The organism is Rhizobium sp. AG207R (genome assembly GCF_027109195.1).
Classification (GTDB): Bacteria; Pseudomonadota; Alphaproteobacteria; order Rhizobiales; family Rhizobiaceae; genus Rhizobium; species Rhizobium dioscoreae.
Genome location: NZ_JAEPVT010000018.1, coordinates 56,110 through 110,155 on the forward strand (window position 1 = coordinate 56,110; position 54,046 = coordinate 110,155).

Genomic DNA, 54,046 nt, shown 5'->3' on the forward strand with positions numbered 1-54,046 from the left:
GCGTGGTGTTGGCATAGAGCCCCTTCAGCTCGTTCTTGTCGGAAAAGCCGATGGCGTGGACGATGAAATCCAGCTTGCCCCAGCGCTCCTTGATGGCGTCGAAGACGGCATCGACCGAAGCGAGATCCTCGACATCGCAAGGCAGTAGGAAATCCGAGCCGACTTCGGCTGCGAGCGGCTTGACGCGCTTGCCGAGCGCTTCGCCCTGAAAGGTGAAAGCCAGTTCAGCGCCTTCGGCGGCCAGTGCCTTTGAAATACCCCAGGCAATCGAATGGTTGTTTGCGACGCCCATGATGAGGCCGCGCTTACCCTGCATAATTCCCGTCATTGCCTTATCCGTTATAGCGCTGGAATACGAGCGTGGCGTTGGTGCCGCCGAAGCCGAAGGAGTTCGAAAGAGCGATATCGAACTTGGCATTATCGATACGCTTGCGCACGATCGGCACGCCTTCGAATTCCGGATCGAGTTCGGTGATATGGGCGCTTTCGCCGATGAAGCGCTCCTGCATCATCAGGATCGAGTAGATCGATTCCTGAACGCCCGCTGCGCCGAGCGAATGGCCCGTCAGCGACTTGGTCGACTGGATCGGCGGGATCTTGTCGCCGAAGACTTCGCGGATCGCGCCGATTTCCTTGCTGTCGCCCACCGGCGTCGATGTGCCGTGGGTGTTGATGTAATCGATATCGCCCTTCACGGTGGCGAGCGCCTGGCGCATGCAGCGCACGGCACCTTCGCCTGACGGCGCGACCATGTCGTAACCGTCCGAGGTAGCGCCATAGCCGATGATTTCGGCATAGATCTTGGCGCCGCGTGCCTTGGCATGCTCAAGCTCTTCCAGAACCAGCACGCCGGCGCCGCCGGCGATGACGAAGCCGTCACGCTTGGCGTCATAGGCGCGCGAGGCGGTTTCCGGATGGTTCTCATTGAAGTCCGACGACATGGCGCCCATGGCGTCGAAGAGGTTCGACATGGTCCAGTCGAGATCCTCGTGGCCGCCGGCGAACATGACGTCCTGCTTGCCCCACTGGATCATTTCGGCAGCATTGCCGATGCAGTGCGCCGAGGTCGAGCAGGCAGACGAGATGGAGTAATTGACGCCGTGGATCTTGAACCAAGTCGCAAGCGTGGCCGAGGCCGTCGACGACATCGACTTTGGCACGGCGAAGGGGCCGATGCGCTTCGGGCTGTTGTTCTTGCGGGTGATGTCGGCAGCCTCAATCAGCGTGCGGGTCGACGGGCCGCCGGAGCCCATGATGATGCCGGTGCGCTCGTTGGTGATATCGCTTTCCTCAAGGCCGCTATCGGCGATCGCCTGCTTCATGGCGACGTGGTTCCAGGCACCGCCCTGCGACAGGAAGCGCATGGCGCGGCGATCCACCAGGTCGGTCGTATCGATCTTAGGCGCGCCCCAGACCTGGCATTTGAAGCCATGCTCGGCGAAATCGGGGGAGAAGGAAATACCGGATTTGGCGTCGCGCAGCGAGGCGGTCACTTCTTGAGCATTGTTTCCAATCGAAGAGACAATACCCAGACCCGTAACAACTACCCGTCTCATGTCGATGACCTTTTCTAAAACATCTGTCTTTGTGGAGGCGGCGGTGCCGCAGTTCAGGCAACCTTGTCCTTGGACAGGCCCACGCGCAGGTCCGTCGCCTGATAAATGGTCTCGCCATCGGCCTTCAGCCAGCCGTCGGCGGTGCCGAGGACGAGGCGGCCGCGCATGACGCGCTTGAAGTCGATGCCGTATTCGAGAAGCTTCGTGTCCGGACGAACCATGCCCTTGAACTTCACTTCGCCAGTGGAAAGCGCCATGCCGCGGCCGGGCTCGCCGAGCCAGCCGAGGAAGAAGCCGGTCAGCTGCCACATGCCGTCGAGGCCGAGGCAGCCCGGCATGATGGGATTGCCGGCAAAATGGCAGGGGAAGTACCAATCATCGGGACGCACGTCGTATTCGGCGCGAATATAGCCTTTGTCGAAGGCTCCGCCCGTTTCGGAAATATCTGTAATGCGATGGACCATCAGCATCGGTGGCAGGGGAAGCTGTGCGTTGCCCGGGCCGAACAGTTCGCCGCGGCCACAGGACAGGATTTCCTCGTAATTGAAGCTGGATTGTCTCGTCGTCATAAAAATTCCGTTTCCCCCGCATGAATGCCGATGGATGTGAAGCTTTAGTGCAAGATCGACAGAAAATGAAGCGTAACCATCACACTCTCATTCAGCCGTTCGATCGAACACAGTAGCTCCTATGTGGTGGTCGCATACAGGAACGCCAGAGCTGCTACCAGTGCCAAATGCGGCAAAAGCCCGATTTTTCCGGCTTTTGAGCACCTTCCCACCCCATGGAAACTATTGAAAGCAATCAAGGCAAAAGTTATATGGCTTAGTAAAGAATTATAGAGATCAGGAATCCGGAGTCCCTGAATGGCGGAAGAAGCCGAAATCGCGATCGAAACCAGGCTGCGCAATGTCGGCCTGAGACCGACCCGACAGCGGATCGCACTGGGAGACCTCCTCTTCGCCAAGGGCGACCGGCATCTGACGGTGGAAGAACTGCACGAGGAAGCCGTTGCCGCCGGCGTTCCGGTTTCGCTCGCGACCGTCTACAACACGCTGCATCAATTTACCGAGGCGGGCCTGATCCGCGTGCTCGCCGTCGAAAGCACCAAGACTTACTTCGACACCAACGTCTCCGACCACCATCACTTTTTCGTGGAAGGCCACAACGAAGTGCTGGATATCCCGATCAGCAACCTGACGATCGACAATCTGCCCGAACCGCCGCAGGGCATGGAAATCGCCCATGTCGACGTGGTGATCCGCCTGCGCCGTAAGCAGAGGCAATAGGAAATAGAATTGTTTCATAGCGTCCCGCTATTGCCCACTGCCTAATTCCTGATGCCTCGCGTCTACATCACATCGTCCGGATGCCGGCCTGGCTTGTGGTGATAGGTCGGAAAGGTCCAGCCGAACCAGAGCGCGCCGCCGCGCACCGCGAAGGCCGCGATCACGCCCAATCCCGCAGAGACATAAAGCGGCAGCGTCGTCGCATTGGCGGCGGTGAAGACGCCGGCGCCGACGATTGAGGCCGTCACATAGATTTCCGGGCGCAGCAGGACCGAAGGTTCATTCGCAAGCAGATCGCGCAGGATGCCGCCGAAGGTTGCCGTCAGCGCGCCGGTGACGATCGCAACGGTGGGCGAGCCCGTGGCTGCCATACCCTTGGCCGCTCCCATCACGCAGTAGGCCGATAGCCCCACGGCATCGAGCCAGATGAGCAGCCGATAGCGCGATTCGAAGAGATGAGCGGTGAAGAAGACCAGAACGCCGACCATGGCGCAGATGATGATATAGGTCGGGTTCAGCACCCAGAAGACCGGCACCCGGCCCAGAACGATATCGCGCAACGTGCCGCCGCCGATACCGGTGACGGCCGCCAGGAACAGGAAGCCGATCAGATCGAGCTGCTTGCGCGAAGCCGCGAGCGCGCCGGTTGCGGCAAAAAGGGCGACGCCGGCATAATCAAGAAACGAGAGAAGCGACATCGAAAACTCCAACGGGAGGCCGGCAATTTTTCCGAAATGAATCACGACGGCAAGGGCCGCGCAAGCAGGCGCGTGCAAAGATGTCGCAGCGGCTGCGGCTACTATCGTGGCCGTAACGGCGCTTCGAAAAGGAATCCCCCGTGAAATCCCTGCTGATCGTAATCCTCAACCTCTTCGCTCTCGTGATCATGCCTGCCGTGGCCGAGGCGCAGCAATCGATCCTGCAGGACCCTGTGGCCTTCGAGAAGGATCACTTCACCAAAAGCTGCGACGGCCAGGTGAGCTTCGGCGATCATTTCGCTACCCAGCAGGACATCAACAACGACAAGCTGATGGATATCGTCATTAATGAGGGCGAGATCACCTGCAAGGGCGAAAAAGGCCCCTACTGCACGGACGAAGGCTGCCCCTACAATTTCTACGTCCAAGTGGCCGAGGGCGGCTATCTGCTCGTCGCCACGGCGAAGATCTACGGCTACGATTTCATCCAGCGTTTCGGCAACATGGTGCTGGTCATGAAAATGCATCCGCGCTTCTGCGACCGCAAGGATGGCGAAGCCGCTTGCGAAATCACCGTCAGGGTGCGCGGCGTCAAATTCGTCACCATATCTCAGAAATAGAATTTGCGGTGCGTGCACGTCATCCGGCCCGGACATGTGGCGACGGTCCGGCCACATAATATTATGGTCCGGGATAGAGTGCCGAGGTCCGGCCGACCGCGTAATAGCCGACCAGACCGACCCATTCGCGCAGGCCCGTCGCCAGCAGTTGGGCATTGCGTGATGGCTGGGTAAAATCGAGGCCGAGGCTTTCCTTGCCGGTGCTGCGATAATCGACCGGCCAAGGCACGACATCGATGCCCTGTTTGCGGAAGATGCCCATCGAGCGCGGCATATGGAAGCCCGAGGTGATGAGCAGGCAATTCGAAAGACCGTTCTGCGCCAGCAGCTCCTTCGTATTGACCGCATTCTCAAAGGTTGTGCGTGAAGTCTTGTCCTCGACCATGCGGCTTGTCGGAATGCCGAGTGCAGTGAAGAAGCGTTCGGAAATCACGGCATCGCCCTCATAGGTGCCGCCGATCGAGCCATCGCCGCCCGAGATCACGATGCGTGACTGCGGGTATTTCTGCGCGAGACGCAGCGCTTCTATCAGCCGATCGCCGGCCGAATCAAGCTCATAGCCGCCGCGCGCCGTCGTCACTTCGTTTTGCGTGGCGCCGCCGAGAACGATCATGCATTTGAGATCGGCGGGATCGGCTGCGGGGTGCGGAAAACGCTCTTCCAGCGTCTGAACAACATAAGCGCCGGCCGTCGTATACAGCGAGACGAACAGGATCAGCGCCGACAAGAGCGCCGAGGTGATGACGGTAGCGCGCCAGCGCAGCAGTGCGGCGATAAATGCCAGCAGGACAAACAGGAAGGCCAGCGACAGCGGCTGACCGAAAATCCAGACAAGTTTCGAAAAAACGAACACGGCACATCCTTACGCTTGTCGGCAAAACGATTCGTTTTCCTCCCTAGCAGATTTTGTGCGCTGCAATGCGGCTATTTCGCTCGCCGCGCCGTCGGGCGGTCACAGTCAACCGCTGGCTGAAGCGGCACTGCAGTGGGCGAGGGATAAACAGAGTGATGAGCGCGACTATTGAAACCAGCCAAAGCGCCCGGCGCCAAAGGTGAAGGCGAGGAAAGCTCCGATGACGGCGCATGATATCATGCCGCTCCAGGGCACGATCAGCACCCTCGCGGCAAGATTCCGGTCGCCCAGCAGAAAGCGGCCAAATCGCGAGAGCCCGCCGATCCGCCGCATGGCCGAAATCCTCTGCTTGTCTCTTAGAGCAACCTTTTCCTTGCAAATGCTCTGCCAGAATGAGTATTTGTCAGGAAAGGCAGAATACCAGAGGAGAAACCACGGCATGAACTTTGCGGTGTGGGTTGACTTACCAGCATTGTGGTCGGCGAGCCGCTGCTTAAGGTCCGAAGTCGATCCGGTATGTTGCTGGTCGGGAAAATCAGCGTTTTGAAGGATGTAAACGTACCACATCCGCCCCTCACTCAATTGGCGTCCGGTGTAACGACTCAGGCGCAGACCTATGTCTTGAGAGCCGTTCGTCATCTCGAATCCCACGCGAAAAGCTATGCCGCCAATTTCGGTGCGGTCGTTAACTGAGAAGATCTCAAAAACGCCCGCAAGGCCACCAAGAATGAGCCAGGGCAAGCTTGCCGATCGAGCGAGCGTCAGTTGGGATACGGTATGCTATTGGGAGCGCAAGGCCTGTGTATCCCTCAGAGAGTGGGGACCCAGACAGATCTTGGGCGTTCTTTGGCCTGACGGTCTTTTCGAAGACCGCGTCTCAATAGGCGACCACAACGCGCGCGCAGGGGGATGGGGTGATATCAACGGCGCTCGTGGCCAAGCAATCGACGATTATGTGGAACGAGTGCTTGCGGCTGATCGCTAGAGAGCCGCAGATCGCGGGAACGCTCGTCGAGCAAGATTACGAGTGATATGCGAAGCAAAAACCTGAAAGGGTTGCCCTTGTCGCAACAAGAGCGAACCCGGAAAGCTCAGGTGCAAATTCCATGGCGGCAAGAGCACCGGCGCTCGCACACCAGAAGGTATTACCCGCATTGTCGAAGCGCAGCAAAGGCGTTGGGCTCGATACCGCGCCGAAATGCCTCGTTTACAAAAGTAGTGAAGAGTAGCAAACGCTGGTTCGAAGCCTGGAGAGCGCCGTGCCCAAAACCAGACATAGACAGCCTTTTGGGGTGTTACGCTTTGATGGTTTTCCTGACGCCATAGCGACTTATGCCGGCACGTTCGATCGGCCAAGAGAACCTGACAAAACCTGACATCGCCAGCGCGATTTCTACAGCGCTTGTTGGTAAATGTTGGTGTCGCTGCCGTGATTTCCGCTTTTACGGGGTTAAAATTCAAATGAGCTGCTTTTTCAGCCAGTTGCAAGCATTTTAGCGGGTCTAAAATAGAAAGAAATAGATGAAGTTACCTCAAGCTCGCGCCAACTTGAAAAACCTAAGTCGCAATTTTGTCGGGCCGACATATAGGGCGATTTGCTATCGCGTCGAGGTATACCAGTCAGCTCGAAAAGTGCTTGAATTTCCTTGTAGTTATCGAGCCATTGCAATGGAGATGGGATACCGATCAATCGAATTTCGATGTGAATTGAATGAGGTGAGAACGAAACTAATTTTCGTCAAGAAGGCCGCTCAGAAGGTCCCATTCGGTTATTCTCCGTCGATTATCCAAATCTGCTAAGGTAACCTGGCCGTATTCAAAAACTTCAATGTCTATTGTTACGCCTGCGATACCATCAATATGGATTACCGGGTTGGGTAGTTCGAAAACCGCCTTAAACACCTCGATCGCAAAGTCTTGAGCATCAATGGAGCGAACGAGAATATCCAGCTGAAAATTATATGGACCGTCCTCGTCATCAGGGTCCCAATTTCCATAGATTATCTCGACTTGTTCGTGAAGTGGGCTGCCTTGAAAGTTGCTCATCAGTACATCGCCGACTTTTGCCTGAAAATCTCCTGCTTTCAGCCTGAGAACAAGTTCCGTCGGAAGCGCGCTTCGATTGTAAAACCGAGCCACCCAATTTGCGATGCGAACAGAATCCTCCCTTGAGCAGGAAGGGCCGTCTGGAGCAAATGTCAACAGTTTTTCCCGTGGAAACGTATATCGCTGATAGATGTCAAGCAAATACGGGATTGCTTTGCCGTTCTCCTGCAGTTCTACCAAGAACCTTCGCGCATTCGCCCCCTTTGCCTCAGGCGACCTGGGATTGAATTTAGCAGTATTCTTGGTTGCTACTATCAGCTCTACAGTGGGATCTCGGTGCAAAGGCGCGCTTACAACCGAGCATGATTGGGTTAACACGAGAAATATTGCACCCTCGGGAAGCCCAAGGGTGCTACCAATTTCGGCATTTGGATAAAAGCTAGCGCATTGCTGCCATCCAGCGTCTTGAAGCTGCTTTGCTTCTCCCTCAAACGACGACATGCGTAACTCGCCCCGATCCCATGCCCTTAAATGAGATCAGACGCGGTCGAAAGTCGCCTCGGGAGAATCATCCACGAAGCCATTTCTTGCGGCCGCTGTGTTGGCGCCTTGAGTTTTTCTGCGAACTTCAGCCGCTCGTAGATTTTCGATCGATGAATGCAAGAATCCAAGTTGCTTCTGTACGGCGTTGATGTCGATGGCAGCATGCGAGAAGATCGATTCCAGACTTTCGCCATCACGATTCTTCGAGCGCCAGACGCGATACATCAGATTAAAGTCAGCACTGAAACGCTTCTTTAGCAGCGGATATACCGCCGATACCCGCTCCTCGCGATCTATATGAGGCTTCGTGGCACCATCCAGCCATGAATACACGGTCTTACGCTCAACGCCTGCGAAATGGGCGATCGATGCCACCGGAAATCCATTGGCCTTCATCTCGACGACCATTTCCACTAAACCGATGTGGTGTTCAGCAACATCAGCTTCGGAAGAATTACGCCATGGCGTCGTGTTGCCGTGCTCAGGTGTCGCGACACGCTGACGCTCGACGTATGCCGCCGCCGGGGATGCGACACTGACGGCGACGAGAAGCCCGTAAACGACTGCGGGACCGCTCAGGATAATGACATTTGTATTGTTAATTATCTTTTTCATTGATCCAATCCCCAAACTTTCATCGCATGGTCAGTCGCGATTTTTTTGAAGATATCACTAATTGGTTTCCTCAGGCTGAATAGATTGTGCCGAATGTCAATCTTTTCAATCTCTGCTGGTGGCGAATAAATTGTGGCATGATCAATGTCAACGGTAACGAAATCGCCTTTCGGTAGCTCCCATGTCCAGCCGCTATCTGCAAACATTGGCGAAAGCAAATCCGTTGGAATCACCGTTTTCGGATTCAAGAAAACCTGCAGACGTAGATTACCGACATCACTCTTCATCCCAAGGATATTAACGCCTTCATTAACTGCCAAGCCATCAATTTCTAAGCCAACCGGTAATTTGGCTTTCATGTAATCCAGCAATGTTTCGTCGGCACCAGGAACAATCAGATCGACATACCGCAGTGCTACCGCCTCGACATATCGCAAATGGTTTCCCTCAACGCTACGCGCGGCATCTACGATATGCATGAGCTGGCCAAGAAAATTCTCATGGTTGTCGTATGCGGTCGTGTGAAGTCCCACTAGACCCTGATTCACAAGCAAACCGCTTTTTCGGTCTGCATCAAGGAACTGCCACAACGAAACCTCTTGAGGCTGAACATCTATCCCCTTTTCTCCGATCTGAATGCTAAGCTCGGTAACCCGAGAATTGCTTCCAAACGGATATTTTGGATCAAGAGCCGTTTTCAGAGCCCCGGCAAATTTATCAAGATCAGCTACGGGGGGAAAACGGACAACGCCTAGCACATATTGAACGGGAGCATTTTTCGCTGCTACCATCGGTGTCTTCCCTTTGATGTGTCACCCCAGTATACACAAAAGTAAACACATGCAAGGCTTTGACCAGGGGGCTTGCCCCGAGATTGTAAAATAAATCCGTCCGCGCTTCGCGTGTTCACTCGCGAAGCTGCTAAATAGCAACACCATTCCCCCCATTACTTCGTCTTTAAGAATTGAGAAAATCGATTTGGGAATCGGAACTATGGGGTTTTGAATCGACTTCGATCACGAAGGAATTTTCCACAGAATGCTCCATAGCCGGTCACGCCCCTGTGGATGTTAGACGACGCGCAACTGTGAAAACAGCGAACGTTCGCCAGGCCGCGCAAAGCTCGGTAGCCGTTGCTCCGTATCCAGAACCGAACCGGCGGAGCCCATGCCATGACGATACCTTTTGCCAACCATCAATTTTCGAATTCAACAGTGACAGACGACCGCGAGCAATTGGTCGCCAATGTAGCCAAAATGGTTGAGGCGCTTCAGCCGACGTATCGGCAGGACAAGGTCATTGAATTGGGGCAGCAACTTGCGGCCGCCAGACGGCGCCACAACGAGCTTGACGAAAAGTCCCTAGATCTGCCTGACAGCAACCGTTGGGCGTCCAGCATATTCGACGATGCTATGAACCACGAGTATGATCGAGAATGGACTCTCCGCCAATCGTTGTCATTTGAGAGAGCCGAGAGCTGTGCCGGCGCGGCAATTCAAGTGGCAGAATGCCTTATCGCCCTCGACTGTATTTGGGACCAGTTCCCCAGTGAAAGCGAGACATTCACTGTTAAACAGGACTATCGCAGGCTGAATCGCCTGCTCTTTTCCGTGCTTCGCTTCCTGAAGCAAGAAGCCGCCCCTGAACTTGTTGGCTGCATAGAAGATAGGTTCTGCGACCCTTGGCTTTCGGCAGAGGAAGCAGTCGCCCAGCGTGAGACTTGGCTGGAGAAGCATGAGGCAGAGCGTCAAGCGCGCATCGTTCAACGCAGCGCGGCGCGGTAACTCATGTTCGTCAAGACGCCCGGCTCAGCCTCCACTTCCGGGGGCGCCGTCGCCGTCTTTGAATTCCGGATATTGGATTGTCTCGGACTCGTTGGTGTCGACCGGCTGTCTTGTCGCAGTAATGAGGCGGACGCCGGGACGTCCATGGTTTAAGAATTCTACGCCCATACCTTCAAGGATGCGCTGCACGATCTGAACATTCGCGGCGCGTCCCGCTATCGGACCGCCGGCGGCGCTCTCCATATTGCGTATGGTGTTAACATTGAAGCCTGCTCTCTCGGCAAGTTCCTTTTGTTCAATTTCCGCTAATATTCGTGCGGCCTTGAGCTGATTTCCAGTCGTAAGCATTAGAAAATTACCTCTGAGGATTATAAAACTAGTTATATCACCTAATTATCATTTGACAAGTCTAGTTATCAGAACTAGGTTACTAGCCATAGTTAATACGTAACCGCAATTAACGGAGACTTAGCATATGCCGAGCGCCATCGTTCAGGCTGCCGCCGAAGGCATGCCAAAATTCAACCGTGCCGCCATCATGGCAGAAGCATGGGCGATTTACGGCCGCGAAACGCTGACCAGCCGCCCGACGTTCGCAAGGGATCGTCGCAAGCTCTTTGCGCATTGTCTCCGCACGGCGTGGGCATGGGCGAAGCGACGTGTTGCCGACAGCCTGAAGACCCTCCAGCAGCGCGCCGCCCAACGTGTGCAGGAACTCACGCTCGAACTCATGCGGATCGACGCCCGGCCCTGGAAAATGTCCACCCTGGCAGACCGCCGAACACTTCAAGCCGAAATCGATGTCCTCCAAGCGGGGGCGATCCAATGACTTTCACAAGGAGACCAACATGAACGCTACCACGACCGCAATTTCGCCAGACACATCTCCAGCCGCGCGCACATTGCGGCAGCTTGCAGCGCTTTTAAAGAGCGGTAACGTCCGCAGCGCGTTGGAGTTGACCGAGGATATGTTGCTTGAGGCCTACGGCCAACACGATTTGAGCGTCTCAGACGCGGAGGTAAATCCGAAGATGCCCCAGATGCCAGCCGACAACTTCCATGCCCTCATCATCGCACTTAACGAGGCCACCGCCGAGTTCAATGCAGGTGAAAACTCCTTCGAGGATCCCGCGCTCTTCTCGGCAATGGATCGTGCGCTGAAAGCGGTCGAGGCCACAAAACTGGCGGCAACTACCTACGAGAGCGCAATCTGCGCCCTTCGTTTAGCCGAAACCGAACTTGAGAACTTCGCCGATTCTGAACTTGTAAAGCCCTTGGTGAAGGGTGCACTCGCCTATTTCGACTCGGTCAACCGTGGGATCGATGTGGATGATGAGGCTATGGGCGAACCTCTTCGTGTAGCCGTACTCGGCCATCTCGAAGGGAATGGCGCCAGTGCTGATATCTCGGCAATGTTTGCTCGGTGGATTGAAGTTCGAAGATACAGTTGCGGAAATCACTCGGAAGATGAGCACGAGGAAAATTACAAGAACTATCGCGAGCTTCAAGTGCGCATTGTCGGCGCGCACCCCACCACTTCGGAGGATGTGGCAATGCAATTCGTTGTAGACACCGACGAAGGCGACAGCGATTCGAGCAAGATATTTCGCAAGAAAATGTTCGCGCTCGCCGGCGTTCTTTACCCGGATCGCCAGGACTGAACATGATCGCCTCCCCTTCGACTCTACAATTCCGCCGTGCTGTCGTGGAAACTTGGATCGAGCGGCTTATCGCGCTGCTCGACGAACTGGACGGCGACGAGAATATGGAACCCTATCTTGCAGGCACCTGGCCGGATTGCCCGATTTCGCAAATTGACCTTGAGGAGGATGACGAGCGTGAAACAGATCCCGCAGAATATGGGATTGCAGACGAAGGCGCCCTTGCGGAGCAAGCGCCTAAGTACGATCGAGACCTGAACTCGGCGCTATTCGCCGTCTGAACACGAAAATTCGAATTCATCGCTGCCAATGCGAAAGGAACGAGAACCCAAGCTTCTTTTGAATTAAATCAAAGGATATCAAAAAGCCGGAGGCGCAATTATTATTTTTTCCGCGCCGTTGGTTTCTTTGCTCTTGGAGAGCGCGGACGTTTCGGCTTTGGAATGGCATTGTAGTTTTCATTGATGCCGAGTTGCCGGCGCAGTTCCCTCTCACGTTTCTCGGCTTCTTGTCGATCGATCTCGCCCCAATATTCGTCTTCATCCTTCCGTGCGCGCAGAGCGGCGTTATCAAGCTCGGTCGGGCGCCGCTTGAGAGCAATGATTGCCCATCCTGGGCCAGGATGGCTTTGGAAGAAATATCGATGCGCCACTCGATAAAAGCCGACCCCGGAAACGGCAATCATGAGCCAGGGGCGCGATCGGGTAGAGCTGACATTGATGCGCCCTCGGTACGGCGCTGCTTAGATTGAGTACGAAAAAAATTTGCCATCATCGTAGTCATAACATTCGATCGAATTGCCTTCGACTGTGATTTCAAAATGCCTGCCCAGATCATAGTCATAGCCGGAGTATTTCCCGCCTCCGTCCGGATTAAGTTCGATGTGCCTGCCTACTCCGTAATGAAACAGGTCGGGCAAGCTTCCACCGAAGTGACAGCTGTTCGCGTAGTCGAACCCATCAACTTCTGTGCCCCTGACCGATACGCTGACGCTGATATGCTTCGATCGCGAGTAATCGTAGACGGAGGAAATTTCCTGTCGATGTGCATGCGCGGCAGCCATGGCCACGACTGCGACCCGAACATGGGGTTTCATTTTCGCTCCTCCTGATTGAATGCCATTAAGCTAATCAAACGCGTGGCGTGTTGGCAAGGTGATAATGACCTCATTCATCACAGGAGATGCCGCGCTGCGGCTCCCGGTGTGAGCCTCATTATAATCCCCTCCGTCCTGACGACTGCGGGAAGTGGGCCATTCTGGCCTAAAGTCCGATGGTTTTTTTTGCCGCATCTGTCGCTATCGAGACAACAATGTCACGAATGCCTTTGCCAACGACAGGACCTGCTTTCGAGAGTAGCTTCTTAATTCGAGCGGCCGCGACCGCTGTCTGTGGTGTATCTGCTGTCAGTGCGAGAAAGCTTTGCTTTGCTCGCTCTAGCTCTGCTGGTTCGATATTTTCGATCTCGTCGGCCAGATCTCTTGCCGCTGCCACGGCGCGCTCTATCCAAGGGAAAGGCTTCCCGCATGCGTGGCAATAGGAAGGTGGGACCCATTCCTGCATGCTTATGAAACCGTCAACGTGATACCATCCACGTATATTGGCGTCGCAATGCTGGCATTTGTGGATTGTTGCCTCACCGCATTCCGAGCAGAAGGCAGCTCTGAGTGCTTGCTGCCCTTCGAAATTAGAAGTGATCTCGTGCCCATTAAGACAAACCTGCCCGACTTGATAATAACCCATGTCTGCTGCCTTGGATTGAAATACGATCAAAACTAATCAACCGTGCTGGTGCTTCTAAATCAAGCAGTTTGTGCAGCTCCACACACTTCAGCTCGATCGGCATAACTGCTGGTAGGCTTTTCATTTGGAGAGTGAGATGAGCACCGGGTGCCGGGTACATTAATGGTTAGCGACAGATATGCCGGTACCATCGTCCATTAAGCGGAAATAGGCTTCTGCATAAGCCATATTCAAATCGGTATATAGATTATAGACTTCTTGCCATTGGTAGCCTGGCACCACACCCGTCTCTTCGGTGCTAAAAGGGGCTACATTGAGGGCATGAGGCGGCGCGGCGAAATTGAAGTAAGACCAGAGGACTGTTACCTCATAGTCTTGGAACGAAACCGACATAGAGTTAGTCGGATGTTCCTCGTCCGTAGGGAATCTGTTGCCCCCTGCTGAAAGAATAACCATAAAGCGCAACTGATCTCGCTCGGGATTGAAGTCTCCAAAAGAGAGTACCTTGTCGGTAGTCTTGGGTAGCTCATGTCGATCGCCGCTGAGATCACCGCAGACTTTGAAAAGAATGGGAACGAAAAGACCTGCTTTTATACCGGTTGTTACAAGAACTTTTCCTGCCTCAGCATTCCCCTCCTCCAGGACAAGCCGGCGCGTTATCGTATTAGTGTCCCGGCCTGGATTCGCATGTATCGAAAGGTGCTGTTCGGCAGAGACGTATTTGCTCGGATCTGCGGGTTTGACCAACTCGTCGAAGGTTGTGGCGAAGCGGCTTCGCCCTCCTCCACGGAAGTGGAGATTTAAATCTGTAACGGATTTGTCGCCGCTATTTTTAACTTGGCGAATGCTGAACAATTGCTTGGACTGGCCATTCGCACCAACCGCAAACCTGACTTTCAATAAATCCCCTCCGACATGTTGCACGGCATGAGAGTGGCTGAACTTGAAACGACAATCAACGCAATTCCAACCAGCCGATCAGAAGGTGAGGGGAAATGAACCAGCAAGACATCGAAGATTGGGAAAACGAGCTTACGGCAAAGCAGCGTGCTTTCGTCCGTGAGTATTTGATTGATCTCAATGCCACGCAGGCTTCCATCCGCGCAGGCTATAGTGCCAAAACCGCCGCAGAGCAATCAAGCCGCCTGTTAAGAAATGTTAAGGTAGCTGCCGCTATTTCAGCGGCCCAGAAATTGAGGGCTCAGCGCACCGATATTACCGCTTAATCGTGTCGCATATAGCTCTTCGTGCCTTCGTGGGTCATGCAATAGCGGCCGCCGCGAGGGCCGGTGCAATATTTGCCGCTGTCGCAGGAGCAGTCGCCAGTTTCCGTCGGGGCCATTTCGGTAGATCCTGATCCCATGAGACCTGCGGCCATCCCGAGGCCGCCCGTATAGGCTGGGCAGGATTTCTTGCTACCGCTGACAGACCCGTCGTTGCAGACGAAAGTGTTGCCCTGGCAATGGTTGATGCCGCCCTTATGACCGCTGCAAGGTGTGTTCTGCGCCCATAAGGATGCCGGTACCACCAAGAATGCCGCAGCCAGAACGATAGGTAGATTTCGCATTGCTCCTCCCACGGATGAGCGACAATGCAATGGGCGCCACAAATTGGCAATGAGACTTGAAATCCTTGCAGCCCAAAATCTCGGGCGATACTCGCATGTCTAGAGTTGCGCCTGAATCGGTATATTACCCCTCTCTTTTAAGTAAATGTCTACCGTTGACTGTATTAGCAACTGTGTCATTCTCGTATTGGGGGCGTGCAATACATAAGAGATAGAGGGGAAATCTTGATGAGATATGCGTTGCAGGCACTTGTCTGCACGGCAGTGATGTCGTGCGCCGGTTGTGGTGAAACTACCTTTGGTACGCTCAGTTCTGCAGGGATTCCGAAAGGCGCTACAGTACTGCCGTTGGCCTATTATCTTCCCCGAGGAGAAATAGCCTTCTCGGTAAAAGTGGGTGATAACGGCAAAAGCATCGAATACTCATCAGATCGAGTTGTCGCGAATGTACCCGATCACAGGGCTCCCGAATTGCAGCTTTGGAAAAAACATTTGGCTCTCAGTACGGAAGATTTCGACGTAGCAGTTAGCCCATCAAGCCAATTGCTAACAAAGGTCTCTTCTGCATACACCCCGCAGGTCAATGAAGCCCTCACCCAGCTCAATAGCAATTTAAAGCAGATTTCCGCATTGAAGACCGCAGTTGCAGCTGTTCAGGGAGGAACCGGCGTCGAAGAATACCACTTGGGGCAGGGAAAAGAGGACTTGCCTTGTAAAGGGGTAGAGATAGCAGCGCAAATTCCGGTCGAACCGCGAAAAATGAGCGCTGTGACTTCTATTCCTATCAGCACGTCACCCGGCTGCACAATTTCGGTGAATGCTTCCGTGGAGCCGGTAACGGAGAGCATAACGAGGCCGGAGACGGTCTCGCTGAAGCAACTTGAGCAAAAATGCTCCAATGCGGTCTGCGTCCGATTGCCTAGGCGCTATAAGGTATCAATCGCTGTCACGGCCACGGGCTTAAATGCGCCGGTTCCGAAAATCCCGCCATTTGAAGTTTCTGCGCCCGATACCGATACGATTGAGGCCATCAGATTTCCGTCGGGTGGCATAGCCGCCAAATCCCTGACACTCAATCTAACGGACGGAGTGCTTCAGGAATATGCGGGCAAGACGGATAGTATTGCCGTCGACGTGCTGGCGCTTTCTGCAACTGCTCTCGCCACGGCAACGGCGGTGGTAGAGCTGAATTAACCTCGCATAGGGCGTCGTTTTCGAAAGGAAGCACTGATCCGCTGAGAATGGGGCCCAGGCATTAATGCGCCCTCGGAAGGATTAACATTCATCGAAATGCGAATCTCCCGCCTTGAGTTAGCGGGAGAGCAATTAACCATGTCAAATTTATTTTACGCGCCTGATTCCATCTAGCGCCCGCGAATGTTATCATTCACGGGCGCTGGTAGATGGATGACGCGCTCGACAGGATTCGAACCTGCGACCCCCGGAGTAGCAATCTGGTGCTCTATCCAACTGAGCTACGAGCGCATAGGCTTTCAGCCAAGCGTCTGAACGGGGGGTCGAATACCCGTTCAGACGCGAAAGCGTTCGCCTGTATGACTATTATCCTACTTTAGATCTCCCTACGCAAGTCACTGACCCGACTCATCAGTTCGATAGGCATCTTCGTGTCGAGAGGAATCTCCTCCTAAGTCGTCCGAAGTCACATATTCCACACCGTCGATCGTATAACGGCCATAACCGACGCGACGCATATGGCCTTTCCGCGTCAGGTAACCGATAGCATTGTAAACTTCTTTGGGGCTTGCCTGCAGGCCAGCATCCCGCACCGCTTCTTTAACAGCGTCTACGGTAACTTCTTGCTGTCGTTGGACGAATCTCACTACAACGCCCAAAACGTCGCCGGCCCGCTCTACAGGAATTGGCTTCACGAATTCAGCCACGCTGCCGAGAATAGCTTCCCGGTCTTCCTGCGAAACATTTTCCAACAGCGCCTTGATCTGTTCGGCGATGGTCTGGGAATCAGCGTCCAAACGGTCGCCAGATCCGCTCGTGTGCTTTGGGGATAACTTCGTCACGTGTGCCATAGACCAGAGTATGACACGAATCCTACTGAGGAGTCGAATCGAATCGGGTCCGAAATCAATCGGCCTAATTTCTGACGTTCTGGATAGCGGCGTCGGGGGCCTAGAACTGCATATGCAGGATCCAAAAGCGCTACCACGGCGTGTGAATTTCGAGACGTCAGACAAGCATCTCGCCGTTACCGCGAAAAGATGGATCTAAGGGCCGCTGCGCATGAATTCGTAGTTCGCGCTTCCCTGGTGCTTCCCCATCGATTTTCATTGCCCAGAAACGCGCGATTCAGTTCTGTAATATAATGAATTATAAGAGGAAATTTGGTGGAGCTAAGCGGGATCGAACCGCTGACCTCTTGCATGCCATGCAAGCGCTCTCCCAGCTGAGCTATAGCCCCATCAAGATGGTGCCGTTTGACCGGCCCTGGGTCCCTTCCGAGCGCTTCGCCCGTCGGGGTGGCGGCTTATTACTTGTGGTTTTCACAGATAGCAAGCCGAAAAATTCGGCCCGGGAAATTTTTTCTTTCACCGGGCCGACTGTCTTTCAGATCAGACGTCGTCTTCGTCGCCGGTGACGCCGATGATGTCGCTCATGTCGTCATCGTCTTCGTCTTCGTCTGCTTCGAGGAAGGTATCGTCGTCATCGTCGCCGATTTCGACGTCGTCATCGCCGATATCCGGAATGTCGTCGCCGCCCGCAGCGTCGTCGGCATCCTCGAGCGAGACCAGCTCGACTTCCGTGTTTTCGGTATCGACTTCGGCCACTTCGTCTTCTTCCGGAACTTCCTTGGAAGCGGAGGTTTCTTCGAAGAAGGACAAGGGCCAGGACTTGCCGGTATAGGGCGAGACCACCGGATCCCGGTTCAGGTCATAGAACTTCTTGCCGGTATCGGGGTCGGTACGTTTTGTTCCAAGTTCCGCTTTCGCCACTGTCAAAGCCTCATGAATGGCCGAATGAAAATTCGGCAATGCCGGGGAAGCCGGCGTTTTAAGGGAAATATCAGCCGGTCCCCTTAATCGTTGCGGCCGTTTCTGTCAAAGCTAAACTTCAAGCCGCCTCGCACGTGCTTTTTGCGCATGGCGGGATGACTGGGGAACGGGCCTGTGCTAACCAGCTGGCGTGAACCGCAGAACATCTGGCGCAAGAGCAACGCAGCCAGCACAGAATGCGGATGGAATATCGGCATCGCAAAGGAATTGCCCATGCCGCGCGATACCCTTCCCCAACCAGCCGTGGCACGACGCTCGGCCGGCCTTTCCGGCACGATACGCATTCCCAGCGACAAATCCATTTCCCATCGCTCCCTCATGTTCGGCGGCCTTGCCGCAGGCGAAACCCGTATCACCGGCCTGCTCGAAGGCGAGGATGTGTTGAATACCGGCAAGGCCATGCAGGCTTTAGGCGCCACAATCCGCAAGATCGACGACGAATGGATTGTCCGCGGAACCGGCAATGGCGGGCTACTGGCCCCGGAGACACCGCTCGATTTCGGCAATGCCGGCACCGGTTGCCGCCTCACCATGGGCTTGGTCGGCTCCTACGATTTCAAAACAACCTTCGTCGGCGATGCTTCGCTGTCGAAACGGCCGATGGGCCGCATTCTCGATCCGCTGCGCCGCATGGGAACGCAGGTCAGCGCCGCTACGGGCGACCGGCTGCCCGTCTCCCTGCATGGGCCAGGTGTAGCGAGCCCGCTGACCTATCGCGTACCGATGGCTTCGGCGCAGGTCAAATCGGCGGTGCTGCTGGCGGGCCTCAATGCGCCCGGCATGACAACAGTCATCGAACCGGTCATGACCCGCGACCACACGGAAAAAATGCTGGCCGGTTTTGGCGCAGCGCTTTCGGTCGAGAGCGATGCGGCGGGCGTCCGCACCATTCGCCTTGAGGGTCAGGGCAAGCTCACCGGCCAGACGATCGATGTCCCCGGCGATCCCTCCTCCGCGGCCTTCCCGCTGGTGGCGGCATTGATCGTGCCCGGCTCCGACATAACCATCCGCAACGTGTTGATGAACCCGACGCGCACCGGCCTCATCCTGACGCTGCAGGAGATGGGCGCGGATATCGAGATGCTCGACCGACGCATGACGGGCGGCGAGGATGTCGCCGATCTCCGCGTGCGCTCCTCTGCGCTCAAGGGCGTCACCGTGCCGGCCGAGCGCGCGCCGTCGATGATCGACGAATATCCCGTGCTGGCCGTCGCGGCTACTTTTGCAGAAGGCACGACCATCATGCAGGGGCTGGACGAGCTTCGGGTGAAAGAATCCGACCGGCTTTCGGCCGTCGCCGAGGGCTTGAAGCTCAACGGTGTCGACTGCATCGAAGGCATAGATATGCTGACGGTTCAAGGCAGGCCTGACGGCAAGGGTCTCGGCAACGCCGGCGGTGCCAAAGTGAGTACCCATCTCGATCACCGCATCGCCATGAGTTTTCTCGTCATGGGACTTGCGAGCGAACATCCTGTCACGATCGATGATTCCGCCATGATCGCCACCAGCTTTCCGGATTTTTTTGCTATGATAACAAGATTGGGCGCGACGATCGAAACTTAAGCCCGGTAGACCGTGCCATTGGCCATTCGAAGCCTTGTCACACAGGGTTTCCCGGCAGGGTTCCCTGGGAATGGCACAGCAAACGGACCGACGCCATGTATCAGCCGCCCCATCACCGCGAAGACGCTCTCGACACGCAGCACCAGCTGATCCGCGCGCATCCGCTGGGGCTGCTCATCACGGCTGGTGACGGCGGGCTGATCGCCAATGCCGTGCCATTTCACCTGAATGCCGAGCTCTCGCCGAAGGGAACGCTGCAGGCGCATGTTGCCAGGGCGAACAGCCAGTGGAAGGAGATTGCGGCCGGCGCACCCGTGCTCGTCGTCTTCCAGGGCGCCGATACCTATATCACGCCCTCTTGGTATGCGACAAAGCGGGAGACCGGCAAAGTGGTGCCGACCTGGAACTATGCGATCGTGCAGGTGCGCGGGAGCGCGCGAACAATCGACGACCCCGCCTGGCTGCGCGCGCAGATCGGCGCGTTGACCGGCGAGAACGAGAGCGATCGTGCGCAGCCCTGGGCGGTGGAAGATGCGCCGCCAGAGTTCATTGCCGCCCAGCTGAAGGGCATTGTCGGCATCGAAATCGACATCGAGACGATTGACGGCAAATGGAAGGTGAGCCAGAACCGGCCGCTGGCTGACCGACAGGGCGTGGCCGAAGGTCTTGGCGCAATCGATCGAACAGATGCCGCCGAGATGGCCGATCTGGTGCGTCGCTACAGCAAAAAACGAGATATCGGGTAGGGACGGAAGAAGACATGATCATCGCCATCGACGGACCAGCGGCTGCCGGTAAGGGAACTCTGGCACGTCGGATCGCCGAGGCCTATGGCTATCATCATCTCGATACCGGCCTCACCTATCGCGCCACCGCCAAGGCCCTGCTCGATGCCGGACTGCCGCTCGACGACGAAGCAATTGCCGAAGGCATGGCGCGCAAGGTCGATCTCGCCGGGCTCGATCGAGCCATTCTATCCCGGCACGAGATCGGCGAGGCCGCATCGAAGATCGCCGTCATGCCGGCCGTGGGCCGCGCTCTGGTCGAAGCGCAGCGCCGTTTTGCGCAGAAGAAGCCGGGCGCCGTGCTCGACGGCCGTGATATCGGCACCGTGGTCTGCCCGGATGCGCCGGTAAAACTCTATGTGACGGCTTCGGTCGAAGTCCGGGCGAAGCGGCGCTACGAAGAGATCATCGAGGCCGGCGGCAGTGCCGATTACGATGCCATTTTCGAGGATGTGAAGCGGCGCGACAAGCGCGACATGGGCCGCACCGACAGCCCTTTGAAACCAGCTGAAGAGGCGTACTTGCTAGATACCTCAGAAATGAGTATAGAAGCGGCGTTTCAGACGGCAAAATCGATCATCGACGCTGCTCTGAGCCGAAATGCCTGAAAATTTGAGCGGCTTTCGCGCGCCTCGCGCCGGAAACTGCCGATTTCAAGATAGCCTGACATTCCGTCCAAGCGCCGGATAGCTTCCTTAAGGGAGGCGGACTGGGGTCAGGCCTGTTCAACGCGAACCACCGGCGCATCAGTGTCCAGATTGCATGATCGGGACACGCCAGGAGATTTTATGTCTGTAACTTCCCCCTCTCGCGAAGATTTCGCGGCCCTTCTTGAAGAATCCTTTGCCAAGAACGATCTGGCTGAAGGCTATGTCACCAAGGGCATCATCACCGCCATCGAAAAGGATGTCGCCGTTGTAGACGTCGGCCTCAAGGTCGAAGGCCGCATCGCGCTGAAGGAATTCGGTGCACGCGCCAAGGACGGCACGCTCAAGGTTGGCGATGAAGTCGAAGTCTATGTCGAGCGTATCGAAAACGCGCTTGGCGAAGCCGTTCTCTCGCGCGAAAAGGCTCGCCGCGAAGAAAGCTGGATCAAGCTCGAAGCCAAGTTCGAAGCTGGCGAGCGCGTTGAAGGCGTCATCTTCAACCAGGTCAAGGGCGGCTTCACCGTCGATCTCGACGGCGCTATCGCCTTCCTGCCGCGTTCGCAGGTCGACATCCGTCCGATCCGCGACGTCACCCCGCTGATGCACAACCCGCAGCCCTTCGAAATCCTCAAGATGGACAAGCGCCGCGGCAACATCGTCGTTTCGCGTCGTACGGTTCTGGAAGAGTCCCGTGCCGAGCAGCGTTCTGAAATCGTTCAGAACCTCGAAGAAGGCCAGGTTGTTGACGGCGTCGTCAAGAACATCACCGATTACGGTGCGTTCGTTGACCTCGGCGGCATCGACGGCCTGCTGCACGTCACCGACATGGCATGGCGCCGTGTGAACCATCCGTCGGAAATCCTGTCCATCGGCCAGCAGGTCAAGGTACAGATCATCCGCATCAACCAGGAAACCCACCGTATCTCGCTTGGCATGAAGCAGCTCGAGAGCGATCCGTGGGATGGCATCCAGGCCAAGTATCCGGAAGGCAAGAAGATCTCCGGTACGGTCACGAACATCACCGACTACGGTGCGTTCGTCGAGCTGGAGCCGGGCATCGAAGGCCTGATCCACATCTCGGAAATGTCCTGGACCAAGAAGAACGTTCACCCCGGCAAGATCCTGTCCACGAGCCAGGAAGTCGAAGTCGTCGTTCTCGAAGTCGATCCGACCAAGCGTCGTATCTCGCTCGGCCTGAAGCAGACGCTGGAAAATCCGTGGGCAGCATTCGCCCGCAACCATCCGGCTGGCACCGAAGTCGAAGGCGAAGTCAAGAACAAGACCGAATTCGGCCTGTTCATCGGCCTCGACGGCGATGTGGACGGCATGGTTCACCTCTCCGACCTCGACTGGAATCGTCCGGGCGAGCAGGTCATCGAAGAGTACAACAAGGGTGACGTCGTCAAGGCTGTCGTTCTCGACGTCGACGTCGAGAAGGAACGCATCTCGCTCGGCATCAAGCAGCTCGGCAAGGACTCGGTTGGTGAAGCTGCTGCTTCCGGCGACCTGCGCAAGAATGCAGTCGTTTCCTGCGAAGTCATCGCAGTCAACGACGGCGGCATCGAAGTGAAGCTCGTCAACCACGAAGACATCACCTCGTTCATCCGCCGCGCCGATCTGTCGCGTGACCGTGACGAACAGCGTCCGGAGCGTTTCTCGGTTGGTCAGGTTGTCGACGCTCGCGTCACCAACTTCTCCAAGAAGGACCGCAAGATCATGCTGTCGATCAAGGCTCTGGAAATCGCAGAAGAGAAGGAAGCCGTTGCTCAGTTCGGTTCTTCCGACTCGGGCGCTTCGCTCGGCGACATCCTGGGTGCGGCTCTGAAGAACCGCAACGCCGAATAATCCTCGGTCGAAGCCTGAAAACAAAAAACCCGCCGGAGCGATCCGGCGGGTTTTTCTTTGTCCGTTCTGCGACGTCTGCGCCTGCTATTCCATTTTGGCGCTTTATTCCCAGGTCACCATGCGCCGATAGAAATCGAAGGCGTGGTCTTGAAGCGGGTCGCGCAGAGGCTGCGGCAAGGCAACGAGTTCCGGTCTGACGTTATCGTCCTCCGCAGAGGCCGGGCCAGCTTCCGCTTCGTCGGATGCCTCGCCCTCTGCCTGTGCCGACGATTCCTCTGCATGGGCCTGCTCTTCATCCTGATCTTGCGGGTTCTCCTCGTCCTGAGCTTGTCCGCCCTCCTCATCGCCGACGGGATCGACGCGATTGAGCAGCTTCGATTCGCTATTCTTGGCGGAAGTGTCGACCGGCAAATAGTTAGCCACGACGAAGGGAACGCCGAGTGGCAGGGGCGCCGACATCGTCGCCTGCTCCGCAGCCTCATATACCGCCACCGGCGTTGCAGGCGACGTCTGCAACGGCGGCTTGCCGGAAGCGATGGGAAGAGCACCGGATGTTTCGGGCCCTTCCGCCAATGACGCCGGCAGGGCCGCCACTGCGACCGGGCGATTGGAGCCTTCGTTAACGATCGGCGGCTGCGTTGACGATGCCTGCGTCGCGCTATTGCCGGTCAACGCCTGGGCGATGATCTTCTCCACGGAAGAGGAGGGATTGTTGATGATCTGCAAAAGGTCGGGATCGGCCGCCATGGCGGGCGGACTGATGACGACCTGCAGGCCCTGTTTGATGTCGGCTTCTATCTGCTGGATATCGCGCGGCACCGGCGGCGGCGTCAGCGGCGACCGGATCAATGCAATTTCGGTCGGGAGGTCGACTTCGGCTGCGATTGCCGTCAGCAGCGCGCTTGCAGTCAGATCATCGACAAGAGAAGCGAGTACGGAAGGCTGGACAGTGGCGGCCGCCGTAGCGGCAGGCGTGGCTTGCGGGGCGGCGGGGCCGTTTTGCGCGACGGTCTGCGCTTGGGTCGGCTGTGCTTGGGCCGCTTGTGCGGAAGCCGGCGCGGGTTGAGATTGTGCGGGGATGCCCACTTGCGGCGTCTGCTGCTCCGCAGGTGCTGGCTGCGCGGCGGGCTGGGCCGTCGCCGGTGTAGCCACAGCAGGCGCAGGTGTCGGGATAGCGGAAGCCGGTTCGTCTGCAGCAGCGGCGAGCGCCGTTGCCACGGCGGCTAGCTCGGCCGCCTTCTGCAGCGGGGCTGATACGGGTGTCTGGGAGGCTGGCGTTTCCACTTGGCCGGCATTCTGCCCATAGGAATTGACGACTGCCTTCAGCACGGCATCCGGCTCGGCTACCGACGTCTGTTCAAGGCTGAGAGCCAGCTGCACCGCCTGCGGACTTTCCGGGTCCTGCAACGCCGCTGCCAGAACCGGCAATGGCACCGGCGTCCTCATCTGCCCATCCATACGCTGCTGCGCGGTGGCGAGCTGTGGCGGCGTCAGGCTGCGGATTGCGGCGGCAACACGCTGGGCATAGGCGGCATTGCTTTCGCCCGGCTCACGGGAAACATTCACCACCTTGCTGGCGGCATCGATCGCGGAAAGCAGACTGTCGAGCATGCGTTCGCGAGCCGCGACCAGCAGCATGTTCAGCTTGCCCTCGACGCTGGCATTAACGGTACTCGACAGAACGGCGAGCGGCGTTGCCGTCGTCTGAAGCCCGGAGGTCTCGGCCGTTGCGGCGATCGGCTTCTCAATGGATACACCCACAGCGGACACGGCACCAACGGGAAGCAACATGACATGCTCCTTTGTCTGGCAAGGCGACGATGGAAGCGGGAAGCAGGTTCAATCGAGGTCCGCTCATGCGGCCTGTGGACTTCCTAGCGCCGAGTGGCCGAATTGGCGAGGCGCGAACGCGCAGACCTGGAAATCATCCGCAAAATAGCAGTCAAGTCCTTAACATATCCCTAAATAAAGGAGCCGATGCCGCTTGCGCAGCACCGGCTCAGGAATTCCTGTCGCAAGCGAAGCAATCAGCTATGCGCGAAGATATCCGCCTCTTCCCAGCCGAGAAGGTCGAGCTTGGCACGCGTCGGCAGGAATGCGAAGCAATCATCGGCATAGTCCATGCGGCCGTCGCGCAGCAGGCGCTGGGTCAGCTTCTCGCGCAACGCGTGGAGATAGAGTACGTCGGAGGCAGCATATTCGAGCTGCGCCGGGGACAGCGTTTCCGCGGCCCAATCCGACGACTGCTGCGCCTTTGAGATATCGACGTCCAACATCTCCTTGAGATTGTCCTTCAGGCCGTGACGGTCGGTATAGGTGCGGCAGAGGCGCGAGGCGATCTTGGTGCAGAAGACCGGGGTCGTGGTGACGCCAAACGTATGAAACAGGACGGCGATGTCGAAGCGGCCGTAATGAAAGATCTTCTGATGCGTCGGGTCGGCGAGCATGGCGACGAGATTGGGCGCCTGCTTCTGACCGGCGGCGATGCGGATGATATCGGCCGTGCCGTCGCCGGGCGAAAGCTGCACGAGGCAAAGCCGGTCACGGCGTGGAACGAGGCCGAGAGTTTCGGTATCGATGGCAATAGCGCCGGTGTAGCGTGCGGCATCCTCAGTGGAAATATCGCCTTCGTGATAACGGATGGTGGCAGCCATGAGATTCTCCCGGCTCTGTCCTTCTGAATTCGCTTTTCGTCCGTTCTATAGAACAGACGGGGTGAGAACCATACCGGCGCCTGTCAAAAAGTCGGCGGCGTATTGATCCAGAGCAATATGGTCTCACCATCATGGCGGTTGCGCCAGGAATGATAACGGCGGCTTTCAAAATAAAGCGAATCTCCCGGCAGTAGATCGAAGAATTGATCGCTGTCGAGCACCAGTTCCAGGCGACCGGCGAGAACATGGATGAACTCTTCTCCCTCGTGCCGATAGGCGCCTTCGCTTGTCGCACCTGGCGCGAGCACGAAGCGATGGCAATCCATCATCGTCGGTCCTTCGGCAAGAAGCTGGACAGTGACGCCCGGCGTCGTCGCTGGCCAGGAACGCCATTCGCCTGACCGGATGAGTGCGGGAACATCCTCGCGCTCCTCACCAGACAGGCGCGATACCGTTGTGCCATAATAATCCGCGAGGTCATGCAGCGTATTGAAACTGACACCCTGCGAGGTGCGCTCCAGGGTCGAGAGCGTCGACGACGTCATGCCCATGTCGGCGGCGACTTGCTCCAGCGTCTTGCCGGCGGCGTGGCGCAGCGAGCGAAGTCTGCGGCCGATATCCGAAGAGGCCAGTTGCTCGCCATTCTCCGATCCGGCGGCACCGCCCTCCTCCATCTCGAGCGCTTCGCGAATCGCCGCCGGATTGAGGCCACGCTCGGCGCGGAACCAGGAGATGCGCTTCAGCCGCGCCACGTCGTCGGCGCTGTACTGGCGGTGCCCGGTCTCGGAGCGGGAGGGGACGACAAGCCCCTGGCTTTCCCATAGGCGCAAGGTGGAGGCCGATACGCCGGCAAGACGCGCCGCTTCCGCCACCTTGTAGCGCACGGGGTAGCGCTCCGGCTCGATGCTGCTCATTTGCCAATATCCCTGATTTTCGTCTTTCGATCCGTTTAGCATGGATGGCGCGGCTTAGCGCGCCTTAAAAGCCGCGCGGCGCTCCATGGGAGCCTTTCGCACATTCTTGTCACCCGCACAAAATCCCGCTTGAAATCTTGCAGGAAAAATGTAGGAGTTTTCTAAATAACTTGCAGAACTTCTGCAAGATAATTCGAAAACGCCTTCCTGGGAGCCCCTGCAATGATCCTGACCGAGCGGAAGAACGCCGCCATTTCTCGCGGCGTCGGCATGACGACGCAGATCTACGCCGACCGCGCTGAAAACGCCGAGATCTGGGACAAGGAAGGCAATCGCTATATCGATTTTGCCTCCGGCATCGCCGTGGTGAATACGGGCCATCGTCATCCCCGCGTCATTGCTGCCGTCAAGGAACAGCTCGATCGCTTCACGCATACCTGCCACCAGGTCGTACCCTATGAGAGCTATGTTCATCTGGCCGAGCGGCTGAACGCGATCGTCCCCGGCGATTTCGCCAAGAAGACGATCTTCGTGACGACAGGCGCGGAAGCGGTCGAAAACGCCGTGAAGATCGCCCGCGCCGCCACCGGCCGCTCCGCCATCATCGCTTTCGGCGGCGGCTTCCATGGCCGTACCTTTATGGGCATGGCGCTGACCGGCAAGGTCACGCCCTACAAGATCGGCTTCGGCTCGATGCCGGGCGATGTCTTCCATGCGCCCTTCCCCGTGCCGCTGCACGGCATCAGTGTCGAGCAGTCGCTGGCGACGCTGAAAAAGCTCTTTGCAGCCGATGTCGATCCGCAGCGCGTGGCCGCCATCATCCTCGAGCCCGTCCAGGGCGAAGGCGGCTTCTATCCGGCGCCGTCAGCCTTCATGAAGGCGCTGCGCGAAATCTGCGACCAGCACGGCATTCTCCTGATCGCCGACGAGGTACAGACCGGCTTTGCGCGCACCGGCAAGATGTTTGCGATGGATCACCATGAGGTGGCGGCCGATCTCGTTACCATGGCAAAGAGCCTCGCCGGCGGCTTCCCGCTTGCCGCCGTCACCGGCCGCGCCGAGATCATGGATGCACCCGCTCCAGGCGGCCTTGGCGGCACCTATGGCGGCAATCCGCTCGGCATCGCCGCAGCCCATGCAGTACTCGACGTTATCGCAGACGAGGGCCTGTGCGACCGCGCCAACCAGCTCGGCTCGCGCCTGAAACAGCGGCTGGAATCGCTGCGCGACAAGGTGCCTGAAATTGCTGATATCCGCGGCCCCGGCTTCATGAATGCGGTGGAATTCAATGATACGGCGACCAAGCTGCCGAGCGCTGATTTCGCCAACAAGGTGCGGCTGATCGCGCTCGACAAGGGGCTGATCGTTTTGACCTGCGGCGTCTTTGGCAATGTCATCCGCTTCCTGTCGCCGATCACCATTCAGGACGGCATCTTCAGCGAAGCCCTCGACATTCTCGAAGCATCGCTGATCGAGGCGAGCGCCTCGCATTAACGAAGCCGACCCGCGTATTTCCCTTATCCGTCCGTGCAGCCTGCCGGGCAAAATCTATCGGAGTGCATAGCATGTCCTTTACAACAGCAATGACCAAGCATGTTCCCTTCTCTTCGCGCCTCCTGCGCGCCGCCGGCTATATCAATGGCGCCTGGACGGGCGGCGGGGCGACGAAGACCTTCGATGTCATCAATCCCGCGACCGGCGAAGTGCTTGCCTCGCTGCCGGATATGGGCGCTGCCGAGACGGCGGCCGCCATCGATGCCGCCTATATCGCCCAAGTCACCTGGGCCGCCCGTCCTGCCAAGGAACGAGCAGCAACCTTACGCAAATGGTTCGATCTCATGATCGCCAACGCCGATGAGCTGGCGGCGATCCTGACGGCCGAAATGGGCAAGCCGCTGCCGGAAGCCAGAGGCGAAATCCTCTACGCCGCCTCCTATGTCGAATGGTACGCGGAGGAGGCCAAGCGCATCTATGGCGAAACCATCCCCGCGCCTTCGAACGACAAGCGCATGGTCGTCATCAAGCAGCCGGTCGGCGTCGTCGGCACGATCACGCCATGGAACTTCCCGGCCGCCATGATCGCCCGCAAGATCGCGCCGGCCCTTGCCGTCGGCTGCACCGTCGTCTCGAAGCCCGCCGAGCAGACGCCGCTGACGGCGATCGCGCTGGCCGTGCTTGCCGAAGAAGCGGGCATTCCCGCTGGCGTCCTCAACATCATCGTCGGCCTTGACGGCCCGGCCATCGGCCGCGAACTCTGCGGCAATGCGAAGGTGCGCAAGATCAGCTTCACTGGCTCGACGGAGGTCGGCCGCATCCTGATGCGCCAGTGCGCCGACCAGATTAAGAAGGTCAGCCTCGAGCTTGGCGGCAATGCGCCCTTCATCGTCTTCGATGACGCCGATCTCGACGCCGCCGTCGAGGGGGCCATGGCTTCGAAATACCGCAATGCCGGTCAGACCTGTGTCTGCGCCAACCGCATCTATGTGCAATCCAGCGTTTACGACGCCTTTGCCGCCAAGCTTGCCGCGAAGGTCGGCGAACTTAACGTGGGCGACGGCTTCAAGCCGGGCGTGACCGTTGGGCCGCTGATCGACGAACAGGGTGTCGCCAAGGCCGAAGACCATGTGCGGGATGCCGTCTCAAAGGGTGCTCGCGTCGTGCTCGGCGGCAAGCGCATAGAAGGCACCGGCACATTCTTCGCTCCGACCATCCTGACCGGTGTCGACCGGAGCATGAAGGTTGCCCGCGAGGAAACATTCGGTCCAGTTGCACCGCTCTTCCGCTTCGACACCGCCGAGGATGTCATCGCACAGGCGAACGATACCGAATTCGGCCTTGCGGCCTATTTCTTCGCCGGCGACCTGAAGAAGGTGTGGCGCGTGGCGGAAGCGCTGGAATACGGCATGGTCGGCATCAATACCGGCCTGATGTCGTCGGAAACGGCACCCTTCGGCGGCATCAAGCAATCCGGCCTTGGCCGCGAAGGCTCGCGCCACGGCGCCGACGACTATCTGGAAATGAAATACCTCTGCATCGGCAATCTATAGCCGGCTATCAGGTTGAGGTGATGTGAATGCGGCCCTGCCACAGCCGGGCCGCGCTCAGCCGGTCGCTGTAGAAGGCTCCAGTATCGAGATTGAGCCTGAGACCATTGACTTCGGCCCGCTGGACTGGCGTGTGGCCGTGGATAATCAACTTCGGCAGTGGCTGTGCGCTGTCGTAGAAGCGGGAGCGGATGAAGACGAGGTCGTCGTCTTGCTGATCGGCAATCGACCGATCCGGATCGATGCCGGCATGGACGAACAAGGCCTTCGGCGTGTCCAGCAGGATCGGCAGGCGGCGCAGGAAATTGACATGATCGTCCGGCAGCCAGGTTCGGATGAACGTATCGAGCTTCTTCCGCTTGGGATATAACTGCTGTAGACGAGGGATATCCACGCCATAGGAGGCGAGTGTCGCATCACCGCCAAGCGCCACCCAATCCTCGAGCGATATCTCACCATCGACATAGGCTAGCATCGCCATCTCATGATTGCCGGTGAGGCATATGCGGTCGAAACCGTTCGGCGGCGGCGCCATGAGGCGGCCGACCACCTGCGCCGACGCGGGACCACGATCGATGAAATCCCCCAGCATGATGATGAGCTTTCGGCCGGGAAGCCCCGCCGCGTCTGCAAAAATCTTGCGCTCCAGTGCACTGAGGAGATCGTAACGGCCGTGGACATCACCGATGACGTAGGTGGGCATGTCGAGATTTTCGAGCCACTCCCGGCGCCGACGGTGGCCAAAGCCATTGGCCATTTTTTCGCGTATCCTGGATGCCGCCATGAAACTGCCTTTCGAGCGTACACCCCGGAACGCCTCAACTGTGTCTGCAAAAAGGACTCAAAAGCGACGATTCTTTGCCAGAAAGGCGGAAATCATCGCTGATGATGGTTCCACGGCAGACCTCGGCCTGCGACACCAACCCGCCTTGCGGCAAAGCGTCCCGAACGGCGCCTTTATGCATGGAGAAAGTTGACAGTGCGTATCCGCAATCTTATCGCGCTGACCACGTCGGCGCGAGAAATTCCCGCCGTTCAACCCGAAAAAACATGAGTGCCGGGCAGCTTCAGCATATTGGCTGCCGGATTGCCGACGCAAACAACATGCCTCAAATTGGAACGTACCATTCATGGCGCCTGTAAACTTATCGTGAAACCCTGATGGAAACGACGACAGCGCTCCAACTCTGCCGCTTCCTGCATGACGCGTCCCTGATGTTTCTATGGGGCGCCTGTGCCTATCTATCTCTGTTCGTGCCGAGAGCGCTTGCCGACACCGTCTGGCGTATAGCTGCAAAACCGCTTTTGCTGATTGTTGCGATTGCGGTTTTAACGGCACTGGCCGCATTGCCGGTGACGACGGCGAATATCGGCAACGGCTGGAGCGATGCGCTCAATGCCGACATGATGCATGACGTGGTTTTCGAAACCACGGTCGGGATTGCATGGCAGGCACAAGTGCTGGCGGCCATCGTGATGGTTTGCACCTTGCTGTTGCCGCAGAGCCGGCGCCGCCATGGGCTGACCCTGGGCGCCGGCCTCGGGCTCGCCTCGCTGTCACTGACCGGGCATGCCTCGATGCTGGAAGGCTGGGCGCGGCAGGCGCACCGGGCCAATGATATCCTGCATGTGCTTGCAGGTGGTGGCTGGCTGGGGGCGCTGGTGCCGCTGATCCCTATACTCAAGCTTCTCGGGCGGCCGGAATGCCGGGCGGAAGCGCAAGTGGCGTTGCGCCGGTTCTCCAATGCCGGGCACATAGCAGTCGCGCTCGTCATCCTCTCCGGTATCGTCAATACGCTGCTGATCCTGAAACGCCTGCCGACGGACTGGTCTTCGTCCTATCAGAAGTTGCTTGCCATCAAGATCGCGCTGGTCGCCGTCATGGCGATGCTGGCCATCATCAACCGCTACGTCTTCGTTCCCTGGATCGGCCGCAAGCCGGCTCGCGCGCTGCTGGCCCTCCGGCTTGGAAGCATCGCCGAGATCGGCATCGGCATTGTCGTCATCGGGCTCGTTGCCGTCTTCGGCATGCTGGAGCCGGTCTAGAGCCGTTTCGCTTTTCTTCGAATCGCGAAAATGCTCTATCTCCTTGTTTTACGCAGTTCCTGAGGGAAAACCGCTACGCACTTTTCCTGGAATCGCTCTAACCGCCGAGCGATTTCACCACAGCGCGAACGGCCGCCGGATCTTGCGTCGCCGGTTTGTATTCCAGACCCACCCTGCCACGATAGCCTTGGGCGTATAGCCAATCCAGCCGCTTCGTCAGATCGATATGGCCAGTGCCGGGGTCGTTACGGCCGGGATGATCGGCAACATGGAGATGGATGATGCGGTCGATTTGATCGCCGACGACCTCACGCGTATCCTCGCCCATGACGGCCGAATGATAGAGATCGTAGACGATGCCCACTTCCGGGCGGTCGACCTCATCGACGATATCGAGGCCTTCCGCGGTCGAGGACAGATAGTAGCCGGCATGGTCTATCTTTGTGTTCAGCGGCTCGAGGCCAAGCCGCACGCCCGATCCTTCGAGAATATCGGCACCGGCACGGAGGGTGGCGACGATGGCCGCCCTCTGGTCGGCACGAGAAAACTCCGCCAGATCATCGCCGGCCTGCGCGATCAGCACCGGCGCGCCGAGACGTTGGGCGACAGCAACGGACTCTCGCAACCCCGTCAGCCACGCCTCTTTGTTTGCCGGATTCGTCAGCGCGATCATCGGCTCCGCGACGAGGCCGGACACGGCAATGCCGGTCTCGGCTACGGCAGCCGCGATCGCGTCCAGGTCCTTGTTAGTCCAGTGCCAGAATTCGACCGCATCGAGCCCCGCGGCATGTGCCAGCCGGACACGATCGGCAAAGGCATCGCCGTCGCGTGCAAACAACCATTCGATACAAGCTGAAAACTGCCGCATGAGATACTCCTCCCTCAATCGGTGAGGAGCAATGCGCGAGATCGCCCATGACTGCAAGTCTCACGAACGATAATGTTGCTGTGGCGGTCGATGCATCGAAGGCTTGATGGCTTCGACATTCATTGCCGACAGCACGCGCATGTCGCGGCGGAAATCGGAAGGCGTCATGCCGGCAATATGGCGGAAGGATTTGTTGAAGGCGCTGATCGAGCCGAAGCCACTATCCATCGCCACCTGCAGCACATTGGCGCCGTCCCGCATCAGCATCGCCTGGGCGCGCGACAGGCGCAGCAGGTTCACATATTTCGCCAACGTCATGCCGGTGGATTTCTTGAAGAGGTTCATCGCGTATTTCGGATGGAGATGCGCCGCCTTGGCGATATCGACGGTATCGATGTCGTGCAGAAAATTATCGGCGATGAAATCGCACATGCGCGCCAGGCTGCGCGAGGATTGCGGATGGGCCTGATCGTTGGTCAGATTTTCCTGCTTCTCCGGCACCATGCGATAGGGCTCGAAAGCGATGCGCTCCAGGCGCAGGAGAAGTTCCGCGACGGCATGTTCGGCCTTGGCGCCGTCCTCGGACATGACATAACGATGCCATCGGGCGAAATTTTCGTCGTCTGCGGCATCGGTCGCCGAGCTTATCAGCGCCTGCCCGCGAATGAGGCGACCGGAAATATCGAGCGGCAGCCGCAGGCGGAAGAAATGCACAAGCGGCAGATGCGCGCCCGCATAGATCGAATCTTCCGACAGCTCGTCCAGCTGATGCGGTTGGCCACCCCAGAAAAGGCAGATCTCGCCGGCTCTCAAAGTAAGCTCGTGATCGCCGATGCGGTAATGCACGGTGCCGCGGACGATGTAATTGACTTCCACCTGCGCGTGCCAATGCGGCTTTGCCATCGGCAACGGGTGGTTATGAAACATCTGCAGGACGTTTGGGAGCCCTTCGACACTGCTCGCCCCCGGCTGATAAACCGCCCGTTGACCCACCTTACTTTTCGCCAAGTCGATGTTCCTTTTTTAGGAGACAGAAGCGTACCGACAGCTAGTTTAAGCGTGTTCTCTTGAGGACGGCAATTGAAAAGGGAGGATTTTCAATGCGTTTAAAACTTGCTGGAGCGACGGCCCTTGCTGCCCTGCTCGCTTCCGGTTCTGCCTTTGCTGAGCAAACCACCATTACGGTCTGGAGCTGGAACATCGCCGCATCGGCGCTGAAGTCCACAGTCGAGGGGTTCAACAAGAAATATCCTGACATCAAGGTCGAGGTTCAAGACATCGGCAACCCGCAGGTCTTCGACAAGATGCTGGCCGCTTGCGCCGCCGGCGGCGACGGCCTGCCTGACGTCATGTCGATCGAAAACCACAAGGCTTCGATCTTCTGGAACCGCTTTCCGGACTGCCTGACCGATCTCACGAAGCTTGGCTACAACGACGAGCTGAAGAAGCAGTTCCCGGATTTCAAGCGCGCCGAGCTTGAAGTCGGCGATGCCGCCTACGCCATGCCGTGGGACTCCGGTCCGGTCACCTTGTTCTATCGCCGCGACATGTATGAAAAGGCCGGCGTCGATCCGGCAACGATCAAGACCTGGGACGATTTCATCGCCGCCGGTAAGAAGATCTCCGCCGCTAATCCTGGTGTGGTCATGACGCAGGCCGATCTAAACGGCGACAGCGAATGGTTCCGCATGCTCGCCAACGAACAGGGTTGCGGCTATTTTTCGAGCGACAGCCAGAGCATCACCGTCAACCAGCCCGGCTGCGTCAAGGCACTGGACAAGGTGAAGGAGATCAAGGACGCGGGCCTGATGACCGCGGCGAACTGGAACGAGAAAATTCAGGCGAACACTGCAAGTAAGGTGGCATCGCAGCTCTATGGCGGCTGGTATGAAGGCACCGTCCGCTCCACCTCGCCGGATCTCGCCGGCAAATGGGGCGTCTATCCGATGCCGAGCATGACGGCTGACGGCCCGCATGCAGCCAATCTTGGCGGTTCCTCGCTCGCAATCGCCAGTGGCTCCAAGCACAAGGAAGCCGCCTGGAAATTCCTTGAATACACGCTTGGCACCAATGAGGGCCAGGTGACGATGCTGAAGTCCTTCGGTCTCGTGCCGTCGCTGTTGACGGCGGTCAAGGATCCCTTCGTCAACGAACCGCAGCCCTATTGGGGTGGGCAAAAGGTCTGGGCCGATATCCTCGCCACCCTGCCGAAAATCCACCCGAGCCCAGGTACCCAGTATTTCAGCGACGCCGATGAGATCATCAAAGCCGTTCAGACGAAATATCTTGCCGGCGGATATCCAAACGGCAAGGCTGCGCTCGACGACGCGGCCCAGCAGATCGCCTCGGCGACGGGCCTGCCGCTCGCGAAATGATTGACACCACCGGGCGTGCCTCCCAAGCCGCGCCCGGCATCCCCGCCGCTCTAGAATCAAAGAAGCAGAGCGCGGCGTCGTCCGAAAATCGCCTACACTTTTCGGCGTCACGCTCTAGAGGGCGGCGGGGATGTGATGTTACGCATCATTTTTCTGCGCATAAAGGAGAAGGCTTTCATGCGGTTGCGAAACCGGAGCGCCTATGCGTTCCTTGCACCCTATCTTCTGGTATTCGCCGCTTTCTGGGTCTGGCCGATCATCGATTCGTTTCTGATCTCGTTCCAGAATACCCGTGTTAATCCGTGGACCTTCAATCTGTCGCTCAATTGGGGGCGGCTGTTCGGTGATCCGGCATTCTACAACGCGCTTGAAAACACGTTGATTATCCTGATCGTCCAGGTGCCGGTCATGATCACACTCGCCACGGTCATGGCGGTGCTGCTGAACTCACCGCTGTTGAAGGCCCGTGGCATTTTCCGCTTCGCTTTCTTCGCGCCCGTCGTCGTTGGCGAGGTCGCCTATGCCGCGGTCTTCCGCCTGATGTTCAACGTCGATTTCGGCATCATCAACAAGCTGCTCGGCAGTGTGGGCATCGCGCCGGTGTCGTGGTTCGCCGATTCCCACGCCGCCATGGTGCTCATCGTTATCGCCGTCACCTGGCGCTGGGCGGGTTACAACGCCATCATCATTCTGTCCGGGCTGCAATCGATCCCGGAGGATGTTTATGAGGCCGCAACCCTCGACCGCGTCAGCCGCTTCAAGCAGTTCATCCATATCACACTGCCACTCCTGAAGCCGATCATCCTGTTCTGCGTGGTCCTGTCCGTCATCGGCACCATGCAGCTCTTCACCGAACCATATCTGATCACCAACAGAGGCGGCCCCGGCGGCGGGACGGAAACGCTCGGTCTGCTGCTCTATCGCCAGGCTTTCCAGTCGACCAACTTCGGCTATGCCTCGGCGATCGCCTATACGATGGCGGCGCTTGCGGTCGTCATCTCTCTTCTCAATCTCTGGGTGGGGCGCGAACCGAAATGAAATCAAAATCCAGATCCACTCTGATCCGCTCGATCGCCTTGCATGGCCTGCTGGCGCCGCTCGCCATCATCTGGCTGTTTCCGCTCTGGATGATGTTCGTCTTCTCCACCATGCCCGATTACGGCATTTTCAGTCCCGGTATCATCCTGACACCGTCGACGGGTTTCATGGACAACTTCCGGAACCTGCAGGCCGACACCAACTTCGTCGGCGCGATGACGATCTCCATCGTCGTTGCGGTCATCTACACCTTCCTGTCGGTGCTGCTGACATCGATGGCCGGATGGGCGCTAGCGCGCTATCAGTTCGCCGGCCGTTCGGGCGTCATCGGCATCATCCTCGGCACCATCACGCTGCCCTACTCCGTCGTCATCATTCCGCAATTCATCATGGTGGCGCGCGATTTCGGGCTGGCGAACACATGGGTTGCGCTGATCGTGCCGCCGCTCTTCAACTCACTCGGCGTTCTCTTCATGCGTCAGGCTTTCTCGATGATGCCGGGCGAACTCTTTGATGCCGCCCGCGTTGAGGGCGTCAAGGAATGGCAGATCTTCCTGCGCATCGCCCTGCCGCTCGCAAGGCCGACGATGGCAGCACTCGCCATCATCCTGTTCCTGGCTTCCTGGAACAACTATCTCTGGCCGCTGCTCATCAACTCCCGGCCGGGGATGATGACAGCGCCTGTCGCGCTCGGAACGCTGATCGGCCTCACAAGGGTCTCCTGGGGCGGCATCATGGCCGGTGCCGTAATGCTGACGGCACCGATTCTCATCATCTTCGTTCTCCTGCAACGCCACTTCATCGCCGGCATTGCCGCCGGCGCAATCAAATAATTCCGGGAGATCCGTATGGCTGAACTTTCTCTCACCAATATCGTCAAACGCTATGGTTCGCTGGAAATCATCCACGGCGCCAATCTCGAGGTGAAGGACGGCGAATTCGTCGTCTTCGTCGGGCCGTCCGGATGCGGCAAGTCCACGCTGTTGCGCATGATCGCTGGGCTGGAGGATATTTCCGGCGGCGAGCTCAAGATCGGTGGCCGTATCGTCAATGACGTGGAACCGGCCGATCGCGGTATCGCCATGGTTTTCCAGTCCTATGCCCTCTACCCGCATCTGACCGTCGAGCAGAACCTCAATTTCGGGCTGCGCATGAACGGCAATCCGAAGGCCGATACCGACCGCCGCGTCAAGCAGGCCGCCGAGATCCTGCAGATTACGGAACTCATGCAACGCCGGCCGAAGCAGCTTTCCGGCGGCCAGCGCCAGCGCGTCGCCATCGGCCGCGCCATCGTGCGCGAGCCGCAGATCTTCCTGTTCGACGAGCCGCTGTCCAACCTCGATGCCGAGCTGCGCGTGCAGATGCGCGTCGAAATATCGCGCCTCCATAAGAAGCTCGGCACGACGATGATCTACGTCACCCACGACCAGACGGAAGCCATGACGCTTGCCGACAAGATCGTCGTGCTACGCGGCGGCAATATCGAGCAGGTAGGCGCGCCGCTGGACCTTTACGACGACCCGGCCAACCAGTTCGTCGCAGGCTTCGTCGGCTCGCCGAAAATGAACTTCCTGCAGGCCGAAGTGGCTGACAATCAGCAGGGCCGCATCGCCGTCGTGCTCAAGGGCCAGCGCAACATCCGCCTGACGTTGCCCGCCTCCTCGGCAAAGGTGGAAGTCGGCCAGCCGGTGACGCTCGGCGTCCGCCCGGAACATTTTCTCGAGGCCGGACGCGGCGATGTGGACATGACCGTCGATGTCGATGTCGCAGAGCATCTCGGCAATACCAGCTACATCTACGCCAATATCGAAGGCGGCGAGCAGATCGTCATCGAGCGCGAGGAATCCCGCAACACGGGCAACCGCGACAAGCTCACCGTGGCGCTCTCGGCGACAAAGACATTCCTGTTCGACAGCGCCGGCAACCGATTGCGATAGGCGCTGCCAATCCTCCCAAGACAGCATGCAGATTTAGAAAGGATCGTTCCATGACTACTGAGACACCAATCCGCTGGGGCATCATCGGCCCCGGCAGGATCGCACAGACTTTTGCCGATGGTATCGCCCATTCCCGCAGCGGCAAGCTGGTGGCCATCGCCAGCCGCAACCCGGACAAGCCGGGTCTCGGCGACGGTTTCCCGGGCGCGCGCATCGTCAATGGTTATGAAGCCCTGCTCGCCGACAAGGAAATCGACGCCGTCTACATCGCCACGCCGCATACCGGCCACGCCGAATGGGCGATCAAGGCGATCCGTGCCGGCAAGCATGTGCTCGTCGAAAAGCCGATCGCGCTTTCTGCCTTCGATGCCGAAGCTATCTATTACGAGGCCAAGAAGGCCGGTGTCTTCGCCGGCGAAGCCTTCATGTATCGCGTCCATCCGCAGACGGCGAAACTGATCGAGCTCGTCAAGAGCGGCGTGATTGGCGAGTTGCGCATCATCCGCACCTCCTTCGGTTTCAACATGGGTAAGGTCAATCCGGAACACCGGCTGTTTGCCAATGAGACTGCCGGCGGCGGCATTCTCGATGTCGGCGGCTATCCGGTCTCTATGGCCCGCCTGATTGCCGGCGCGGTCGACGGCAAGCCGTTCCTCGATCCGGAAAAGGTATCGGGCGTCGGCCATCTCGGTCAGACCGGCGTTGACGAATGGGCCTCCGCCGTCCTGAAGTTCCCGAACGACATCATTGCCGAAGTGTCCTGCTCCATCATGGCCAATCAGGACAACACGCTGCGCATCATCGGCTCCGAAGGCCGTATCGAGGTCAAGGACTTCTGGTTTGCCTCCGGTCACAAGGGCGGTGTCGGCAAGATCGAAGTCATCAAGGGCGGCGAGACCCAGACGATCGAAGTCAAGGAAGATCGCTGGCTCTATTCCTTCGAAGTCGATGCGGCCGGCGATGCCATCGGCGCCGGAAACAAGGAATTCGCCTATCCCGGCATCAGCTGGGCCGATTCGATCGGAAACCTCAAGGTGCTCGACCAATGGCGCGCATCGATCGGCCTTGAATATAGTATCGAGAAGGCAGCGAAGCGCACGAAGAACATCGCCGGCGGGACCGTCACCAAGGGCAACAGCATTCCGAAGCGCAGCATTCCCGGCATATCCAAGCCGGCATCGCTTGTTACGCTCGGCTTCGAATTCTTCCCAAATTTCGCAGCCGCCTCGCTGACGCTCGACGCCTTCTATGAAGCCGGCGGCAATGCCTTCGACACTGCCTATGTCTATGGTGGCGGCAAGACGGAGAGCATCTTCGGCGACTGGCACACCAGCCGCAGCGTGCCGCGCGAGGAGATCGTGCTGATCGGCAAGGGTGCGCATTCACCACTCTGCTATCCGGATGTGATCGCCAAGCAGCTCGACCAGTCCCTCAACCGCCTAAAGACCGACTATGTCGATATCTACTTCATGCACCGCGACAATACCGACGTTCCGGTCGGCGAGTTCGTCGATGCCATGGATGCCGAGGTGAAAGCCGGCCGTATTCGCGGCATCTTCGGCGGCTCGAACTGGACGCGCGCCCGCTTCGACGAGGCGATCGCCTATGCCGAGAAGAACGGCAAGACGGCACCGGCTGCCCTTTCCAACAACTTCTCGCTGGCGGAAATGCTCGACCCGATCTGGGCCGGCTGCATCGCCGCCTCGGACGATGAGTGGAAGGCCTGGCTCAATGCCAAGCAGATCCCGAACTTCGCCTGGTCGAGCCAGGGCCGCGGCTTCTTTACCGACCGCGCCGGCCGCGACAAGCGCGACGACGAGGAATTGGTCCGCGTCTGGTATTCCGACCGCAATTTCGGCCGCCGCGATCGGGCGATCGAACTGGCGCAGAAGCTCGGCCGCAACCCGATCCATATCGCGCTTGCCTATGTCGTCGCACAGCCCTTCCCTGTGATACCGCTGATCGGACCGCGCACGATCGCCGAGCTGGAAGACAGCCTCTCGGCGCTCGACATCAAGCTGACGCCAGAGCAGGTGAAGTGGCTCGAGGGCTGAAACGGGGCGGCCGGCTGATGACGTTCACGGTCGGCCGCTGAGCTTGGATATACGAAATGAAAGCAGCCCATCCGAAATGCCGGATGGGCTGTTTTCATATGGGAAGAGCCCACTGCCGCGCACCTCCTTCTCCCCGAGGGGAAAGGTGCCGGTAGGCGGATGAGGGGGATTCGCCCGGAGCATAAAGGCTAATGAGTCGAGGCGATTAGCCCCCTCATCCGACCCTTCGGGCCATCTTCTCCCCGAGGGAGAAGGGATTTACGGCAGGTAATGCGCCATACAATCGCCGCGAGATCAAGCGGCAAAATCGAATGTCTTCTCATCAGCCCCTTCGAGCCGCAGCAGATAGGCCTTGCGTTCGAGACCGCCGGCGAACCCGCGCAAATCACCAGCCGATCCCACCACGCGGTGGCAGGGCGCGATGATCGAGATCGGGTTGCGGCCATTGGCGGCACCGACGGCGCGGATCGCCTTGGCCGAGCCGATCTCGGTCGCGATCTGGCGATAGCTGCGCGTCTCGCCGAAGGGGATGGCGAGCAGCGCCTGCCATACCTTCTGCTGAAACTCAGTTCCGGCAAAATCGAGCGGCAGATCGAAAACCTGTCGTTCGCCGGCGAAATATTCACGGAGCTGCCGCTCGGTTTCCACGAGCACCGGATGGCTGTCATCCTCAGTCACGATGAGCAAGGGCACACGGCCTGGGCGATCATTGTCCCAAAGGATCGCGGCAAGTCCATCATCGCTGCCGACGAGCTTCAACGCGCCGACGGGCGAGTCCATGATCCGATAGACATACTGCTTTTCCGCATTTTTCGAGGCTTTGGTCATGCCGATATCCTTTCTTTGAATTGCGCTCATGGCATCGGGCGAGATTGCCTCTGATGGAGCGCTTATGCCCCCATTGGACCTCAAATGACCGTCGCCAACCACCCGAAAACGGACGGCGGGCAGGAAAATCCCGGCATTTCCGGATTCATGTGCTCAGCCGCAAGATGACGCAACCTCCATGCGCATGCTTGGGGAATGGGCTGGAATTGTGTAGAATCGGCGAAGAGACAGATCGCCAGCTTGCGGAACCCGATATGACAGTTCGCCCGCCGCGCAATTTCAATCCATCGCAGACAAACGAGACCGGCCTCGGCATTCTCGAATATGAGATGATGTCGGAACGCGCCAGTACGCTCGGGCATCACGGCATGAAGGTGGAAGCGGCGCTTGCAGCCTTGCAGGAGGGCGAGGCCAAGGGCAAGGAGGGCGTCGAACACGAGCGGCTGGTGGATATCGCGGCGCAAGCCGTCTGGGCCATGTTCATCCATCGCGAGATCTGCGGCCTGCGCAACGGCCGTGACGTCATCCAGCGCTATGGCATTCCCAACAAGGTGCTTGCGCGCCTCGGCGCCAGCCCGAGACATCTCTAAATATTAGGATTTCAGGATCGCCTGGAAGCGCGGATCGAAGGCATGGCCGATCGGCTCTGCCGCCGCACCGCGCGCCACGGCCCAAGGATCGGTCATGCCGAGCTGGAGGCGCGGCAGCAATCGATCGGGACGATCGGCATTGGAGGGCAGGAGCGGCTGCATCGCGGCCATCAGCCTAGTTGCGAGCGCCGGGGGCGCGCCACCGCACAAAATCACCGTCTGCGGATCGAAGATGGTTTCGATGAGCTGCACGCTCCAGCGCAGGTCGATCGCCGCCCTTTCGATCCAGGCGAGAATATCTGGATCGTCGGCAGCGGCCCGTTTGTCTATCAGCGAATAGATATCCGGCGCCATCGGATCGAGGCCGAGGTGATCGTAGAGTGAAGCCAATGATGCGCGATGCTCCAGCTGGGTCTGTTTCCCGCCTGATGTCAGCAGCGCCATGCCGATTTCGCCGGCATTGCCATGCGCACCGCTATAGAGCTCACCACCGAGGATGAGCCCGGCACCGATACCATAGCCTACATAGAGGCAGACGGCATGGTCGAGGCCATGTGCAGCGCCGACCATGCGCTCGGCGGTCGCGCAGGCCGCGGCGTCATTCTGCAGGGTAACGTTAAGGCCGGTTCCGACCGACAACGTTTCCAGCAGCGGAAAGCGCTGCCAGGCGCCCATCATCCAGGGATTGTCGGCATCCTCCTGCTCGATACCAAACGGGCCTGGCATCGCGACACCGAGGCCGACGAGGCGCTTCTCCGCCTGAGCCGCTCGCTGCTTCAATTCGCTGCGCACGTCCTCCACGAGCTGCAAGACGATGGGCGTACCTGTCGCCGGTCCACCTCCCGGCAGGTTCGCTTCCTTGCGTATCAGCACATTGCCGACGAGATCGACGGCGATGGCGCGGGTGATGTGACGGTCGATCTGCAGGCCGATGGCGCAGGCGCCTTCCGGTACAAGACCGTAGGGCGTCGAGGGCTGACCGCGGCCGCGGCGCACCGTTTCCCTTGATGTGACGAGACCGTCGTTTTCCAGCTCCTCCATGATGTTGGAGACGGTCTGTTTCGTCAGGCGGGTGGCGCGCGCGAGATCTGCGCGGGAGAGCGCACCATTGAGCCGCAAGGCGTCGATGATCACCCGCCGGTTATGGGCGCTGGTCCCCTCGTGGTTCGTTCCGCTGGTAGCCCTGATCGGGCGAATATCGTGCATCCGCTTTTGCCCTCTTGACAGCAATAGAATATTGAAGAACAAATTAGTCAAGACAATTGACTTAAAAGAAACCACAGAGTTTCACCAGGGAACTTAAGCGACGCTCCGATCAATGTTCGGCAGCCAGCCCGGCCAATTGCCTGCTCGACAACCGATGGCGACGTCAGCCGCCTTTGGAAAAATCGCGTGACTGTCAAAAACTGGAGGATGGAATGTTGAAATCATTGAACAAGACATTGCTGGGCGCAGCGCTGATCGGCGTATCCTTCGCCTCGCACGCCCTTGCCGAAACGACGATCAATGCCCTCTTCATGGCGCAGGCTGCCTATAGCGAAGCCGATGTGCGCGCGATGACGGATGCCTTCTCCAAGGCCAATCCGGACATCAAGGTCAACCTCGAATTCGTCCCTTATGAAGGCCTGCACGACAAGACGGTGCTGGCGCAGGGATCTGGCGGCGGCTACGACGTCGTGCTCTTCGACGTGATCTGGCCGGCCGAATACGCGACCAACAAGGTTCTGGTCGACGTTTCATCGCGCATTTCGGACGAGACGAAGAAGAACGTGCTGCCGGGTGCATGGACGACGGTGCAGTATGACGGCAAGTACTACGGCATGCCGTGGATCCTCGATACCAAGTACCTGTTCTATAACAAGGAAATCCTGGAAAAGGCCGGCATCAAGACGCCACCGAAGACCTGGGACGAACTGAACGAGCAGGCCAAGATCATCAAGGACAAGGGCTTGTTGGCAACGCCGATTGCCTGGAGCTGGTCACAGGCCGAAGCCGCAATCTGCGACTACGCCACGCTCGTCAGCGCCTATAAGGGCGATTTCATCAAGGATGGCAAGCCGGACTTCCAGACCGGTGGCGGCCTCGACGCCCTGAAATACATGGTCACCAGCTACAAGTCCGGCCTGACCAACCCGAACTCCAAGGAATTCCTTGAAGAAGACGTTCGCAAGGTCTTCGAAAACGGCGACGCCGCCTTCGCGCTGAACTGGACCTACATGTACAACATGGCGAACGACCCGAAGGACAGCAAGGTCGCAGGCAAGGTCGGCGTCGTGCCGGCACCGGGCGTTGCCGGCAAGAGCGAGGCTTCGGCGGTGAACGGCTCGATGGGTCTCGGCATCACTACTGCCAGCAAGCATCCGGACGAGGCCTGGAAATACATCTCCTTCATGACCTCGCAGGCAACGCAGAACCAGTATGCGAAGCTTAGCCTGCCGATCTGGGCATCGTCCTACAGTGATCCGGCCGTCACCAAGGGTCAGGAAGAACTGATCGCGGCCGCAAAGGTCGGCCTCGCTGCCATGTATCCGCGTCCGACGACGCCGAAATATCAGGAACTGTCAACCGCACTTCAGCAGGCGATCCAGGAATCGCTGCTCGGCCAGTCTTCTCCGGAAGACGCACTGAAGTCTGCTGCCGACAATAGCGGTCTCTGATAATCTCATCGGGCGGCGCCAATCGCCGCCCGCCTCTAATTTCCTCCATGAAGAATGAAAGAAGGGGCCTGCCATGTCCGGCACCTCCATGACAACTCGCGCCTGGCTTTTGATGCTGCCACTGCTTGTGGTGATGATCGCCGTCATCGGCTGGCCCCTCGTCGACACGGTCGGCCTTTCTTTCACCGATGCGAAGCTTGTGGGAACCGGCGGCAATTTCGTCGGTATCGACAATTACGCGAAGATGTTGGCGAACTCCAATTTTCAGCGCACCCTGATTACCACGGCGTGGTTCGCGATCGTCTCCGTTGCCGCCGAAATGGTGCTCGGCGTGCTGGCTGCCCTGCTGTTGAATCAGAATTTTAGGGGTCGCGGCGTGCTGCGTGCACTAATGATCCTGCCCTGGGCGTTGCCGACCGTCGTGAACGCGACGTTGTGGCGGCTGATCTACAATCCCGAATATGGCGCGCTCAACGCAGCCCTCACCCAGCTTGGCCTCATCGACGCCTACCGCTCCTGGCTCGGCGAACCGGGCACGGCGCTGACAGCACTCATCGTCGCCGACTGCTGGAAGAATTTCCCACTGGTGGCGCTCATTGCACTTGCCGCCCTGCAGGCGGTACCGCGCGATATCACCGCCGCGTCGCTGGTCGATGGCGCCGGCCCCTTCAAGCGCTTCCGCTTCGTCATCCTTCCCTATCTTGTGGGACCGCTGATGGTGGCGCTGGTGCTGCGCACCATTGAGGCTTTCAAGGTCTTCGATATCATCTGGGTGATGACACGCGGTGGGCCGGCAAACAGCACGCGCACTCTATCGATCCTCGTCTATCAGGAAGCCTTTTCCTTCCAGCGAGCGGGGTCGGGCGCATCGCTTGCCCTCATCGTCACGCTGCTGGTCACGCTGCTTGCCGCCGCCTATGCCGCCCTTGTCCGCAAAACCGCAGGGAGTGCCGCCTGATGGAACGCCAGAGCCCGCTCTTCACCTGCTTCATCTATGTCTGCGCCATCCTGCTCGCCGTCGTGATCCTGGCGCCAATCGCCTGGCTCTTCATCATGAGCATTTCGCCGGCTGCCGATCTCGCCGCCAAGCCGCTGCGCTGGTGGCCGCAGACGGCGGACTTCTCGCGCTATAAGCTGCTGCTGTCGACGCTGGAAAACAGTGAGGGCGCCGCCTTCACCTCATCGCTGCGCAACAGCATCGAGGTGGCCGGCATGGCGACCATCGCAGCCATTGCGCTCGCCATTCCTGCCGGCTGGGCCGTATCGCGCACGCCATCTGTCGGATGGTCGCTTTCTATGGTCATCGCCACCTATATGCTGCCGCCGGTGGCGCTTGCCGTGCCGCTCTATATGGGGCTTGCCCATCTCGGCATGCTCAACAACGTTTTCGGCTTGGCGCTCGTCTATCTGACGATCCTCGCGCCATTCACGACCTGGCTGATGAAATCCGGCTTCGATTCCATTCCGAAGGAGATCGAGGCTGCGGCAATGATCGACGGCGCTGGGCTGTTCCAGACGCTGCGAATCATCACGTTGCCGCTTGCCATGCCCGTGATGGCGACTTCGGCGCTTTTTGCCTTCCTGCTTGCCTGGGATGAATTCTTCTATGCGCTGCTCTTCACGTCAGACCAGCGCGCCAAGACCCTCACCGTCGCCATCGCGGATCTCGCCGGCGGTCGTGTCTCGGATTACGGACTGATCGCGACTGCCGGCGTGCTCGCCGCCCTGCCCCCGGTGCTGATCGGCCTTGTCATGCAACGCGCCCTGATCTCGGGCCTCACCAATGGCGGCGTCAAGGGATGACCATGACCCAAGAGAAAACCCGCCCCGAAGGCCTTGCCGCCATCGACCGAGAAATGGCCCGCCAGCATGCCGATGCGCTTGCCTCCTTCGAGGCTGCCGCCGACATGGCCGCCAAGGCCGCCGCCTCGCTGAAACGCACCGGCAGGCTGCTGCTGCTCGGCATGGGCGGTTCCCACGCGGTCAATCGCGCCGTCGAGCCGCTCTATCGCGCCGCCGGCATCGATGCGATCGCCCTGCCGCTTTCTGAACAGCTCGGCCAGCCGCTATCGCTGGAGGGCCGTACGATCTTCATGACATCGCAATCCGGCGAAAGCGCCGAAGTGCTGCGCTGGTTCAACGAGACGGGCGGCACCGCCGAGACTTTCGGCCTGACACTGGAAAGTAGCTCCTTCCTCGCCAAGACCGCGCCTTCTCTTGTCGGCGCCGGTGGCACGGAGCTTGCCTTTGCCGCTACACGCAGCCTCACGGTCACCTTCGCGCTGCATCTGGCTGTATTCGCCGCCCTCGGTCAGGATCCGGCGCCTGCGTTTTCCGTGCTTCGCGCGCCCGAAACGCTCGATATCAAGCCGGCGCTTGCGGCTCTCGCCAATGTGGCGACGGTTGTAACCTCCGGTCGGCGTCTACAGGGTATTGCCGAGGCTCTGGCGCTCGGACTTACCGAACTTTCGCGCCGCCCGTGCTTCTCGCTCGAAGGCGGCCAGCTGCGCCATGGCCCGATGGAAATGCTCGGGCCTTCGATCGGCGTCGTTCTCTTCCGTGGCAATGATGCGACGGCTGGTCTCGTAACGGCCATGGCTGTTTCCGCGGTGGCAACCGGTGCGCCCGTGATCGTCTTCGATGGCTCCGGGGAAGAACCGGTTCCCGGTTGCGTCACCCTGCGCTTCAAGCCGGAAACCGGTCTTGCGGCGATCTTCCAGATGCTGCCTGTCGCCCAGTCGCTGATGATCGCCTTTGCCGACGAGCGGGTGGAGAATGCCGGCACGCCGGTGCGCTCCACCAAGATCACCCGGAGCGAATGAATGAAGCCGCTTGCAGTCATCGGCAACGTCAATATCGACCTGATCCTCGGGCCGGCAGCGCCGTGGCCGAAAGCCGGCACCGAGATCATTGTCGATCACGACGAGCTGCGCGTCGGCGGCCAGGCTGGCAATAGCGCCCTTGCCTGGGAGGGTCTCGGCGTTGATTACGAGATCGCGGCTAATGTCGGCAACGATCAGTTCGGCCGCTGGCTCAGCGAAGCCTTCGGCGCGCGCAGCAGCAAGTGGCCCGTACGACCGGAGAGCACGACGCTCTCGGTCGGCATTACCCATCCCGATGGCGAGCGCACCTTCTTCACCACGCGCGGCCACCTGCCAAGGTTCAATCTCGATGACGTGTTTACGGTTCTCAATGGCGAGAAGCTTGCCGGCGGCTATGCACTGCTCTGCGGCGCCTTTCTGACCGAAGATCTTACACGCGACTATGACGCGCTGTTCAACTGGGCCGACAAGCATGGAATCACAGTCGCGCTCGATACCGGTTGGCCGCTCGACGGCTGGACCAAGGAGAATTGCAATGCCACGCGGCGTTGGCTCTCCCGCTGCGGAATCGCGCTGATGAACGAAGTTGAAACGACGACCTTAGCCGGCATAGATGATCCCGCGGAGGCTGCGCGCGCGCTCCATGCACTGATGCCAGAAGGCGCGATCTTCGTCGTCAAGCGCGGTCCGGACGGCGCGATCGCCGTCGATGCCGACGGCGTGCTGGCTTCGGCCGCAGCACCAAAGGTCACCGTCGTCGACACGATCGGCGCCGGCGATGTCTTCAATGCCGGCTTCCTGGCCGCCCTTGCCCGCGGCGAGCCGCTTGCGGCCTGCCTTTCGGCCGGGACCGCGGTCGCGTCCCGCGCCATTTCCACATTGCCGCGCAGCTACGGCCCGGCTCAAGCATCCGAGGAGGCCGTTCAATGAGCGCGCTCGAAATCCAGAACATCCGCAAGAGCTACGGCGAAGTGGAGACGCTGAAAGGCATCAATATTTCGCTTGAAAGCGGCGAATTCCTGGTGCTGCTCGGCTCGTCTGGCTGCGGCAAGTCCACGCTGCTGAACATCATCGCCGGGCTCGCCGAGGCGACCAGCGGCGATATCCGCATTGGCGAACGTTCCGTGCTCGGTGTGCATCCGAAGGACCGCGACATCGCCATGGTGTTCCAGTCCTATGCGCTCTATCCGAACCTCTCGGTCCATCGCAACATCGGCTTCGGGCTGGAGATGCGCAAGGTGCCTGCGGCGGAACGCGACAAGGCAGTGCGCGAGGCGGCGAAGCTCTTGCAGATCGAGGCGCTGCTGGAGCGCAAGCCAAGCCAGCTTTCCGGCGGCCAGCGCCAGCGTGTGGCGATCGGCCGTGCCCTGGTGCGCAAGCCGGAAGTCTTCCTCTTCGACGAGCCGCTCTCCAACCTCGACGCCAAGCTGCGCATGGAGATGCGCACCGAGCTGAAGCGCCTGCACCAGATGCTGAAGACCACCGTCGTCTACGTGACGCACGACCAGATCGAAGCGATGACACTCGCAACCCGCATCGCCGTGATGCGGGACGGACGGATCGAACAGCTCGGCACGCCGGACGAAATCTACAATCATCCGGCAACACTCTATGTCGCGACCTTCGTCGGCGCGCCGCCGATGAACCTTTTGAACGCGACTGCCGATCACGGTTTGCTGCGCATCGACGGAACATCGATCACGCTGCCGATGCCGGCGACGAAAGCTGGGATCAGCCAAGGACAGCAGCTGGTGATCGGTATCCGGCCGGAAACGCTGCGCCTCGAGGAAAGCGGCAAGCTTGAGGCCATCTGCGAGGTCGCGGAACTCACAGGCCCCGAGCTCATCGTGACGGCGCAAACCGGTTCGCAGCGGCTGATGGCCTGCCTGCCGCCGCGCACCGCGATTGCCGAAGGGCAGACGCTCAAGCTCGCCTTCGATGCCAGCGCGCTGCATCTCTTCGATCGCGCCACCGGCCAGCGTTGCGAGTAGACCTTTCGAATACAGATAATGGTCGCCGAGGATGGCGCCCGCGATCTCGGAGATGGTGCGATGGGGATTCCTATCATCAGCAGCATGGAAGGAGGCGGCATGGCGCATATCATGCCGATCTGCCCCATTTCGCCCGACATTTCGCGACGGTAGCCCTCAGGGCCGGACAGCATTCCATCCTTAAGGAATAATTAAGAAACCCTGCTCAACCCTATAAAAATATTCAATAATTTTTCAATATTTTTGAATCCTGCAATGTACCCGCAATTCTCACCGGCAAAATGACCAGCATCTCCTGACGTTGATCCGCTCCCAAGACGGACAGCACCGGAGAACAACAGGAACCGATGTCCGGTTCTCCAACGCAAACAGAGACCTTGCGAGCGCCCAGGGATGGTGCACGGGTTTCGTATGGAGTTAGCAATGTCGCTCAGCGCAAAATCTATTCTGTTCGCGGCTCTGGCCATGACGGCCGCGTCCAACGCTTCCGCAGCCGATCTCACTACCTATCAGGCCCCGGATGCCGGCTATGACCGGCCGCCGGCTTTCCAGTGGAGCGGCGCCTATTTCGGCGCCCATGGCGGTATCGCCTCGCCGAAATTCAACCCTTTCGCCAGCGGCAAGGGCCTGACCGGTGGCGTGCAAGCCGGCTACAATTTCCAGGTAGGACCAGGCATCGTCGGCGCCGAGCTGGAGGGCTCATACCTCGGAAACAACGAGATACGCGTACCAAACGGCAGGGTGGAAGAGCGCTTCCGGGGTGCTGCCAAGGCGAAGGCCGGCCTAACCTTCGATCGCACGCTCGTCTATGGCACGGCGGGTCTGACGATGACGAAGTTCGAAGGCGGCAGGGGCGTTTCCACCTCCGGCGGCTGGAAGCAGGGCTATCTCGTCGGCGGTGGCATCGAACAGGGCTTCGGCGGCGGGCTGTCGGCCAAGATCGAATACAACTACGTCATGACCAACGACGTCTCCACGACGACATCGAGCGGTAAGTCGAAGACCGATCTGCGTGACCATGTCATCAAGGCCGGCCTGAACTATCGCTTCTGATCGCCGATTTGCAGAGGTCGGCACGCCTTTTCAAGCCAGGACGTGCCCGACGGAGAGCGGCGGAGGATGGTTGATCAAACCCCGAATCGGTCCCTTCGCCGCTCTTATTCATGAAAATCAGCCGCTTCATTCGCACGCAATCGAACCAGCCATAGTCACTGCGTCTCGCATGATCGGCGGCCTTGCCGTTGCTCGAAAGTTGACCAACAATGCTGGTGAAGAAGCACAGCGGAACGATGACCGCTCCGCCGAAGGATCGGCAGTATGAGAAACCGAGCCCCCTGGTTCCATGTCAAAGCATACGGCTACGGAGCCGGCCTGCCTTGCCGTTGGCAGGGTTGGATCGCGCTTGTTATCTATGCGCTGGTGCTGATGGCCATTATCTTCGTCGGTGGACCTCATGCGGATAGTCATCCAATCGGCTATGCCGCGGCAGTCATCTTCCCGACTGCATTGCTGATTTCCGTTGCCTGGTGGAAAAGCGATGCCCCATGGCGTTGGCGATGGGGCAAAATTGACAAACCAGGCCGGGATTGAGTTGACCCCTTGCGAGCAGCGGAATCATCCGACTTCCACAAGGCAGCCAGAGGGGTTTATTCGCATTCGAGCGAAGGTTGGCGAAAACTCGTCACATACCAATCGGAACCGGGACCTCGGGTATAGAAGGTGTAGAAACATTCCGTATGCTCGACATAGCCCGGCGTTTCGGTGACTTCATAACGCTTGCCGCGGCGCGTATCCCGGATTTCGCCGCTGGATTGGCCTGGCACCACCTGCGTCTTCTCCTTGCGCCACTGATAGGCACGCGCACCCGGCCCCAGATCATAGACATTATCCGGCGGACCGTAATCCAGCATCACGCTGCTGATCGGCGCGCCGATATAGCTCTTCATGATCTGCGAGGCACAGGCCGACAGGATCAGCAGGACTGCAAGCGCAGCAATCCCGTGAGGGAGCCGCTTCATGCGAATGGCAATCATAGGAACGTCCTTTGCAGCTAAAGGGAGATCGCGGACAGGGGTACGGCTCATGGGTTACGGCAGCATTGCGCTTTGCCGCATCAGCCGCTTTTTTGTCGTGCGCCCAAGGATTTGGCGGATGCCTTCCTTGCGGAAAGGCTGCGCCAGTTGGCCGAGAAAGCTTTTCGACGGTCGATCAGGATGGAAATAGGTGCCGAACAGCCGCTTTAATATCAGTCATTCTCTTCACCGTCTGTTCTTCTGCTGCTCTTGGAACGCGGCGTGTAAAATCTGAGAATAGATTCTTTTTCTCGACTTGAATTCAATCGCTGGATGCGGAATGTTACATTCCTACAGCATTTCATAGCTTTAAATACTTAGTGCCGCCGCGTTATTCACCTTCCCACCATTTCAAGGGATTCGTTATGCGTGCATTGATATTCCTGATGCATATTCCCTTACTGGTAACTTCTTGTGCCGGATTACAGGTCAAGCGCGTTACGTCGCGCGACCAATCTGGTATCCGCTACTGACGGCCCGCACCGTATCTGGCCCTTGTTGAAACCAAGACCGACAAGACCGTAATCTGCGACGTGAAGGCATTCTATTTGCCCGACAAGACCGAGGAATACGCGATCACGATCTCAGCGGGCATGGGCGCGATCAAAGCCACCCCTACCCTCACCGATGGCTGGAACCTAACCAGCCTTAGCACCGACGTTGACAGCAAGACGAACGAGAACATCACCGCCATTACAGGCTTGCTCAAGGAAGCGGCCGGGATAGCTAGTCCAAAACATGACTTTGCTCCACATCCATCAGCCCCGACAAAATGCGAGGGCATTTTCAGGTGGAGTATGACCAATCCGGCAACTTCAAGGGTTTCAAAAGATACCGTTGGCCATCAATTGACGCGACCGGAGAGCGAATATGAGCTTGCAAGGGCACGTCGATGCTATCAAGCGGCACATGCGCAAGGCGGAACAGGCCGACAACCGACAAGACCACGACAGGGAATTGCATCACGCCCGGATCGCCAATCGCAACCTTTGTAGGGAATGCGAGGCAAAAACGGAAAAACAAGTCCAGCGGGATAGCCGTGAAGCTTACAGCATCTGGAAATATGGCGTTCCCGGTCTCTAGCTGGTGCCGGTAGCGGGACTCGAACCCACACTCATAACGCAGCGGATTTTAAGTCCACCGCGTCTACCAATTTCGCCATACCGGCACAGGATCAAGCTACCACAGGAAAGCTCCGCGTGACCAATCTTTGATATCGCATTGCATGCGGAGTGACTGGCAGCGTCAGTATTTGGGCACAAAGACAATCCAAACCAGAGCCCTTATGGCGTCGTGTAAGAACGGAAGCGAACCTCGGCACGATCCGTTTTCATCGAGGAACATTGTAGAATCCTACAATTGACCGCGAACTCATACTTTGCGAGTAGCGAGAGGGCCGGAATGCCGATGATATCCGCCGCGATGGCCACGTAAGGCCTCGGAAAACACGAGGAGACGACGCATGTCTCAAGACAAGTCATTCACCTTCTACACCTATTCGCGCGCCAATAGTGACGAAGATCGATGGAAGCACACTGGCATTCCGGATATCTTCTTTCACGATGAAGAGGAAGCGCGCGAGGCGCTTCACGAGCTGCGCCGCGACGTTATGAGCGATTACGCGGATGACTGGTGGCCGATGCAACTGGAGAAGATCGAAACGCTGCCCATCTCACGGGACAGCATCTTTGCACTGCTGAACGATGGTGTCGGCGCCTTCGTGAAGAGCTATGAGATCATCGACATTATTGACTGATTTGGCGCTTCGCTCCCCCCCAAAGGCAAGGGGCGGTTCCCGAGGCTGCGCACTGCGTTTGCGCGCTTGCCGCGTGGCCCCTTGCCGTTGCTTCCCCCAGACATCGCCGGTCAGGCAGGGGTGCAGGAGGATTCTTGCACCTGTCTTTCTGATTTCGACTTTTTCCAACGATTGGTTAAAGTGTAGTGATGAAAGAGGCTCTATTTCCAAGTGTAATTACCCACACCTATGATCCGGGTAGTCCCTTTCGAACATTTGCGACTTGGCGCCGGATGAGGCGGAGGCGGTTTTGGACCGCATTCGGCAAGCCGGCGTGCGAAAGATCAAGCCGACATATCTTGCACGGCGCTGCGAAACCGAAGAATGGCTTATCCGGGAACGCCGCCGTCTCTTAGGTAATGCTCGACGCGAACGGCCGGTCTACTGCTTCCTTGGCAATTTCGACGACGGCCTCGATCTCACACGGCCAAACGCGCTTGTCATGCCACTTGTCGCTTTTCCGGCTGAGGTGCTCACCTTCACCTATCCGGATAGTATGGCAAGCCTTCCTTATGTAATCCGGGAAGATCTTACCGCCGACCGACGTCCATGCCATGGGCGCGTATTCACTTTTGAAGAGGATAAAACCATCGTGAAGGAACACGGGATGCCGGGCCCAACTGAGCGCTTTATCGAAGTACAGGTTTGGGACGAGCGACCAATCTTGGAATTCCGGTCATCAAGGGTGTCCTGAATCGCTTCGGTAGCGAGCCGTTTACTCTGTGGTGGGATCAAAGTTACGTGTCTGCCTGGCTTCGACATGCCGGACAGGCCGACGATGCGCTTTTCCGCCTTTACACAAGCATCCTCGTACTGGACCTCATGGGCGAATATGGCCATATCTCAAACGGGAACGAGACTCAATCGACACCAGCAGGAGAAGCAGCGCTACGGCTTGCGCTCGAACATAATCTGAAGCTGGCACGGTTGTGAGCGTTTGAGCGGGCGCGCTTCATTTCAAACAGAAGTTTCCGCAATCCGAAAGGCGGCTACAGCTCCAGAGGCCACCGTTGATGAGCGTGCATGACGGTCAGAATCTCGATGTCCTGGCCGACCCGGTAGGGAATGATATAGGGAATATCCGCTAGCACCACTTCACGCGTGCCCTTGATACGACCGGCACGCCCCGTCGCCGGAAACTCCGCCAGCATATCAACAGCCGACACAATGCGCGCGACAACACGCGCAGCAGCGCCCGGATCGTCTTTCTGGATATACTCGCCAATCTGATCAAGCCGCCGCAACGCTCGCAGCGTCCAGCGGATGCGTTTCCGACTCATGATTGACGGGCTGACTTCACGTACTTGCCGACAACCTTCGCCACATCATCATCACTGGCAAATTCGCCCCGGTTGGCTTCGGCCAACCCGGCCTCAATCTCTGCGAGCTGCCACTCCTCGCGAGCGACATAGTCCTCAATCGCCTGAGCGGCCATATACGAGCGGGAGCGGTCGAGCTTTTCCGCGATCTGGTCAAGCTTGCTGGCGGTCTCATCTGAGACGCGAACGGTGAACGCTGTCA

The 54,046-nt window shown here is 58.5% G+C and carries 61 protein-coding genes, 3 tRNA genes and 2 pseudogenes (2 of these 66 running past the window's edge); 34 read left to right on the forward strand and 32 right to left on the reverse strand.

The annotated features are described in order from the left end of the window. The 3 genes in view from fabI to fabA are tightly spaced (at most 53 nt apart) and all read right to left on the reverse strand, a layout consistent with a single transcriptional unit that may run on beyond the window. A protein-coding gene (gene fabI, locus JJQ51_RS31165; RefSeq protein WP_113354146.1) for an enoyl-ACP reductase FabI crosses the window boundary here: on the reverse strand, positions 1-328 show its beginning. It extends 479 nt beyond the left edge of the window; only the first 328 of its 807 coding nucleotides appear in the window; its start codon is at positions 326-328; its stop codon lies beyond the left edge, outside the window. A gap of 4 nt (positions 329-332) precedes the next feature. Beyond that, complete coding sequence (gene fabB / locus JJQ51_RS31170; RefSeq protein ID WP_112434869.1) at positions 333-1,556, reverse strand: beta-ketoacyl-ACP synthase I; 1,224 nt, start codon at positions 1,554-1,556, stop codon at positions 333-335. 53 nt (positions 1,557-1,609) lie between these two features. After that, positions 1,610-2,125, reverse strand: a complete 516-nt coding sequence (gene fabA / locus JJQ51_RS31175; protein WP_015338264.1) for a 3-hydroxyacyl-[acyl-carrier-protein] dehydratase FabA — start codon at positions 2,123-2,125, stop codon at positions 1,610-1,612. Between the two features lie 297 nt (positions 2,126-2,422). Between fabA and irrA the strand changes: the two genes are divergently transcribed. Then, positions 2,423-2,845, forward strand: coding sequence for an iron response transcriptional regulator IrrA (gene irrA, locus JJQ51_RS31180; protein ID WP_113332404.1), 423 nt, complete (start codon positions 2,423-2,425; stop codon positions 2,843-2,845). 62 nt (positions 2,846-2,907) lie between these two features. Here irrA and JJQ51_RS31185 read toward each other — a convergent pair whose 3' ends face one another. Beyond that, positions 2,908-3,543, reverse strand: a complete 636-nt coding sequence (locus JJQ51_RS31185; protein WP_113354148.1) for a trimeric intracellular cation channel family protein — start codon at positions 3,541-3,543, stop codon at positions 2,908-2,910. A 140-nt stretch (positions 3,544-3,683) separates the two neighbouring features. Here JJQ51_RS31185 and JJQ51_RS31190 point away from each other — a divergent pair, with 140 nt between their 5' ends. Continuing rightward, positions 3,684-4,163 carry a hypothetical protein gene (locus JJQ51_RS31190; RefSeq protein ID WP_113332405.1) on the forward strand — a complete coding sequence of 160 codons (480 nt, stop codon included), beginning with the start codon at positions 3,684-3,686 and terminating at the stop codon, positions 4,161-4,163. 61 nt (positions 4,164-4,224) lie between these two features. On the opposite strand, the gene JJQ51_RS31195 is transcribed toward JJQ51_RS31190, so the two are convergent. The 3 genes and pseudogenes from JJQ51_RS31195 to JJQ51_RS31205 all read right to left on the reverse strand — a co-directional run bounded on the left by JJQ51_RS31195 (position 4,225) and on the right by JJQ51_RS31205 (position 5,583). After that, entirely contained in the window at positions 4,225-5,016 is a 792-nt protein-coding gene (locus JJQ51_RS31195; protein ID WP_113354150.1) for a YdcF family protein, read from the reverse strand. Between the two features lie 165 nt (positions 5,017-5,181). After that, positions 5,182-5,349, reverse strand: coding sequence for a hypothetical protein (locus tag JJQ51_RS31200; protein WP_269245723.1), 168 nt, complete (start codon positions 5,347-5,349; stop codon positions 5,182-5,184). Between the two features lie 23 nt (positions 5,350-5,372). Then, positions 5,373-5,583 (reverse strand): annotated as a pseudogene (locus tag JJQ51_RS31205) (GIY-YIG nuclease family protein). Positions 5,584-6,079: 496 nt separating this feature from the next. Between JJQ51_RS31205 and JJQ51_RS33010 the strand changes: the two are divergent. Beyond that, positions 6,080-6,235: pseudogene (locus tag JJQ51_RS33010) on the forward strand (HGGxSTG domain-containing protein); the annotation flags it as partial. Between the two features lie 509 nt (positions 6,236-6,744). Here the strand turns inward: JJQ51_RS33010 and JJQ51_RS31210 are convergent. From JJQ51_RS31210 to JJQ51_RS31220, 3 genes are read right to left on the reverse strand one after another with little or no spacing between them, the layout of a single operon-like run. After that, complete coding sequence (locus JJQ51_RS31210; RefSeq protein ID WP_269245724.1) at positions 6,745-7,563, reverse strand: hypothetical protein; 819 nt, start codon at positions 7,561-7,563, stop codon at positions 6,745-6,747. Positions 7,564-7,599: 36 nt separating this feature from the next. After that, complete coding sequence (locus JJQ51_RS31215) at positions 7,600-8,220, reverse strand: hypothetical protein (protein WP_269245725.1); 621 nt, start codon at positions 8,218-8,220, stop codon at positions 7,600-7,602. Beyond that, on the reverse strand, positions 8,217-9,011 hold the full coding sequence (locus tag JJQ51_RS31220) for a TIGR04255 family protein (protein ID WP_269245726.1): 795 nt from the start codon (positions 9,009-9,011) through the stop codon (positions 8,217-8,219). The genes JJQ51_RS31215 and JJQ51_RS31220 overlap by 4 nt, the downstream gene beginning before the upstream one ends. Before the next feature lie 381 nt (positions 9,012-9,392). On the opposite strand from JJQ51_RS31220, the gene JJQ51_RS31225 reads away from it, so the two are divergent. Beyond that, positions 9,393-10,004 carry a hypothetical protein gene (locus tag JJQ51_RS31225; RefSeq protein WP_269245727.1) on the forward strand — a complete coding sequence of 204 codons (612 nt, stop codon included), beginning with the start codon at positions 9,393-9,395 and terminating at the stop codon, positions 10,002-10,004. A 24-nt stretch (positions 10,005-10,028) separates the two neighbouring features. Here JJQ51_RS31225 and JJQ51_RS31230 read toward each other — a convergent pair whose 3' ends face one another. Next, entirely contained in the window at positions 10,029-10,352 is a 324-nt protein-coding gene (locus tag JJQ51_RS31230) for a helix-turn-helix domain-containing protein (RefSeq protein WP_331275833.1), read from the reverse strand. A 127-nt stretch (positions 10,353-10,479) separates the two neighbouring features. Here JJQ51_RS31230 and JJQ51_RS31235 point away from each other — a divergent pair, with 127 nt between their 5' ends. From JJQ51_RS31235 to JJQ51_RS31245, 3 genes are read left to right on the forward strand one after another with little or no spacing between them, the layout of a single operon-like run. Further along, entirely contained in the window at positions 10,480-10,833 is a 354-nt protein-coding gene (locus JJQ51_RS31235) for a hypothetical protein (RefSeq protein ID WP_269245728.1), read from the forward strand. A gap of 19 nt (positions 10,834-10,852) precedes the next feature. Beyond that, entirely contained in the window at positions 10,853-11,665 is an 813-nt protein-coding gene (locus tag JJQ51_RS31240; protein WP_269245729.1) for a hypothetical protein, read from the forward strand. A 2-nt stretch (positions 11,666-11,667) separates the two neighbouring features. Further along, a complete protein-coding gene (locus JJQ51_RS31245) occupies positions 11,668-11,946 on the forward strand; it encodes a hypothetical protein (protein ID WP_269245730.1) in 279 nt (92 codons plus the stop codon). A 101-nt stretch (positions 11,947-12,047) separates the two neighbouring features. Here JJQ51_RS31245 and JJQ51_RS31250 read toward each other — a convergent pair whose 3' ends face one another. From JJQ51_RS31250 to JJQ51_RS31265, 4 genes are all read right to left on the reverse strand, one after another. Continuing rightward, on the reverse strand, positions 12,048-12,350 hold the full coding sequence (locus tag JJQ51_RS31250; RefSeq protein WP_269245731.1) for a hypothetical protein: 303 nt from the start codon (positions 12,348-12,350) through the stop codon (positions 12,048-12,050). Between the two features lie 57 nt (positions 12,351-12,407). After that, complete coding sequence (locus JJQ51_RS31255) at positions 12,408-12,761, reverse strand: hypothetical protein (RefSeq protein WP_269245732.1); 354 nt, start codon at positions 12,759-12,761, stop codon at positions 12,408-12,410. Between the two features lie 166 nt (positions 12,762-12,927). Continuing rightward, complete coding sequence (locus JJQ51_RS31260) at positions 12,928-13,407, reverse strand: DUF2321 domain-containing protein (protein ID WP_269245733.1); 480 nt, start codon at positions 13,405-13,407, stop codon at positions 12,928-12,930. A gap of 159 nt (positions 13,408-13,566) precedes the next feature. Next, entirely contained in the window at positions 13,567-14,307 is a 741-nt protein-coding gene (locus JJQ51_RS31265) for a hypothetical protein (protein ID WP_269245734.1), read from the reverse strand. A 95-nt stretch (positions 14,308-14,402) separates the two neighbouring features. Between JJQ51_RS31265 and JJQ51_RS31270 the strand changes: the two genes are divergently transcribed. Beyond that, positions 14,403-14,633: a terminase small subunit gene (locus JJQ51_RS31270; protein ID WP_269245735.1), complete on the forward strand. Its 231-nt coding sequence runs from the start codon at positions 14,403-14,405 to the stop codon at positions 14,631-14,633. Here JJQ51_RS31270 and JJQ51_RS31275 read toward each other — a convergent pair. Next, positions 14,630-14,974 carry a hypothetical protein gene (locus JJQ51_RS31275; RefSeq protein ID WP_269245736.1) on the reverse strand — a complete coding sequence of 115 codons (345 nt, stop codon included), beginning with the start codon at positions 14,972-14,974 and terminating at the stop codon, positions 14,630-14,632. The two genes, JJQ51_RS31270 and JJQ51_RS31275, sit on opposite strands and share 4 nt — an antisense overlap. Before the next feature lie 228 nt (positions 14,975-15,202). Between JJQ51_RS31275 and JJQ51_RS31280 the strand changes: the two genes are divergently transcribed. Continuing rightward, positions 15,203-16,168: a hypothetical protein gene (locus tag JJQ51_RS31280; protein WP_269245737.1), complete on the forward strand. Its 966-nt coding sequence runs from the start codon at positions 15,203-15,205 to the stop codon at positions 16,166-16,168. A gap of 217 nt (positions 16,169-16,385) precedes the next feature. Here JJQ51_RS31280 and JJQ51_RS31285 read toward each other — a convergent pair. From JJQ51_RS31285 to JJQ51_RS31300, 4 genes are all read right to left on the reverse strand, one after another. Further along, positions 16,386-16,459: transfer RNA gene (locus tag JJQ51_RS31285), tRNA-Ser, on the reverse strand. 104 nt (positions 16,460-16,563) lie between these two features. Then, positions 16,564-16,965, reverse strand: coding sequence for a hypothetical protein (locus JJQ51_RS31290; protein WP_269245738.1), 402 nt, complete (start codon positions 16,963-16,965; stop codon positions 16,564-16,566). Positions 16,966-17,332: 367 nt separating this feature from the next. Next, positions 17,333-17,408: transfer RNA gene (locus tag JJQ51_RS31295), tRNA-Ala, on the reverse strand. A 151-nt stretch (positions 17,409-17,559) separates the two neighbouring features. Then, a complete protein-coding gene (locus JJQ51_RS31300) occupies positions 17,560-17,940 on the reverse strand; it encodes a TIGR02300 family protein (protein ID WP_095436113.1) in 381 nt (126 codons plus the stop codon). A 273-nt stretch (positions 17,941-18,213) separates the two neighbouring features. On the opposite strand from JJQ51_RS31300, the gene aroA reads away from it, so the two are divergent. The 4 genes from aroA to rpsA all read left to right on the forward strand — a co-directional run bounded on the left by aroA (position 18,214) and on the right by rpsA (position 22,840). Then, on the forward strand, positions 18,214-19,563 hold the full coding sequence (gene aroA, locus JJQ51_RS31305) for a 3-phosphoshikimate 1-carboxyvinyltransferase (protein WP_269245739.1): 1,350 nt from the start codon (positions 18,214-18,216) through the stop codon (positions 19,561-19,563). Positions 19,564-19,658: 95 nt separating this feature from the next. Then, on the forward strand, positions 19,659-20,309 hold the full coding sequence (locus JJQ51_RS31310; RefSeq protein ID WP_269245740.1) for an FMN-binding negative transcriptional regulator: 651 nt from the start codon (positions 19,659-19,661) through the stop codon (positions 20,307-20,309). 14 nt (positions 20,310-20,323) lie between these two features. Next, positions 20,324-20,956, forward strand: coding sequence for a (d)CMP kinase (gene cmk / locus JJQ51_RS31315; protein ID WP_269245741.1), 633 nt, complete (start codon positions 20,324-20,326; stop codon positions 20,954-20,956). Positions 20,957-21,136: 180 nt separating this feature from the next. Then, positions 21,137-22,840, forward strand: coding sequence for a 30S ribosomal protein S1 (gene rpsA / locus JJQ51_RS31320; protein ID WP_112722941.1), 1,704 nt, complete (start codon positions 21,137-21,139; stop codon positions 22,838-22,840). 102 nt (positions 22,841-22,942) lie between these two features. Here the strand turns inward: rpsA and JJQ51_RS31325 are convergent, their stop codons facing one another. The 3 genes from JJQ51_RS31325 to JJQ51_RS31335 all read right to left on the reverse strand — a co-directional run bounded on the left by JJQ51_RS31325 (position 22,943) and on the right by JJQ51_RS31335 (position 26,408). Beyond that, positions 22,943-24,631, reverse strand: coding sequence for a hypothetical protein (locus JJQ51_RS31325; RefSeq protein ID WP_269245742.1), 1,689 nt, complete (start codon positions 24,629-24,631; stop codon positions 22,943-22,945). Between the two features lie 236 nt (positions 24,632-24,867). Then, positions 24,868-25,494 carry a ribonuclease D gene (locus JJQ51_RS31330; protein ID WP_095433486.1) on the reverse strand — a complete coding sequence of 209 codons (627 nt, stop codon included), beginning with the start codon at positions 25,492-25,494 and terminating at the stop codon, positions 24,868-24,870. 83 nt (positions 25,495-25,577) lie between these two features. After that, a complete protein-coding gene (locus JJQ51_RS31335) occupies positions 25,578-26,408 on the reverse strand; it encodes a MerR family transcriptional regulator (RefSeq protein WP_269245743.1) in 831 nt (276 codons plus the stop codon). Positions 26,409-26,630: 222 nt separating this feature from the next. Between JJQ51_RS31335 and JJQ51_RS31340 the strand changes: the two genes are divergently transcribed. Together JJQ51_RS31340 and JJQ51_RS31345 are read left to right on the forward strand one after the other, a co-directional pair. Beyond that, the gene (locus JJQ51_RS31340) at positions 26,631-27,902 is read left to right on the forward strand and encodes a 4-aminobutyrate--2-oxoglutarate transaminase (RefSeq protein WP_269245744.1); all 1,272 of its coding nucleotides are present in this window, start codon (positions 26,631-26,633) and stop codon (positions 27,900-27,902) included. Between the two features lie 71 nt (positions 27,903-27,973). Further along, the gene (locus JJQ51_RS31345) at positions 27,974-29,455 is read left to right on the forward strand and encodes an NAD-dependent succinate-semialdehyde dehydrogenase (RefSeq protein ID WP_113389919.1); all 1,482 of its coding nucleotides are present in this window, start codon (positions 27,974-27,976) and stop codon (positions 29,453-29,455) included. 7 nt (positions 29,456-29,462) lie between these two features. On the opposite strand, the gene JJQ51_RS31350 is transcribed toward JJQ51_RS31345, so the two are convergent. Beyond that, on the reverse strand, positions 29,463-30,236 hold the full coding sequence (locus JJQ51_RS31350; RefSeq protein ID WP_113389918.1) for a metallophosphoesterase: 774 nt from the start codon (positions 30,234-30,236) through the stop codon (positions 29,463-29,465). 377 nt (positions 30,237-30,613) lie between these two features. Between JJQ51_RS31350 and copD the strand changes: the two genes are divergently transcribed. After that, complete coding sequence (copD, locus tag JJQ51_RS31355) at positions 30,614-31,498, forward strand: copper homeostasis membrane protein CopD (RefSeq protein ID WP_113396099.1); 885 nt, start codon at positions 30,614-30,616, stop codon at positions 31,496-31,498. Positions 31,499-31,595: 97 nt separating this feature from the next. On the opposite strand, the gene JJQ51_RS31360 is transcribed toward copD, so the two are convergent. Both JJQ51_RS31360 and JJQ51_RS31365 read right to left on the reverse strand, forming a co-directional pair. After that, positions 31,596-32,366, reverse strand: a complete 771-nt coding sequence (locus JJQ51_RS31360) for a TIM barrel protein (RefSeq protein ID WP_113396098.1) — start codon at positions 32,364-32,366, stop codon at positions 31,596-31,598. A gap of 60 nt (positions 32,367-32,426) precedes the next feature. Then, the gene (locus JJQ51_RS31365; RefSeq protein WP_233788792.1) at positions 32,427-33,380 is read right to left on the reverse strand and encodes a helix-turn-helix domain-containing protein; all 954 of its coding nucleotides are present in this window, start codon (positions 33,378-33,380) and stop codon (positions 32,427-32,429) included. Positions 33,381-33,466: 86 nt separating this feature from the next. On the opposite strand from JJQ51_RS31365, the gene JJQ51_RS31370 reads away from it, so the two are divergent. The 5 genes from JJQ51_RS31370 (at position 33,467) to JJQ51_RS31390 (ending at position 39,770) form a co-directional block, all read left to right on the forward strand. Next, complete coding sequence (locus JJQ51_RS31370; RefSeq protein WP_269245745.1) at positions 33,467-34,741, forward strand: ABC transporter substrate-binding protein; 1,275 nt, start codon at positions 33,467-33,469, stop codon at positions 34,739-34,741. Positions 34,742-34,918: 177 nt separating this feature from the next. Beyond that, complete coding sequence (locus JJQ51_RS31375; RefSeq protein ID WP_069615394.1) at positions 34,919-35,779, forward strand: carbohydrate ABC transporter permease; 861 nt, start codon at positions 34,919-34,921, stop codon at positions 35,777-35,779. Beyond that, on the forward strand, positions 35,776-36,612 hold the full coding sequence (locus tag JJQ51_RS31380; protein WP_069615353.1) for a carbohydrate ABC transporter permease: 837 nt from the start codon (positions 35,776-35,778) through the stop codon (positions 36,610-36,612). Before JJQ51_RS31375 ends, JJQ51_RS31380 begins: the two co-directional genes overlap by 4 nt. 15 nt (positions 36,613-36,627) lie before the next feature. Continuing rightward, complete coding sequence (locus JJQ51_RS31385; RefSeq protein WP_113354163.1) at positions 36,628-37,716, forward strand: ABC transporter ATP-binding protein; 1,089 nt, start codon at positions 36,628-36,630, stop codon at positions 37,714-37,716. A 50-nt stretch (positions 37,717-37,766) separates the two neighbouring features. Then, the gene (locus JJQ51_RS31390) at positions 37,767-39,770 is read left to right on the forward strand and encodes an aldo/keto reductase (RefSeq protein WP_113332421.1); all 2,004 of its coding nucleotides are present in this window, start codon (positions 37,767-37,769) and stop codon (positions 39,768-39,770) included. Positions 39,771-40,064: 294 nt separating this feature from the next. Here JJQ51_RS31390 and JJQ51_RS31395 read toward each other — a convergent pair whose 3' ends face one another. Continuing rightward, entirely contained in the window at positions 40,065-40,598 is a 534-nt protein-coding gene (locus tag JJQ51_RS31395) for a methylated-DNA--[protein]-cysteine S-methyltransferase (RefSeq protein ID WP_113332434.1), read from the reverse strand. Between the two features lie 254 nt (positions 40,599-40,852). Here JJQ51_RS31395 and JJQ51_RS31400 point away from each other — a divergent pair, with 254 nt between their 5' ends. Beyond that, positions 40,853-41,188 carry a DUF6665 family protein gene (locus JJQ51_RS31400; RefSeq protein WP_113332422.1) on the forward strand — a complete coding sequence of 112 codons (336 nt, stop codon included), beginning with the start codon at positions 40,853-40,855 and terminating at the stop codon, positions 41,186-41,188. Positions 41,189-41,191: 3 nt separating this feature from the next. Here JJQ51_RS31400 and JJQ51_RS31405 read toward each other — a convergent pair whose 3' ends face one another. Further along, positions 41,192-42,394: an ROK family transcriptional regulator gene (locus JJQ51_RS31405; RefSeq protein WP_113354164.1), complete on the reverse strand. Its 1,203-nt coding sequence runs from the start codon at positions 42,392-42,394 to the stop codon at positions 41,192-41,194. Between the two features lie 212 nt (positions 42,395-42,606). Between JJQ51_RS31405 and JJQ51_RS31410 the strand changes: the two genes are divergently transcribed. From JJQ51_RS31410 to JJQ51_RS31445, 8 genes are all read left to right on the forward strand, one after another. Continuing rightward, positions 42,607-43,845 carry an extracellular solute-binding protein gene (locus JJQ51_RS31410; RefSeq protein ID WP_113354165.1) on the forward strand — a complete coding sequence of 413 codons (1,239 nt, stop codon included), beginning with the start codon at positions 42,607-42,609 and terminating at the stop codon, positions 43,843-43,845. Positions 43,846-43,918: 73 nt separating this feature from the next. Continuing rightward, positions 43,919-44,803, forward strand: a complete 885-nt coding sequence (locus JJQ51_RS31415; protein WP_069615347.1) for a carbohydrate ABC transporter permease — start codon at positions 43,919-43,921, stop codon at positions 44,801-44,803. Further along, positions 44,803-45,648, forward strand: a complete 846-nt coding sequence (locus tag JJQ51_RS31420; protein ID WP_113332426.1) for a carbohydrate ABC transporter permease — start codon at positions 44,803-44,805, stop codon at positions 45,646-45,648. Before JJQ51_RS31415 ends, JJQ51_RS31420 begins: the two co-directional genes overlap by 1 nt. Beyond that, on the forward strand, positions 45,645-46,667 hold the full coding sequence (locus JJQ51_RS31425) for an SIS domain-containing protein (protein ID WP_113354166.1): 1,023 nt from the start codon (positions 45,645-45,647) through the stop codon (positions 46,665-46,667). Before JJQ51_RS31420 ends, JJQ51_RS31425 begins: the two co-directional genes overlap by 4 nt. Beyond that, positions 46,668-47,597: a PfkB family carbohydrate kinase gene (locus JJQ51_RS31430; protein WP_113354167.1), complete on the forward strand. Its 930-nt coding sequence runs from the start codon at positions 46,668-46,670 to the stop codon at positions 47,595-47,597. Next, positions 47,594-48,658 (forward strand): ABC transporter ATP-binding protein, encoded by a 1,065-nt coding sequence (locus JJQ51_RS31435; RefSeq protein WP_269245746.1) that lies wholly within the window; start codon positions 47,594-47,596, stop codon positions 48,656-48,658. Before JJQ51_RS31430 ends, JJQ51_RS31435 begins: the two co-directional genes overlap by 4 nt. Before the next feature lie 423 nt (positions 48,659-49,081). After that, complete coding sequence (locus JJQ51_RS31440) at positions 49,082-49,711, forward strand: outer membrane protein (protein WP_113354169.1); 630 nt, start codon at positions 49,082-49,084, stop codon at positions 49,709-49,711. Positions 49,712-49,975: 264 nt separating this feature from the next. Then, positions 49,976-50,248: a hypothetical protein gene (locus JJQ51_RS31445; protein ID WP_113354171.1), complete on the forward strand. Its 273-nt coding sequence runs from the start codon at positions 49,976-49,978 to the stop codon at positions 50,246-50,248. Between the two features lie 56 nt (positions 50,249-50,304). Here the strand turns inward: JJQ51_RS31445 and JJQ51_RS31450 are convergent, their stop codons facing one another. Beyond that, positions 50,305-50,676, reverse strand: a complete 372-nt coding sequence (locus JJQ51_RS31450) for a hypothetical protein (protein ID WP_371864953.1) — start codon at positions 50,674-50,676, stop codon at positions 50,305-50,307. Between the two features lie 602 nt (positions 50,677-51,278). On the opposite strand from JJQ51_RS31450, the gene JJQ51_RS31455 reads away from it, so the two are divergent. Further along, positions 51,279-51,725: a hypothetical protein gene (locus tag JJQ51_RS31455; protein WP_145324237.1), complete on the forward strand. Its 447-nt coding sequence runs from the start codon at positions 51,279-51,281 to the stop codon at positions 51,723-51,725. 89 nt (positions 51,726-51,814) lie between these two features. Here the strand turns inward: JJQ51_RS31455 and JJQ51_RS31460 are convergent. Further along, positions 51,815-51,898, reverse strand: a tRNA-Leu gene (locus tag JJQ51_RS31460). Between the two features lie 294 nt (positions 51,899-52,192). Here JJQ51_RS31460 and JJQ51_RS31465 point away from each other — a divergent pair. The 3 genes from JJQ51_RS31465 (at position 52,193) to JJQ51_RS31475 (ending at position 53,458) form a co-directional block, all read left to right on the forward strand. Continuing rightward, positions 52,193-52,486 carry a hypothetical protein gene (locus tag JJQ51_RS31465; protein WP_113354174.1) on the forward strand — a complete coding sequence of 98 codons (294 nt, stop codon included), beginning with the start codon at positions 52,193-52,195 and terminating at the stop codon, positions 52,484-52,486. A gap of 289 nt (positions 52,487-52,775) precedes the next feature. Then, positions 52,776-53,219: a hypothetical protein gene (locus JJQ51_RS31470; protein ID WP_162748853.1), complete on the forward strand. Its 444-nt coding sequence runs from the start codon at positions 52,776-52,778 to the stop codon at positions 53,217-53,219. A gap of 47 nt (positions 53,220-53,266) precedes the next feature. Further along, complete coding sequence (locus JJQ51_RS31475) at positions 53,267-53,458, forward strand: hypothetical protein (protein WP_113354176.1); 192 nt, start codon at positions 53,267-53,269, stop codon at positions 53,456-53,458. A 56-nt stretch (positions 53,459-53,514) separates the two neighbouring features. Here the strand turns inward: JJQ51_RS31475 and JJQ51_RS31480 are convergent, their stop codons facing one another. Both JJQ51_RS31480 and JJQ51_RS31485 read right to left on the reverse strand, forming a co-directional pair. Further along, entirely contained in the window at positions 53,515-53,805 is a 291-nt protein-coding gene (locus JJQ51_RS31480; RefSeq protein WP_113354177.1) for a type II toxin-antitoxin system RelE/ParE family toxin, read from the reverse strand. After that, positions 53,802-54,046: the 3' portion of a CopG family ribbon-helix-helix protein gene (locus tag JJQ51_RS31485; RefSeq protein WP_113354178.1), read on the reverse strand. Its footprint extends 1 nt past the window's final position; only the last 245 of its 246 coding nucleotides appear in the window; the start codon is cut by the window's right edge — 2 of its three bases fall inside, at positions 54,045-54,046; it ends in the stop codon at positions 53,802-53,804. The genes JJQ51_RS31480 and JJQ51_RS31485 overlap by 4 nt, the downstream gene beginning before the upstream one ends.

Coding starts and splice junctions, on each gene's coding strand:
- fabB (WP_112434869.1), bottom strand. CDS start 1,556: ATGAGACGGGTAGTTGTTACGGGTCTGGGTATTGTCTCTTCGATTGGA.
- fabA (WP_015338264.1), bottom strand. CDS start 2,125: ATGACGACGAGACAATCCAGCTTCAATTACGAGGAAATCCTGTCCTGT.
- irrA (WP_113332404.1), top strand. CDS start 2,423: ATGGCGGAAGAAGCCGAAATCGCGATCGAAACCAGGCTGCGCAATGTC.
- JJQ51_RS31185 (WP_113354148.1), bottom strand. CDS start 3,543: ATGTCGCTTCTCTCGTTTCTTGATTATGCCGGCGTCGCCCTTTTTGCC.
- JJQ51_RS31200 (WP_269245723.1), bottom strand. CDS start 5,349: ATGCGGCGGATCGGCGGGCTCTCGCGATTTGGCCGCTTTCTGCTGGGC.
- JJQ51_RS31210 (WP_269245724.1), bottom strand. CDS start 7,563: ATGTCGTCGTTTGAGGGAGAAGCAAAGCAGCTTCAAGACGCTGGATGG.
- JJQ51_RS31215 (WP_269245725.1), bottom strand. CDS start 8,220: ATGAAAAAGATAATTAACAATACAAATGTCATTATCCTGAGCGGTCCC.
- JJQ51_RS31220 (WP_269245726.1), bottom strand. CDS start 9,011: ATGGTAGCAGCGAAAAATGCTCCCGTTCAATATGTGCTAGGCGTTGTC.
- JJQ51_RS31225 (WP_269245727.1), top strand. CDS start 9,393: ATGACGATACCTTTTGCCAACCATCAATTTTCGAATTCAACAGTGACA.
- JJQ51_RS31230 (WP_331275833.1), bottom strand. CDS start 10,352: ATGCTTACGACTGGAAATCAGCTCAAGGCCGCACGAATATTAGCGGAA.
- JJQ51_RS31235 (WP_269245728.1), top strand. CDS start 10,480: ATGCCGAGCGCCATCGTTCAGGCTGCCGCCGAAGGCATGCCAAAATTC.
- JJQ51_RS31240 (WP_269245729.1), top strand. CDS start 10,853: ATGAACGCTACCACGACCGCAATTTCGCCAGACACATCTCCAGCCGCG.
- JJQ51_RS31245 (WP_269245730.1), top strand. CDS start 11,668: ATGATCGCCTCCCCTTCGACTCTACAATTCCGCCGTGCTGTCGTGGAA.
- JJQ51_RS31250 (WP_269245731.1), bottom strand. CDS start 12,350: ATGATTGCCGTTTCCGGGGTCGGCTTTTATCGAGTGGCGCATCGATAT.
- JJQ51_RS31255 (WP_269245732.1), bottom strand. CDS start 12,761: ATGAAACCCCATGTTCGGGTCGCAGTCGTGGCCATGGCTGCCGCGCAT.
- JJQ51_RS31260 (WP_269245733.1), bottom strand. CDS start 13,407: ATGGGTTATTATCAAGTCGGGCAGGTTTGTCTTAATGGGCACGAGATC.
- JJQ51_RS31270 (WP_269245735.1), top strand. CDS start 14,403: ATGAACCAGCAAGACATCGAAGATTGGGAAAACGAGCTTACGGCAAAG.
- JJQ51_RS31275 (WP_269245736.1), bottom strand. CDS start 14,974: ATGCGAAATCTACCTATCGTTCTGGCTGCGGCATTCTTGGTGGTACCG.
- JJQ51_RS31280 (WP_269245737.1), top strand. CDS start 15,203: ATGAGATATGCGTTGCAGGCACTTGTCTGCACGGCAGTGATGTCGTGC.
- aroA (WP_269245739.1), top strand. CDS start 18,214: ATGCCGCGCGATACCCTTCCCCAACCAGCCGTGGCACGACGCTCGGCC.
- JJQ51_RS31310 (WP_269245740.1), top strand. CDS start 19,659: ATGTATCAGCCGCCCCATCACCGCGAAGACGCTCTCGACACGCAGCAC.
- cmk (WP_269245741.1), top strand. CDS start 20,324: ATGATCATCGCCATCGACGGACCAGCGGCTGCCGGTAAGGGAACTCTG.
- rpsA (WP_112722941.1), top strand. CDS start 21,137: ATGTCTGTAACTTCCCCCTCTCGCGAAGATTTCGCGGCCCTTCTTGAA.
- JJQ51_RS31325 (WP_269245742.1), bottom strand. CDS start 24,631: ATGTTGCTTCCCGTTGGTGCCGTGTCCGCTGTGGGTGTATCCATTGAG.
- JJQ51_RS31330 (WP_095433486.1), bottom strand. CDS start 25,494: ATGGCTGCCACCATCCGTTATCACGAAGGCGATATTTCCACTGAGGAT.
- JJQ51_RS31335 (WP_269245743.1), bottom strand. CDS start 26,408: ATGAGCAGCATCGAGCCGGAGCGCTACCCCGTGCGCTACAAGGTGGCG.
- JJQ51_RS31340 (WP_269245744.1), top strand. CDS start 26,631: ATGATCCTGACCGAGCGGAAGAACGCCGCCATTTCTCGCGGCGTCGGC.
- JJQ51_RS31345 (WP_113389919.1), top strand. CDS start 27,974: ATGTCCTTTACAACAGCAATGACCAAGCATGTTCCCTTCTCTTCGCGC.
- JJQ51_RS31350 (WP_113389918.1), bottom strand. CDS start 30,236: ATGGCGGCATCCAGGATACGCGAAAAAATGGCCAATGGCTTTGGCCAC.
- copD (WP_113396099.1), top strand. CDS start 30,614: ATGGAAACGACGACAGCGCTCCAACTCTGCCGCTTCCTGCATGACGCG.
- JJQ51_RS31360 (WP_113396098.1), bottom strand. CDS start 32,366: ATGCGGCAGTTTTCAGCTTGTATCGAATGGTTGTTTGCACGCGACGGC.
- JJQ51_RS31370 (WP_269245745.1), top strand. CDS start 33,467: ATGCGTTTAAAACTTGCTGGAGCGACGGCCCTTGCTGCCCTGCTCGCT.
- JJQ51_RS31375 (WP_069615394.1), top strand. CDS start 34,919: ATGCGGTTGCGAAACCGGAGCGCCTATGCGTTCCTTGCACCCTATCTT.
- JJQ51_RS31380 (WP_069615353.1), top strand. CDS start 35,776: ATGAAATCAAAATCCAGATCCACTCTGATCCGCTCGATCGCCTTGCAT.
- JJQ51_RS31385 (WP_113354163.1), top strand. CDS start 36,628: ATGGCTGAACTTTCTCTCACCAATATCGTCAAACGCTATGGTTCGCTG.
- JJQ51_RS31390 (WP_113332421.1), top strand. CDS start 37,767: ATGACTACTGAGACACCAATCCGCTGGGGCATCATCGGCCCCGGCAGG.
- JJQ51_RS31395 (WP_113332434.1), bottom strand. CDS start 40,598: ATGACCAAAGCCTCGAAAAATGCGGAAAAGCAGTATGTCTATCGGATC.
- JJQ51_RS31400 (WP_113332422.1), top strand. CDS start 40,853: ATGACAGTTCGCCCGCCGCGCAATTTCAATCCATCGCAGACAAACGAG.
- JJQ51_RS31405 (WP_113354164.1), bottom strand. CDS start 42,394: ATGCACGATATTCGCCCGATCAGGGCTACCAGCGGAACGAACCACGAG.
- JJQ51_RS31410 (WP_113354165.1), top strand. CDS start 42,607: ATGTTGAAATCATTGAACAAGACATTGCTGGGCGCAGCGCTGATCGGC.
- JJQ51_RS31415 (WP_069615347.1), top strand. CDS start 43,919: ATGTCCGGCACCTCCATGACAACTCGCGCCTGGCTTTTGATGCTGCCA.
- JJQ51_RS31420 (WP_113332426.1), top strand. CDS start 44,803: ATGGAACGCCAGAGCCCGCTCTTCACCTGCTTCATCTATGTCTGCGCC.
- JJQ51_RS31425 (WP_113354166.1), top strand. CDS start 45,645: ATGACCATGACCCAAGAGAAAACCCGCCCCGAAGGCCTTGCCGCCATC.
- JJQ51_RS31430 (WP_113354167.1), top strand. CDS start 46,668: ATGAAGCCGCTTGCAGTCATCGGCAACGTCAATATCGACCTGATCCTC.
- JJQ51_RS31435 (WP_269245746.1), top strand. CDS start 47,594: ATGAGCGCGCTCGAAATCCAGAACATCCGCAAGAGCTACGGCGAAGTG.
- JJQ51_RS31440 (WP_113354169.1), top strand. CDS start 49,082: ATGTCGCTCAGCGCAAAATCTATTCTGTTCGCGGCTCTGGCCATGACG.
- JJQ51_RS31445 (WP_113354171.1), top strand. CDS start 49,976: ATGAGAAACCGAGCCCCCTGGTTCCATGTCAAAGCATACGGCTACGGA.
- JJQ51_RS31450 (WP_371864953.1), bottom strand. CDS start 50,676: ATGAAGCGGCTCCCTCACGGGATTGCTGCGCTTGCAGTCCTGCTGATC.
- JJQ51_RS31465 (WP_113354174.1), top strand. CDS start 52,193: ATGTCTCAAGACAAGTCATTCACCTTCTACACCTATTCGCGCGCCAAT.
- JJQ51_RS31480 (WP_113354177.1), bottom strand. CDS start 53,805: ATGAGTCGGAAACGCATCCGCTGGACGCTGCGAGCGTTGCGGCGGCTT.